Below are 46,063 nucleotides of genomic sequence, written 5' to 3'. Positions count from 1 at the left end.
AGCTAAAAGAATTTTACAATAACGATATTAATAACAACCGGAAAAATCCAGCATCTGTAAGATGTTCATTAAAACCGATGGACTGGCTGATGGCTGACGGGGCAAAAGGGCTCAACCTTACCCAATGCGGAATGTTTCTTATTCCAAGGGGATTAATCGAAAAGTCGGGCCTCTGGAATGGGGAACTTTCTTTAATTGACGATTTCGAATTTTTCTGCAGATTAATCCCGAATGCCAAGGAAATTATATACAATCCAGAATCTATCGTTTATTATAGGAAAGACGTTCCCAATTCACTTTCTAACATATCGGGTGATCGGGCTTTACAATCCGCTTTTATCGCCCTCTCTACAGTAACGCGTAGTTTACTCGAAAAAGAGGACAGTTACAGAGTTAAAAAAGCATTAGCTCAATATTGGAGCGGTTGGATATACCATTTTTATTACCACCGTCCCGATTACTATTCGGCGGGTGCAAAGCAATTTTTTGCACTCACAGGAAAAAAATATTCACCAAGTAATCAAGGAATAACAGGCATACTCGATCGGTTGATCGGATGGAAACTTACAAAAAAAATAAAAATTAAATACAGTGGCCGATAGGTTAAGAATTGCAATTATAGCTGATCCTTTTCTCCCTGTCCCTCCTATCGGATATGGAGGGATAGAAAGGATTATAGATTTTTTGATTAAACATCTGGTTGAGAAAGGACATCATGTTATATTGATTGGACATAAAGACTCAGTGGTTCCCGTTCCATTGATTCCATATGGCAATCAGGATAGTAAAATCAAACACTTGCATAATCTGTTTACGATAAATAAGATCAGAAAATTTAGGCCTGATATCATCCACAGCTTTGGCAGGCTAGCATATCTGCTTCCGTTTTTGCAATCGTCCATACCAAAAATCATGTCCTATCAGCGCGAACCCACAATAGCTCAAATTAAAAAGGCTGTTTCTATAAGTAAAAGGAATACATTAAGCTTTACAGGTTGTAGTAATTATATATCTAACCAAATAAGTGGCTTTGCTGAAGCTATAGCTATACATAACGGTTTTCCTATGGATGTTTATCAGCCTAATTTTACTTATAATTCCTCAGCTCCTCTTGTATTTTTAGGAAGGATAGAGCATATAAAAGGTACGCACATTGCTATTGAAGTTGCTTTAAAAACCAACAGCGATCTAATTATTGCAGGTAATATTCCGGTAGGAGAAATGCATTATTTTAAGGAGAAGATAGCGCCCTTTCTCTCCGAAAAGATAAAGTATATTGGAGTGGTAAATGATTTACAGAAGAATGCGCTTCTTCAACAGGCAAAGGCATTGCTCATGCCTATTCTTTGGAATGAACCTTTCGGGATAGTTATGATCGAAGCAATGGCCTGCGGAACTCCGGTATTAGGATTTGAAAGGGGCGGACTAGCTGAAATCGTAAAAAATGGAATTTCAGGCTTCGTGTGTAATTCGCTCCTAGAAATGATAAGTAGTGTTGTTAAATTGTACACTTTACCGCGAAAAGATGTTTGGCAATATGCCTTTAACAATTTTAATAGTAAACATATAACCGATAAGTATCTTGAGTTATACTATCAGAAGCATAACACTTTAAAACAGCAATGATCTCTTCTTTAAAAACTCTGTTTAAACACCCATATAACCAAAAAAGACCATTCCAAGCCTTACTGAGGTTTACCCAATGGAAATTTATCCGGTTGCTCAAAATAAAAAATCTAACCTACTCCCTATGGAAGGATAGAAAAATTATAATTTGCTATAATTCATTTCAATCGATGTGGGTCCTGTACAATTATATTATTGATTGGGAAGAGTTTAACCTTATTGCCAAATTAGTAGAACCGCATGATGTTGTATTTGATGTAGGCGCAAACATTGGTGTGTATACCGTTTGGATGTCCCAATTTATCAATCAATCAGGAAGGATACATGCATTTGAACCAGACGCCGAAAACTTTCAGAAGTTAGAAAACCATATATCGCTTAATCAGATAACGGATAGGACCACTACTAACAGGATTGCATTGGCCGAAGCTGCAATAGATCTGTTTTTTACTACAATGCTTGATGGTGAGAACCATATCAGCAATAGGCAAAACAACAACAATGTTAAAATCACAGCACAAAGTTTAGATCAATATGCAAAAATATCTCCTGTTGATTTTATTAAATATCTTAAAATTGATGTTGAAGGTTTTGAACTAAGCGTATTAAAAGGGGCAGCTAATTTATTAAAAAACAAAAAAATTCTTGTAATCCAGCTTGAGATTAATAAAACATTGATCAATTCCAACACTACCGTAGAAGAACTTCTCAACTATTTACTTCAATATGGTTACCAGCTTTGTGGATATCGAACAAAAGAAAATAGGGTTTACCCCATTACCTTTTCACAGGAGAGAGAAAATTACTTTGCTATTGCCAACATTGATATGGTAAATAGCATACTTGAGCAAAAATAATTTGAAATTCCGAAACAAGATTGTTTTAATTACATCAGGTCAGCCTACAATTAATCCAAGATTGGTGAAAGAGGCTGATGCCTTGGCAAATGCAGGTTATGATGTTACCGTGGTTTATCAATACCTGAGTAAATGGGCTACTGAAAGTGACCAATCTTTGCTTAAAAACGGTAAATGGAGTGCCTTAGAAGTTGGTGGGAACCCTTCTACAAAAAATAATGTATACCAAATCACCAGGTTTGTATATAAATTTGCCAACCTGCTAGCCAAATGGGTAACTTTAAAGTTTGGAATAGCGGAACTGGCAATTGGAAGGTGCTATTTTTCGCTTTTAAAATCGGCTACCACAATTAAAGCCGATCTTTATATAGCCCATAATCTTGCAGCGCTGCCTGTAGCTATAAAGGCAGCTAAAAGGAATAAAGCCAAGATAGGCTTTGATGCAGAAGATTTTCACAGACATGAAGTATCAAATTCTTTAGCTGATTTCGATGTGCAGCTTAAGACATACATTGAGGAAAAATATATCCCCCAGGTAGATTATATAACATGTTCCAGTACGGAGATATCAAAACAATATAGTCAGCTTTTTAAAATAGAGGCTCCTGTAATTTTAAATGTTTTCCCGAAAACCAATCAGTCATCACAGCCTAATTCCGAAAATCCGCTAAAACTCTTATGGTTTTCGCAAACAATCGGTCCAAACCGGGGGATAGAAACCATAATTGAAGCCTTAAACCAGGTACATTTTCCTTTTGAGCTGCACCTATTGGGAAATTTACAAGGAGATTTTTTAACCAACTGTTATAAAAAAATTAATTTCGATACTAACTGCATTCACATGCATCAACCCATCAATCCTAAAGATCTATTCGTTTTTTCAAGTCTTTTTGATATTGGTTTGGCAACAGAAACAGGTTTTTCTATTAATAATGAACTGGCCTTGAGCAATAAAATGTTTACTTATATACAGTCGGGGTTATCGGTTATAGCAAGCAATACAATAGCCCAGGAAAAACTACTTAAAAAATATCCGGGGATAGGACTTTTATTCGAAAAAAACAATGCCTATTCATTGGCTAAAATATTAGAGGGATACAACCATAACCGAACGGTTTTGAACCAAAATAAGGCAAACAGCTACGAACTGGGGCAACTAACTTTAAACTGGGAAAAGGAGCAAGATAAATTCTTATCAATCATTAAACTTACTCTGAACGATTGAAAAAATTACTTATTATTTCACCGCACTTCCCCCCAAGAAATGCCGCAGATATGCACCGGGTAAGGCTCAGTTTACCACATTACGAAGAAAATGGCTGGCAGCCAACTGTTGTGTGTGTTGATCCGCTTTACTACGATGTAGTAGAAGATCCTTTACTGTTAGAAAGCATTCCAAGCAACGTTAAAGTCCATTATGTAAAAGCACTTCAAAAAAAATGGACCAGTAAGTTCGGACTTGGGAGCTTAGCGCTAAGATCTTTTCTTTTCTATGAAAAATATGTAACCAGGTTATTAAGAAAAGAACATTTTGATCTCATCTTTTTCTCAACAACCGAATTTCCGGTCTGTGTTTTGGGAGCTTATTGGACGAAAAAATTCAATATTCCCTATGTTATCGACATGCAAGATCCATGGCATAGCGAATATTATCAAAATAAACCGAAAGCCCAACGCCCTCCCAAATATTGGTTCTCGTACAGACTCAATAAATACCTTGAACCTATTGCCATGCGAAAAGTTAGCGGTATAATGAGTGTATCGGCTGATTATATTGAAGTGCTTACGCAGCGCTATAATAAAGTAAAAAAAATCCCAACGGCTGTAATCACCTTTCCTGCAGCTATTAAAGATTTTGAAATTGTTGATGCTAACAAAGCGTATTTGGCCACCCCATTATTGAATAATAATACCATCAATCTTGTTTACATAGGTCGTGGCGGGCACGACCTTAAACAAGCAGCTACGCTTCTATTTGAAAATTTCAGGCTGCAATTATCAAAAGGTGATGGTTTATTTGAAAAATTTAAATTTTATTTTATCGGCACTAGTTATGCGCCAAAAGGCATGGGTATTGCAACCATTAAACCAATAGCCGATAGCATGGGGCTAGCTAACCATGTTTATGAACAAACCGATAGAATTTCATATTTTGAAACTTTAGCTTATCTATCCAATGCAGATGGATTAGTTATATTGGGTTCTGATGATCCGGGTTATACAGCAAGCAAAATTTACCCTTATATTCTTTCGAAGAAACCCATACTAGCAATATTTAACCTAAAAAGTAGCGCTGCAGAAATCATTCGGGATTGTAATGCTGGCAGTGTAGCAGATATCCAGAATAAAGTACAGGCAGGGAAAATAATCCAGGATTTTTTAAACAATATGGCTAACCCAAACTTTGTTTACGAACAAATGAATATTGAAAATTTTTCCATTTACTCTGCCGAAGCACTTACAAAAAAACAATGTGATTTATTTAACCAGGTTGTTCAATGCTGATTAAGAAGGATTTAAAGGAAAATAGAATTATTTCATTAGACGGTTTTCGTGCGTTGGCGGCAATCGGCGTATGCTACATTCATTCCTGGTCATCATTTGGAAATCCACAGATAAATCTGTTTGGTTTCGATTTTTCAAAAATATTGGCAATTGGCGGCAATGGCGTAGACCTGTTTTTTGTAATCAGCGGTTTTATTATGTATACGAATTATGGCACTAAAAACTATTCTGTTAAAGAATTTCTAATAAAAAGATGGATTAGGCTCTCTCCTGCATTTTACGCTGCATCCATAGTATACATCTCATTTTCGTATTTTCAAAATGCAGATTTCCCAGTATTTAAAAGCGTCTTAACCAGTATATTTTATCTTAACAACATTCTAAGCAAATATAGCAGTGCCGGTTTATTTTGGACCCTAAGTTTAGAATGGCAATACTATCTTATATTCCCAATATTCACGTGGATTCAGTATCTAAAAAATTTTAAAACTGCGCTCATTATATTTTCATCTGCATTCGGCATAATTCCGTTAATCATTATAATTTTTTGGCCTGAAACAGCATCGCTTCTTACTGATCAAATTCTATTCAGGTTTTTTGAGTTTGCTTTTGGTATGCTGGCAGGGAAATTTTACTATAATAACAACAGTGATAGAAAAATAAATATACTACTGTTTTTACCATTATTGATTATCGTTTATCTAGGTCGTGTGCTCATCTCAAAGAACATTTTGGAAATATTTTCAGTATATAATAGCTTTATTAAATGGCTTGGCTTTTCGATCATGGGACTCGGCTTTGCAGCAATTTTATACTGGGGTTTATATCAAAAATGGTTAACTAAAGTGTTTAAATTTACCGGGTTATCATATCTTGGCAAGCTATCGTACAGTTTTTACTTATGGCACGGATTGGTTATACAGCTATTTGCACAATATCTTATTAAATACGGTTTATTTTCTACCACAAATGTATTTATTACATTCGTTAGTACCTTAATCTTCTTAATTCCAATCTCTTTTATCAGTTATCGTTATTTAGAAAAGCCTTTCTTACATTTCAAGAAATGAAGAAAAAACTCGCAGTAATTATTACACACCCTATACAATACTTTACACCTGTTTTTAAAGAACTGGCACAGCAGTGTAATCTTCATGTTTTTTATACCTGGGGGAAGGCTGCACAGGGAGAAAAATTTGATCACGATTTTCAAAAAGAAATTGCCTGGGATATTCCGCTTTTAGATGGTTACCCTTATACTTTTTTAAAAAATACAGCTAAAGAACCTGGCTCACATCACTTTTTCGGCATACAGAATCCTGATATTGTAGCGGTTATCAAAACTTTTAATCCGCAAGCCATTCTCATTTATGGATGGGCTTATCAGAGTCACTTAAAAGTTCTTCGCTACTTCAGAGGAAAAATTCCATTATGGTTCAGGGGAGATTCTACGCTCTTGGATGTTATGCCTTTTTGGAAGAGGACATTAAGAAAAATCTACTTAACGCTAATTTATAAAATGGTTGATAAGGCGTTTTATGTAGGTAGTGCGGGTAAAGCTTATTTTTTATCTTACGGATTAAATGAAAATCAACTTGTATTTTCGCCCCACGCTGTAGATAATCGTCGCTTTGCAGAAAACAGAAGTGATGAGGCTAATAGCTTACGGCAAACTTTTGGCATTGGGAGTGAAGACATTTTAATATTATTTGCTGGAAAATTTGAGCCACGAAAAAATCCGCTATTATTGCTCAATGCATTTATTGAAACAGCTGCTCAAAATACCCACTTACTATTTGTTGGTAATGGTATTCTCGAATCCGGCATGAAAGCGGTTATAGATAATATCAGATCAGAAAATAGTTCGAAGCAAATTGTAGATCAGATTCATTTCATCGATTTTCAGAACCAAAGTAAAATGCCCGTATGTTATCAGGCCTGCGATGTATTTTGCTTACCCTCCAACAGCGAAACCTGGGGTTTATCCATTAACGAGGCAATGGCGGCGGGTAAGGCGGTAATGGCATCTGAACAGGTTGGCTGTGCACCGGATTTAATAAAAAATAACGAAAATGGGTATATTTTTAAAAATCAGGCAGAGCTTAAAGTATTGATAAAGCAAGTCGCAGGGAATAGAAAACTTCTGGCTGAAATGGGAAAAGCATCAAGCCAAATAATTAAAAATTGGTCAATAAAACAACAGGTTGTTGCATTTACCAATGAACTTGAAAACTTAAAGAATGGCTAAAAGGATATTGGTATTTTGTGGGGGCCATATTATTGCCGGAGTAGAGGTTGTAACCCTTGCTTACCTCGAAGCACTTAAAGATTTAGGGGTAGAAATTTACTGCATTACCAATGCCTGGGGAAATGGCGCATTTAATGAAAGGTTAAAGGCGCTGGCTATTTCATATTCATGTATTAAACTAGGATTTATATATCCAAAAAATATACGGTGGACTTTAGATACTTTATTTCACCTTCCCTCTGCAATAAAAGAGATCAGGAAAGTAATCCGATCCTTTAAACCCGATTTATGTTATCACACATCTTTTAGAACAGTATTTATGACTGGTCTATTTGTAAAGATGAAACATATCTATCATGTTCATGATTATATTGAACCAACTTCTTTTAATAAATTCATTTTAACAGGCATCCAACATAAAACCACCCGGTTTATCACGGTATCCGATGCAACAGCAAAAAGTTTAATGGAGAGTGGCATTAGCGCTGAAAAAGTAAGTACGTTATATAATGGAACATCAATACTACCTGAAAAACAAAATATAGATAATTTTGAAAAACTGAAAATTGGTATTGTAGGTCAAATTGCCATACACAAAGGGCATGAAATGTTACTCGATGCCCTTGGAGAACTTAAAAAAAACAACAACATTAAATTTCACCTCAAAGTTTTTGGAACCGGCGACATTAATTACATTGATAAGCTTAAACAGAACGCTCGAAATAAGGACATTGAATCTAATATCGAATGGATGGGATATAAAGCTAACCTGGATGAAATTTATAAAGATTTAAATTTACTGATACTGCCTTCAATAGCTTTCGAATCATTCGGAATGGTTATTATTGAAGCCGGGATCAGGGGTATTCTTGTTTTATCAACAGATAATGGTGGACCAGCAGAAATAATAGAAGATAAAAAAACCGGCTATCTGTTTAGATCTGGAGATATTAATCACCTGAAAGAGAAACTCTTAATGATTGTAAACAACCCGATAGATTCGAAAAACTGTATCAAGAAAAGTTATTTGAAAATTTCAAAAGACTTCAATATCACGATACAAGCCGAAAGTTTATTAAAAATAATATATAATTAAAATATACTTTGTTTAAAGATTCCATTAAGCTAGGCCCAACATTAACAGGTTTAATCCTTTTTCTTCTGGTAGTAAGCCTATTTAGCATTAACCCCCTACCAACCTTTACTGCTATTTTATTTGTTCCAATAGCAGCTAAATTATTGTGGAAAAAAGGAGAGGTTCCGATTTTATTTTTTGGCATATTGATGCAGTGGATACAGGTATCCATAAAAACCCTCTATGCATCTTTAATCTCTTTACCTTTCCAAAACCTGTTCATTAATCCCTTAAAAATTGAAGAAGCTTTCTATTTTAGTTTATTTGGTTTATTGGTAATAAGCCTGGGTATTAATCTTGCCACTAGGGAAACCGAGACAATTTCGTTTGCAAGTCTGGAAACACCTGTAAAACAATATGATAAAAAGAAAATCATGTTTGCTTACATAGGTGCAATAATTCTCTATCCTATCTTATTAAATGTAGCAGTGAGTTTTGGTGGGTTATATCAACTCATTATTAAACTGCTTGATTTAAAATGGTCGATTTTTGTATTTTTCTTTCTCACTTCATTCAAAGACCGGTCACAAATGAGGCAAAAATTCATCCTCCTTATTTCATTGGAGATCGTGCTAAGTTTTACCGGTTATTTTAGCGCCTTCAAAGAATTTTTCATTATCGGTTTTATATTGTATTTATTTGTGAATGAGAAATTAACCAAAAAAGAGTATTCATTAATACTATTTGCCAGTGTTATTTTGTTTAATATGCTAATTGTATGGCAATTTATCAAACCTCAATACAGATCTTACCTATCTGGTGGAGAACAGGCCCAAATCGTATCTGTATCAAAAACAGAAGCACTAACCAAAGCAATCGAATTGGGGAACTCTATAGATCAGAACAAATATCAGGACGCTGTAACTGCATTAATCGACCGAATTTCCTATATTGATATTTTTTCAGCATCAATTTCTTATGTTCCTACTTCAAGACCGCACGAACACGGACGTTTATGGTTTGATGCGGTTCAAAGAGTACTCATGCCCCGCCTTTTTTTTCCGGGTAAAGCAGCCATAAATGATTCGGAAAAAACCATGATGTATACAGGATTAGGCTTTGCAGGCAGTGCTCAGGGTACCTCTATCAGTATGGGCTATGTAGCAGAATCTTATGTTGATTTCGGATTCCCATTAATGCTTCTCCCATTGTTCCTGTTCGGATTAGTTATTGGTTTCATATTTAAATATATCATCCGTAATTCCTATAACCACATTTGGGCCATTTGTTTGGTAATCCCGTTATTCTTTCAGATCAGTACCTTCGAGTTTGCACTTGATAAGATGGTTGGGAGTTTAATTACATTTTTCATTATTTATCTACTGATCAATAAATTTTTAGCCAAAAGAATTGACCAGTACATCAGGCAATAATTTGACGATTATCCACGTTACACCTTCTTATAAACCCGCATTTATTTATGGCGGTCCAACACAGTCGGTGAGCCGGCTTTGCGAAGTCTTGTCCAATAGTTATACCTTCAAAAACTCAGGAATAGCCAACAACACAAATATCCAGGTACTTACCACAACCGCTAACGGAAAAACCGAACTTTTAGTAATGCCTAATAAACCCATGGTGGTTGATGGCGTTAATGTAATATATTTTAACAGATGGACTAAAGATCATAGCCACTTTTCGCCCGCTCTACTATTAAACCTTTTAAAAATCATTCGCCAGACAAAAAAAACACATGAAGCAACAATTATCCATATTCATGCCTGGTGGAATCTGGTTTCGCTGCTAAGTTGTCTAATTGCCAAGTGGTACAATATGCCCATAGTGGTATCACCCAGGGGTATGTTAACTCCTAATACACTTTCGGGTGGAAGATTAGCTGCAAAAAAAATAATCCATTTTCTTTTTGGAAGAAAGCTATTAACACATTGCACCATTCACGCTACCAGTAAAAAGGAAAAAGATGAGATATTGGGCTTTGATCCGTACTATAATGTAAATATTATACCAAATATTATTCATCTTTCTCAAGGATCTGATCCTATTTTAACAAGAACTGAAAATACGGCTTCAGTATTTAGTTTATTTTTTATATCACGCATCAATCCGGTTAAAGGCTTAGAGCTTCTTTTTAACGGACTAGCCCTGCTCAAATTTGAATGGACATTGAGTATTGCCGGAACAGGTGATATGGTGTACATTAATTCGCTTAAAGATATTGCAATACAGTTAAATATCTCTCATAGAATAACATGGCTCGGGCATCTTGACAATCCGGATAAGTTCAGCGCTTTAAGTACACACGATCTTACAATATTAACCTCAAAAAGTGAAAGTTTTGCAAATGTAATTCTCGAAAGTTTAAGCGTTGGAACTCCGGTATTGGTTTCGGATCAGGTTGGTCTATCCGATTATATTAAAGATAATCAGATAGGTTATGTATGTACACTGGATCCTAAAGATGTAAGCAAACAGATCGACTTTGCATACCAGGATATTATCCATCGTCAAGAAATCAGGAGAAAAGCACCAAATCTTATACAAAGTGATTTTAACGATCAGGTATTGGGCGAACAGTATCTTAAAATATACAAAAGTGCGCTGAAAAATCAGCATATAATAGCTCTGGATGAATCTTAATTTCAGCTTTATCATTCTAACCTTTAACGAGGAAGTTCATTTGCCGCGGCTTTTGGATTCTATTAAGCAACTTAATGCACCAATTTTCATATTAGATAGTGGCAGTACTGATAATACTTTGGCCATTGCAGCTGCGTATAATGCCCAGATACAACATCATTCTTTCGAAAACCATCCAAAACAATGGGATTTTGCGCTGAAAAACTTTAAAATCGATACTCCATGGATTATTGGTTTAGACGCCGACCAAATGGTAACGCCCGAACTTTTCGCTAAACTCTCTGGCTTTAAAAATGAAGAGTATGCGGGCATAAGTGGGATCTATTTCAATCGGAAAAATATATTCCAGGGAAAATGGATCCGTTATGGGGGGTATTACCCAATGTACCAGCTTAAAATGTTCAGAAAGGGAATCGGTTTTTCTGACCTTAACGAAAATATGGATCACCGGTTTATTGTAAGTGGCAATACCCAAACATGGAAGGAGGGCCATATTATTGAAGAAAATCTTAAAGAAAATGATTTAAGTTTTTGGTATGCAAAACATCAAAAGTACAGTGAGCTGGTAGCCAAAGAAGAATTTGAACGATTACTGGGCCTGCGAACATCAGCACTTCACCCAAACCTATTCGGAAACCCCGACGAGCGTAAAGCCTGGTTTAAAAAATTATGGTGGCAACTTCCCCTATACATCCGCCCGTATTTATATTTTACCTATAGAATGCTGTTCCAACTGGGTATATTTGAAGGGAAAAATGGCATCAGGTTTCATTATATGCAGGGCTTATGGTTCAGGTTGCAGGTAGATAAAAAATTAAACATTTTAAAAAAACGAAATAAAGTCCCATATGAGCGAAATCAGTCAAAAAGAAGCTAAGAAACAAGCAGACAGAAAAGCAATCAGATTTATTGTTGCGCTATTTGCCTTGTATATCCTATTTAGTCAGGGCAATTTGTTTATGAACAGTGTAATGAGCGAAGGAGGAAAGTACTACAATGCCTATATTGCACAGCACTTCGATTATATACAGGGCTTAAAAACGGCATTGATTAAACCAGCAGTCTGGATTATTAAGTTATTCGGTTTCTACGCTATCCACAATGAAATGGATGTAATGGTGGTAAATGGTCCATATCTGCGCATCAACTACTCATGCCTGGGGTTAGGCGTAATGAGCTTTTTAGCTGCATTTGTACTTGCATTTCCGGCTCCATGGAAATCTACCCTCAAAATGCTTGTAGTTGGATTGGTTACCATTTATGTTCTCAATATCTGCAGAATTGCAGGATTAGGTCTGCTCTTCGGCTTTTTCCAAAGCCAGAGAAACTACTTCGAATACCATCACGAGATCTTTAACGTGATTGTTTACATCATCATTTTTATTATGCTGTATATCTGGATCAAGCGCAATACCAAAACGCCTAAAAAAACAAATGCCGATCAGGCAACAACAACAGATAACCCTCAAGCATAAACCAAATGTATATTTTAGGGCTTAATGCCTATCATGGCGATTCATCTGCCTGTATTTATAAAGATGGGGAGATTATTGCCGCATCAGAAGAAGAGCGTTTCCGGAGGATAAAACATTGGGCGGGCTTTCCTTCAAAAGCTATCGAATTTTGTTTAACCGAGGCAGGTATCACCATAAACGAGGTTGATTATATTGCCGTATCACGCGATCCAAAAGCCAATTTTTCGAAAAAGATTTTTACTGCATTAAAAAACCGTTTGAGCTTAAAAAATATGATCAACCGGGCGCAGAATCTGAAAAAGGCAAATAGTATTGAAAACGAAATCTGTAATCATTTTCACCTTTCACCGGCAACGCTGAAAGCTAAGGTAGTTCAGGTAGAGCACCACAGAAGCCATTTAGCAAGTGCATTTTTTGCATCACCTTTTGAAGAAGCTGCAATTTTATCGATTGATGGTTTTGGCGATTTTAGCAGTACCATGCTTGCCACCGGAAAAGGGAATCAGATCAAGGTTTTGGATACTGTATCCTATCCACATTCTTTAGGCATTTTTTATACCACATTAACACAGTTCTTAGGTTTCCCCCATTATGGTGATGAATATAAGGTTATGGGCCTCGCTCCTTACGGTACACCCCGTTACGTAGATCTGATCCGTAAATTGATCCTATTAAAAGATAACGGACTCTTTGAACTCGACCTTAAATATTTCAACCACCCTAAAAATGGGGTAAATATGGCATGGGAGAATGGTATACCTGGCATGGATAGTCTTTACACCGAAAATTTAACCACGCTTTTAGAAAATCCGAGGCAACAGCATGAAGAATTATCCCAATACCATAAAGATTTAGCTGCATCCGTACAACAGGTTACAGAAGAAGTTATTTTCCATATCCTTAACCATTTACACCAAAAAACCGGTTTAAAGCGTATCTGCATAGCTGGTGGTGTGGCCCAAAATTCGGTTGCCAACGGAAAAATAAAGCTTAATACACCTTTTATGCAAATCTATATCCCACCAGCCGGGCATGATGCCGGTACTGCAATCGGGGCTGCATTATGGGTCTGGAACCAGCTCGAAAAGAAACCGCGCACAACGCCCATGTTTCATGGTTACCTGGGGAGCAAATTCGACAATGCCTATATTGAGAATATGCTAAAGGAAAAAAACATCCAATATTTAAAGCCTGAACAAAAAGACTTTTTTAACGAAGTAACCAACTGTTTAATCGATGAAGGTGTTGTTGGCTGGTTTCAGGGAAGGGCTGAATTCGGGCCAAGGGCATTGGGCCACCGCTCAATACTGGCCGACCCGAGAAATACAAAAGCAAAAGAGCTGTTGAATGCCAAAATTAAGAGACGCGAATCTTTCCGCCCTTTTGCTCCTTCTATCCTTTCGGAATTTGTTGGAGAATATTTCGAACAGGTTGATGATGTTCCCTTTATGGAAAAAGTTTTTAAAATCAAAGCCGAAAAAAGGTATGAAATCCCGGCCGTTACCCATTTGGATGGTACAGGCCGGCTGCAAACCGTGCATCATCATACCGACGAAAAATACTATCAGCTCATAAAATCCTTCGGCGAAAAAACAGGCACACCAATTTTGCTCAACACTTCATTTAACGAAAATGAACCTATTGTAAATACACCGGAAGAAGCATTAAACTGTTTTTTGAGAACAAAAATGGATATGCTGGTAATGGAGGATATTATCATTAAAAAATAAAAAAATCATCATCTTACCTACGATTGTTTATTAACAAATTTCACCCTTATTTCTAAATCGATTGGTTATAACCAGATCATGAGATTTAACCAATAAAAACGCTTTATCCTGAAGTTAATATATGCAATTTGTAAATTTCCTGGCTGGCACTACCTGTTTTTGCCTGCTTTTAATATCCCTCCATTTATTTTTCGCAAAAAATGGGAGCAGGACACAGAATATACTGCTATCTATCCTATTATTTGCCCGGTTTGGACAGGTACTTAATTCGCTTTTTATTACAACCGGCCGCACAGAACCACTTTCAATATTCTTTCAGTTTTTTACACCGTTCTATTTCGCAGCACCAGCCTGTTTTTATCTTTATATTACCGGTTTTGTATATGAGAAAACGGCGCTTTCTAAAAGAGATTGGTTTCATTTTATCCCTTCCCTTTTGGCAATTATCCATATTATCCCATGGCCTGGTTCAGAAGCTTTAAACTGGGAGCTCATCGTTAAGGAACTTCATGCTGATGGATATCTTTCGCTTGAGGCCAAAAGTGGTTTATTCCCATCCTACATCCATTCTTTGTTCAGACCGCTACTTACCATGACTTATCTGGGGTTAACCTGGTTTACGGTGGTAAAATCAAAGATCCTGAAAAAAAATATTATCGATCATACCACACAGCATTGGGCAATCTTTCTGCTTAAAATCGCTACCTTTTTCCAGCTTTTAGGGCTTTTGCCGGTAATACTAAGGAATATTTCGTTACCCATCGAAAATTCTATTTTTGTAGTAATCAACTGTGCAGCCCTGTTGCTCATCCTCTTATATGCACTCCACAAACCGAGTCTTTTTTACGGCTTTTTATTGGTGGCTATTGATTGGAGCAAAAACGAATGGAAAGAAAAACTGGCTACTGATCATAAACCAACGCCCAACGACTTCGATCTGCTGGAAATAATGAAGATCCCCAAACAGCTTTCAGCAACTTCTAAAAAGATCAACCTTTCGGAAGAACAGATCGCATTGTATATTAACCTGATTAAAAAAGAAATGGAAGATGAATGCCTCTACCTTAATCAGGATCTGCAGATAATAGATGTGGCAACCCGGATCAATATTCCCGTACACCAATGTTCATTTGTGATCAATAACCATATCGGTAAAAATTTCCGCGACTGGATTAACAGTTACCGGATAGCATATTTTTTAAAACAATACCCCATCCTTGCCGACAAAATAACCATAGAGGCAATAGCACAGGAAGCAGGTTTTAAAAACCAGGCAACTTTTTACAACGCTTTCAAAAAAGAAAAAGGTGTAATGCCTACAGCATACTTCTCACAGGAACTGAACTCCTGAGGCCTGTTCGGCCCCGTATTTGGTCTAACGATTGAATCATTAGAGACAAAATACCCCATTCTTTTACTATTTCCCTGAGATAGACAATACATTTGGATAAGCATTTTTACTGGTCGTTTTGACCTGAAAATGACCTAATTTATTATACCTATCCCAAATAATAGTAATGACAACAGGTTCAGACAATCGTCTTCTTATGAAGCCATTTTTCAACTATTTGGAAAAACTTCATCCTTTATCGAAAGAATTTATCAGCTATTACGAGCAAAACTGTCAGGTTGTTATGGTACGAAAGCACAAACACATCCTTTCGCCTATTGATTCAAACAATGCGATGTACTTTTTAATTAAAGGACTGGTAAGGGGTTTTATAAAAGACAGGAAAAAAGATATCAGTACCTGGTTTGGATTCGAGAACCAGATTATAGAAGCCATCCGTCATCCCGAACAACAATCCAATCATTCGGTCGAATACCTGCAGGCACTCGAAGATTGTTATTTGGTGCGCATCCCTTATTCGCTTACCGATACCTTATCATTTAATTATCCTGAATGGGATATAATTGCCCGCAAAATATTGGAAACACAATATTTTATGGCGTCAGAAAGATCGATCATTGCAAGGATACCAACAGCATTGGGCAGGTACCTTAAACTCGAAGATACCGTTTTTGATATAGACCGGGTTCCCCAGCGTTACCTGGCGAGTTATCTCGGTATGCGCCTCGAAACCCTGAGCAGAATAAGAAACAGGGCAACCGATCAGGAAATAAAAATGCTGGCCTAATGATAGATTCAGGATTAAAGTACCTAGATTTTGATAATCAGCAAACCATTCAGCTAAAAGTTATAGCCCAAATTCCATAAAAACATCTGCTGCAAGGTTATACATGGTTTATGTTTTAATACTGTATTTTAGCAAAAAATATTATTAATGGGGTTTATAAGATTTATACTTGCATCGATTGTTGTTTTATGTCACACATCACCTCTGTTTAGTTACCAACCTATCCCCAGCGATTTAGCTGTTCAGATATTTTATGTTATCTCGGGTTTTTACATGACTCTGGTTTTAAATGAAAAATATTTAAAAGGAAATAACTTAAAGTTTTATAAGAACCGGGCATTGAAAATATATCCAATATATTGGATAATCCTTGTTGGGCTGGTATTTTGGGGAGTAATAGTGTTTAAGTTAGGATACCCAGGTACATTATGGTTCTATGATTATGCCGCCCCCTTGCATACAGAAACATGGATTTATCTGATAATCGCAAACATTTTCATAATTGGCCTCGACCTTACCTTTTTAATGGGTATTGAAAACGGACGATTATATTTCACTCCAAATTTTGGTACATCAGATCCAAACGTTTATAATTTTAGTTTCAATAGCATTGCTTGGACGATCGGCGTAGAGCTAACCTTTTATATTATAGCACCATTTATTTTAAGAAAAGGCCTAAAAATTCCCCTTTTAATATTTTTCGGAAGTATTTTTCTGAGGGTTGTCCTATCAAATATGGGTTATTCCTCCCATCCATGGGATTATATGTTTTTCCCTAATCAGCTGATGTATTTTATGGGTGGATGCTTATCATATCATTTTTACAAGTACCTACGCCTTAAGAAGATTAATCAACGAATTAAGCAAATTAGTTTTATGTTATTAATTAGTTTAATTCTCTTCTATTCTTATATTCTACCTAACGATTTAAACAAGCAAATAGTTGTTTTCAGTTTGATAATACTTTTAATCCCAATTTCATTCATCTATACTAAAGACAGTAAAATTGATCGGTATTTAGGCAACTTATCATACCCAATATATGTTTCTCAAATCTTGATAATAAATATAACAAGGGCAAATGCCTTTCCAAAAATATTTGGTTTAGGCTTTACTACTTTAACAATTGTTTTGATGGTAAGCGTTTTACTCGAGAGGTTTATAGCAAGACGGATTGAAAGATTAAAACTTGAACCAACAAATATGGTCGTAAAATAACGCGAAGTGCGCCATCTGTTTTTTACCTTTGCAAAACAAGCTTGTAAAGCTGGATCAAAAAATTACACAGATGAACGTTATACTGGCCTCTACTTCTACTCTTTTTGGCGGGAATTACCTTGAATACCTTACAGATGAGCTTATCAACCTTTTTAAAGGGGTAGATGAAATTGTTTTTATACCTTTTGCTAGGCCAGGAGGTATTTCGCACGGGGAATACACTGCTAAAGCCAAAGATTTTTTCTCAGGCCTCAATATTACAGTAAAAGGTTTACATGAATTTGCCGATCCTGTTGAAGCCGTACATACAGCAAAAGGCTTTTTCACCGGCGGCGGCAATACTTTTTTATTGGTAAAAACATTGCACGAGCTTGGATTGATGGATATTTTAAGCGAAAACATCAAAAAAGGCAAAGCCTATTTGGGTTGCAGCGCAGGCAGTAACATCGGCGGGATTAACATGAAAACCACCAACGACATGCCGATCGTTTACCCTTCATCTTTTGATTGTATGGCCCTGGTTCCATTTAACCTCAATCCCCATTACCTCGACCCAAATCCTGATTTAAAACACAATGGCGAAACAAGGGAAACAAGGATCAAAGAATTTTTAACACAGAACAACATCAAAGTAGTTGGCCTGCGCGAAGGCAACTGGATCAGGATAAAAGGCGATAAAATAACGACAGAGGGAAGCGAACAAACAAGGATTTTTGAACCCGGTAAAGCGCCCTATGAATTAAAGCCGAGTGCCTCGTTAGTGTAAGTTTATTTATGTAATCCGCGGCTTTTTAAATAAATCAGAAGATCGGTTGGGCGGTCGGTTTGCAGGATTACCGGATGATAATTGATCAGCCAGCCCCAGCTTTCTTCCTTTTCATTTCTTTCAACCGCACGGTCATCATCGTGCCCGCCATTTAGCGATGGCCACAAACTGTTTAACCAGATTAAAGGTTTTCCGTTCATTGCTTTCACAACTTTTAGATTGGCCAAAGTATCGGTATCAAAAATAGGTTGTACAATGGTTTTCTTATTGGCAGCATAACCATCGATGACGCTTTTCATACCCTTGTTTTTTACATTTACTACTACCATTAAATAAGCATCATCCGGAATCGTATTTTTAGCTTTCAATTCTCCATAAGGCATATCATCGCCAACATTAACAATGGCCTGATCGGTGGTAGCCGTTTCGCGCAGCACTTTGAATACGAGGTCGAGATGGTCATTCCCTTTATCCACATTGATCAGGATTTTTCCCTTTGCTGCCAGCATCATCTCACGCATGGTAGGAATCTGGTTTTCTGTAACACGGCCAAGCCCATTCCTTAACCTGAACTTTTTAAGTTCTGCCAAAGTATAATCTCCCACTTTTCCTTTTGCGTTTGTAGTACGATCGATGGTATTATCGTGCATCACCACCATTTCACTGTCTTTGCTCATTTTTACATCAAGCTCCATAATATCGAATCCTTTATTGATGCTGTTATAAAGCGCCTGTAGCGAATTTTCGGGCGAATTTCTCCAGTCGCCACGGTGTGCAGCAACCAAAATCTGCCTGTTCTTTTCCTGAAAGATACTCTTAAGTTTTTCGGCAGGACTTTGTGCCAACGAAACAAATAAATGGAGGATGAGCGATAAAAAGATTGTAATACCGAAAATTTTCATACAAATAAGGATAATGGATTTAAGCGCAAAAGTATTAACAGCCGGTTAAGCCATTATTCCATTAATGTTAATTCTGGCACAAGTCCGGACATGAATATGCCGGATCGGAAATTTTATAAAAAAATGAACTGTTTTTCGCCCGATTTTAAAACCCGTTCGTCGAGAATTTCACTGCGTTGGTATAATACGGCCAAAACGGCTGAAACGTTTTCCGAATGGCTGCGTCTCATTATCAAACAATCACAAATTATTAATTAAAAATATAAATAAAAACATTATGAAAACTTTATTCTCAACCTCAGCAAAATCGTTAATGGCAGCTTTAGTTTTAAGCGCTTCAATCTTCAGTACAAATGTAATGGCAGGCGAAAAACAACCTGTTAAAATGTCGGCACCAAAAAACTTCGACAAGGTAGTGGTAAACGGAAATGTAGAAGTAACCCTGATCCAGAACGGTACTGAGGGTGTTGGCTACACAGACGATAACACGGGCAACGTAAAAGTAGTACAAGACGGATCGGCACTAAAAATTACTTCAACCAACAACAGCCCTGCAAAAATTACGGTCTATGTAAAAAATATCTACAGGGTACAGGCAGCTGATGAAGCTGTTGTAAAAACAGAAGGAAAACTAAATGTTCAATATCTTCAGGTATTTTTAAGCGGAAATGCAGTTGCCAAAATCAACTCAAAAACCGAAAGTTTATATACAGTAATGGAAGGTAATGCTGATTTAAAATTGAGCGGTGCCACACAGAACCACAACCTGGTAATGGGAAACACTCCAAAATTGAACCTTGATAAATTTGCCGCTTCGAAAACTGAAATGACAGCGCCGGTTACAAGCATCCTTCAAACTGCTGCTTTATCTAAGTAACTATTATACCATCATATTAAAAAGCGACAAAATTTTGTCGCTTTTTTGTGCCCCGATTTTTCGGATTTCAAAACATATATTTACGGATCATCCTGATCAATAAATTATAGCCATCAACCAAATGAAAAACATCTGGAAAATTTTATTTGTGCTCGCCTGTGTTTCATGTCGTTCGGATACACAAAAAAACACCAAAACTGCCATTACCGATACGGTAAAAAAAGCAGTTGAAGTAAAAAAAAGCGTTGATAGCCAATCCCAAAATAAAACCATTGCCGAATTTGTGGATTATAATGATGATGGCGATTATTTTCTGCTCATAGCACGCAGGAAGAATGAGATTTTATCTTTTATTAACGACAATAATGATGATAGAAGTTTGCTAAGGGGTGATATGATCGAAGTACTATGGAAAACAGATACCATTTATATTGCTGGCGACGGCGATACCCCGCAACAGGCTGAAAAGATCATATCGGTAAAAAAACTAAAAGACGGCAATGTTTCCAAATTCAGAAAAACGTATAATAAACCCTTAAAATACAATTGGCCACAGGAAGAGAGTTATTCAAAATCTTATCTGGATAAACTTTATGCCCTGGTTGAATATTATGTAGCCAATACGAAAAACGAACAATTGCAATTACTGGTTAAAAACCGTAATGAGATAAATTATTCCATCGAAAAACAGACGAGGGGTGATAAAGAATATGTGCTTATTGGAATTGCCACAACCGAAGAACATCACATTAATACTGTACAGTGGTTATACTTAGATAATGAACAGGATAAGCTTTACGAATATGATTTAGTAAACGATAATTTAGTTGAGTTTAAGCAATAAATATTGTTGGAAAACTTATAGACATAATACTATCAACCAGTTATATTTCATTGCTTCCTGATATTTTTCCATCTGGCAAACTCCGAAGGGCTTATCCTATAGCGTGCAAAATTACCTTCATGCAAAGATAGGATTTCATTTTCTACAGCCTTAATAAATTCTTCCCTATCCTCATTAGGTATACTTTGTGCATTGGTTCTGATATATTCTAGTATGTTATTGCCATTATCTACCTTTAGTAATACAGAGGTAACTAATTCTCTGATGGGTGTTCGGTATTTAAGCTTAAAAGCATCCGGTTCTCCCAAAGATTGTCGGATCACCTTATACTTATCAGCAGATCGTTCGTACGACCATATAAATACATCCTTCAAAAGGTTAATGTCATTGTATTCATAAACAGCCATCATACCTTGAATGTACAGATCTTCGGGTACATCGACGAAGGACAGCGGTGAAAGATTTTTTTTAATTAGTGGGATATTAGCTGCCAATCTGGATACTCGTTTGTTCACATCATCGAAAGGCTGTAAATAAGGCAAATGAACCATTAAGAAAAACGATTGTTCAAACGGATCTTTAATTTCGTTTACTTTTTGTAAAATAAGATCAAAGAATTCTTCAATGAGTTGTGGAATGGCCAAAGGCGTAAATACGGAACCGGCAATCGCGACCGGCATTGACCTTAGCCTACCTGGAGCTTCAGAATCAGGTAGCAGGTTATTAGCGAGCATAGCATGTATGTTGAGCACAGTATAGCGATTATATCCGATCTCATCAGCCTGCTGAGCAATAAACTCTATCGCATCTTTATGGTTTAAGATCATCTGCGCATCTTTTGCCGACTTTTCGTTATCTACTTCTCCAAATTCGATCAATCGCTGTGTATCCAGTAAACTATATGTATTTCCTTCCAATCGGCTCGAATTCCATGACAAATCTATTAATAACCGATTAAGAATTTGTTGTGCATAAGTTCCAGCTGGTTGCTCTATTTTAGTTTCACCTATTTTAGTTAAATATTTTTTTTCTTCGAGAGAAAGATAGCTATCAATATTTGGACGGTAAAATTTTAGAAGATTTTGTTGATACCCCACAATAGCCCTTTGCTGGATAGGAGCAGTTATAAAATCAAAGGCTTTCTGCCCCGCAAATGATAGGGGAATTAACGTTTTTTGTTTGCTCTTTCTTTCTTCATCTACAATATTGCTATTATCTTGTGCAATTCTATATGTTGTCGCTCTGGCAGCACCAGTGATTTCTATTAAGCCATTATCGGCCAATTGCTGTAGCCAACGTTGTAATGTTCTTTTTGTAACATTAATTTCCAGATTTGTACTGATATTATCAATCCCCACTCCATTGGGAAATTTTGTTATCAGATTTATCAGAAGTTGATTACGCTCATTTTTGTTCATATCGCGACATTTTCACAAGTATTGCGACAAATATACTGATTTCAGTGTCGCAATACTAGTATCGCGACATTTTTGAGTAATTTTTTGTCGCAATACTGGTATTGCGACAAGTTTTATATTCTTTAATTATTAGTATGCAAATAAAGTCAGCCTAATAAATAACCTAAACAGTTAAAAATAATTTCACCATTCGCCCGATTTAAACAGCCGTTCGTCGAGGATTTCGATGTGTTGGTATAATAGCCTGTTTTATGGTGCAACGTTTTGCCCTTACCTGCGTCTTATCTACAAAAACAGGAACAAAATATTATAAAAACATATAAATAACAGCATTATGAAAACCTCAATCAAAACCCTAACAAAATCGCTTTTAGCAGCAATTGTTTTAACATCATCTATCTTTTCTACAAGCGTAATGGCAGATGAAAAACAACCAACAAAAATTTCGGCTCCTAACAACTTCAGTAAAGTTGTGGTAAGCGGAAACGTTCAGGTAACATTGGTGCAGCGCCAAAAAGAAGGTGTAAGTTATGATAACGACAATGACGGAAAAGTAAAAGTAATCCAGGATGGTTACGCTTTAAAAATTTCTTCGGATAGTAAAGAAACAGCAAAAGTTACTGTTTATGTGAAAAATATCTACAGGGTACAGGCTTCCGAAAATGCAGTAGTAAGAACAGAAGGTAAATTGGACACGAAATATCTTCAGGTGTTTTTAAAAGAAAATGCTGTTGCCGAAATCAACTCCAACACCGAAAGTTTGTACACTGTAATTGAAGGTAATTCTGATTTAAAACTAAAAGGTGCAACACAAAACCACATTTTGGTAATGGGAAAAACACAAAAATTAAATTTAGACCGTTTTGCAGCTTTAAAAACGGAAATGAGTACTCCTCAATCACTTCAAATTGCAGCATTGGCTAAATAAACCATCACAACATATAAACAAGAAGGCGGTAAATTTAATTTTACCGCCTTTTGTATTTTAAAGCTTTTTCTATTTTTTTAATTAAAAATCTGTGCTTCCCTGTAATCGTGGTTTATACGTTCGAGTTTACCGGCATTAAAATGCAATTTTACTGTTGAGGTTCCACTGATACTTGAGCTTACGAAATCAGAAAATACAAATTGCCAGTCGCTATAATTGCTCATATCAGCATCGTAAGCTTTATTTAAGGGCTTATCAGAAAGTAAAAACCAGTAAGTACTATAGGCCGGTAGCTGGTGTATTTTTAACAATTTCGCCCCCAGTGAACTAACAGGATCATCTACCTTGATTGCTGTATCGTCGGCCACTCCATCGGGCCATTTTGTAACGCCTGCAGTTAGTCCGCCACCCGCAGCAATTTCCTTTACCTTATCGCCTGTAAAAAGAAATACTGCACGGTTTAATGTTCCGGTACTGCTATAAATGGTGATCGCATGGTAAAATTGAATAATTTCAGCTGGTTTCTCTGGAGAAGTATAGGGTTTCCGGCCAGAAATATTCAGGTATTGAAAATCGAGTGTTGGACCGGCCTTTTGTAGCTGGGCATACACTTCGGCCTGGCTACTGCCAATCTTAATCCCCCATTTTTCGCTGGTAGTGATTGTTTCAGAATAATCGCCCTGTTTTTCTTTTTTACATGCCGATATCACTATCAGCAGGAGCATCATCGGTAATAATTTTTTCATTGATCTGGTTAGGTATTGATTTTACGATTAAAACGTATAATTAACCTCGGTCGCTACATCTGCAAATAAATTTAGCGCGATTTCTAACCGCTATGGCATTAATAGCTCTGTAAAAAAGTCAATCAGGAACTGCAATTTTCTTTAAAATTAAAATTTCCTGACATTTTACATTTGCTTACTGAACAGCGTTCAGTATATTTGCTGCATTAAATTAAATGATATGGGAGTTCCGGAAAGAAAAGAGCGCGAAAAAATGGAGATGAAAGAGCTGATTAAATCGGCTGCGCTCAAACTTTTCCTGGAAGATGGAGTACCAAAAACCTCTATCCGGAATATTGCCGATCAAATCGAATACAGTCCGGGTACAATTTATTTATATTATAAGGATAAAGACGAACTTTTGTACGACATGCAAAGTGATGCTTTTGCAAAGCTTCAGCGGGCCTTTATCGATAACGTGACTAGTCCGATACCAGTTGTACGTTTGCAACAGCTTGGCAGAACCTACGTATCGTTCGGACTTGCCAATCCGGAACTGTACGATCTGATGTTTATTATCAGGGCGCCAACAAATGTTGATGAGGAAGTACATAAAGCCAACGGAGAAAACTGCCTTAACTTTTTAAACAAATGTTTATCAGACTGTATCGACGATGGATCGCTGATTGTTACAGATCTAAATTTTGCTGTTCTACAGGTTTGGGCAACAGCCCATGGATTGGTTTCGCTTAATCTCCGCTGCCGTTTAAAAGTTACCGGCGCCAAAGAAGAAGAAGTACCGGCTACATTGTTAGCTACTATGGAGAGTTACATTAATTCGATAACAAAATAGTTTTTTTTACCCAACAACTGAACACTGTTTATTTATTAAACTTAATTTAAAATATGATCAACAATTATAAAAATCTTCTTTCTACTAGATAAACCTTTTTTTACCCAACCACTAAACACCGTTCATTATGTACACACCATTTATCAGATTACTTTTGTTACCCTTTATCATTCTGGGTATCTGGAGTAGCAGCGCTAAGGCGCAAACCAGCCGGCTTGATGGCTATATTGCAGAAGCATTCGAGCGTAACCAGGGTTTAAAAGCACAACAGATCGATCTCGACAGGGCACTGTATGCTTTAAAAGAAGCACAGGCCATGTATCTGCCCACTGTAAGTTTGCTGGGCAGTTACACCAAATCATCAGGTGGCCGAACCATCGATGTACCTGTAGGCGACCTGATCAATCCTGTTTATAAGGCCCTGAACGAGTTAACCAACTCCAATCGTTACCCACAACTGGAGAACCAATCCTTTTTGCTCAATCCGGATAATTTTTATGATGCTAAAATACGCACCAGTTTACCACTGATCAACGCCGAGATCAGGTACAATAAATTGATTAAGCAACAGCTTATCGGGAACCAGCAGGCGGCCATAAATGTTTATAAGAGAACATTGGTAAAGGATATTAAAACAGCCTATTACAGGTATTTCCAGGCATTACAGGGTTTAGCGGCTTACAAAAGTGCCCTTGTATTTGTTAAAGAAAACATCCGTGAGAACGAAAGCCTGCTCCGTAACGGCACACGCAACAGAACAGCATTGCTCCGTGCGCAAACCGAGCAGCAGAAAACAGATGCATCGATTATCCAGGCACAGCAAACGGTAGATAATGCCCGCTCCTATTTCAATTTCCTATTAAACCGGCCACTACGCGATTCCATTATTGTAGAACAGAATGCATTTACGGTTCAGGGCGTTAGTGCAGATACAACTGTGGGGGTACTACACCGGGAAGAACTAAATCAGCTGCGTACCATGCAGCAGGCCTATACCCTCGATTACAAGTTGCAGAAATCGGGCTTCATCCCTAAGGTAAATACTTTTGTTGATCTCGGTTCGCAAGGTTTTGATTTTAAGGTAGATGATAAAACCCGTTATTACTTATGGGGCGTAAATCTTCAGTGGGACATATTTACCGGTGGACAGCGGAAATACCGCGCCGCCCAATCGCAGGCCAAAGTACAGGCCGCTGCAGCCAAACTGGATGAAACCACACAGCAAATGAACCTTCAGCTCGATCAGGCTTATAACAACTACCGATCGGCAAAAGCTGCTTACCAAAGTGCCGTTGCACAACTCTCGTTCGCTGGCAAATATTACAATGATCAGCTAAAAGCTTACCGCGCCGGACAACTATTATACCTGGAATTGGTTGATGCACAGAATCAGCTCACGGGCGCATACCTGCAGAACGCCGATACACAGGCAGGACTTGAGATTGCCATTGCAGAGCTGGAACGTAGCCAGGCCACTTATCCCATCAACAACCCTAACTCAAAATAAATGATTATGAAAAATTTAAAATACTTCAGCCTATTATTATCGCTGCCTTTTTTACAGGCCTGCGGACCTCAGCCCAAAGCGGTTACCGCAAAAATGGACAATGATGCCATACCGGTGCAATTAATGGCTTTGCAACAACAGGCAGGTAATAGCGCTGTTACCGCATCCGGCCAGTTTACCACTGATGATGAAGTAATGCTGTCGTTTAAAACCGGTGGTATCATTAGCACATTGAATGTTAAAGAAGGCGATGCCGTTAAAAAAGGTCAGTTGCTGGCCACACTCAACCCGACCGATATCAATGCGCAATTGTTACAGGCAAAACTGGGCAGCGAAAAAGCCGAGCGCGACTTTCAACGCATCCAGAACCTATACAAAGATAGCGTGGCAACCCTTGAACAGCTTCAGAACAGCAAAACCAATATGCAGCAGGCGCACCAGCAACTTAACATTGCCGCTTTTAATCAGCAATACTCGCAGATCAGGGCCCCAAAAGATGGATATATCCTCAAAAAACTGGGCAATGTTGGTCAACAGGTCTCAGCAGGTAGCCCTGTACTGCAGACAAACGGTGCCGGTAGTGCCGAATGGGTGTTACGCGTAAACATAAGCGATAGCGAGTGGGCCATGCTGCAATTGCATGATCAGGCGCAGATTGAAACTACTGCACTTCCCGGACAAATTTTACAGGGTAAAATATCACGCCGTTCGGAAGGTGTTGATCCAGCTACGGGCACTTTCAGTGCCGATATTACCCTTTTGGGCGATAAACCCCGTGCCATTGCAGCCGGTATGTTCGGCAAAGCGGTAATCAACCTCAAACATGATAACACTAAAAACAGCCGTCAAAACTGGCAGATCCCTTACGAGGCGTTACTGGATGGCGACGGTTCAAATGGTTATGTTTTTATTACCGACGATAATAAAATTGCCCATAAGCGTAAAGTAACTGTGGCGGGCATCAATAAAAATACGGTAACCATCAGCGATGGTCTGGCGGGTGCACAATCGCTCATCATTTCGGGCTCACCATATTTGACAGACAACAGCCGCATTATTGTTCAATCTTCTAAAACAGCAGCCAAATGAAAATATCAGAATACGCTGTAAAAAATAGCCAGTTTACCCTCGTCATCTTTTTGATGATCATTGTGCTCGGTATTACCACCATACTGAATATGCCCCGCTCGGAGGATCCGGAGATGCATGCACCTGCCTACCTGGTGATTGTTAATTATCCGGGTACCAGCCCGAGGGATATTGAAGACAGGGTGGTAACGCCGTTGGAAAAAGTAATATCCGGACTCGATGATATAAAAAGGGTACGTACCAGTATTTCCAATGGAGTAGCGGTGATCAGGGTTGAGTATAAATATAGCTCGAATATCGATTCTAAATACCAGGAAATCGTAAGGGAAGTAAATAATAAACGGGCCGAACTGCCTGCCGAGGTAGCAGGGATAGATATCCAGAAACAACAGCCATCTGATGTGAATGTATTGCAGGCTGCTTTGGTATCCGAAAATGCCCCACGCAGTAAAATGCAATATTATGCAGAAAAACTGCAGGATGAGCTGGAAAAAGTATCGGCACTTAAACAGGTTTCTATTTTTGGTTTGCCCGGTCAGCAGGTGCGCATTGAGCTCAACCTCGAAAAAATGTCGCAGATGCATTTACCAGTGGGTGCTGTGATTAACAGCCTGCACAGCGAGATGGCCAGTATTCCGGGTGGAAGTGTTGATGCATCGAAACTTACCTTCAATATCAAAACCAACGATTACCGTACGCTGGATGCGGTTAACAACACTATTGTTTATAGTACCGGTGGCAAAAATACTGCGCTTAAAGATATTGCAAAGGTTTATTACGGTTATGGCGAAGAGAAACATATTGCCCGTTTAAACGGTCACCGTTCCGTTTTTGTGGTAGCAGCACAGAAAGAAGGTGAAAATATCAACAAAACCCAGGGCGAATACATCAAGGTATTAAGCGATTTTAAGAAGATATTGCCACAGAATATCGATCTGGTACAGAATTTCGATCAGGCAGACAATGTTAACCGCAGGCTTACCGGATTAAGTCATGATTTTATTATTGCCATATTACTGGTAGCCATTACATTATTGCCTTTAGGCTTCCGCCCAGCTGTTATCGTAATGATTTCTATCCCGTTATCACTTGCCATAGGAATAGTACTGTTGCAGTTATTCGGTTTTAACCTCAATCAGCTCAGTATCGTAGGGCTGGTGGTAGCACTAGGGTTACTGGTAGACGACAGTATTGTAGTGGTTGAAAATATAGAAAGATGGATGTTGGAGGGACATTCGCGGCTGGAGGCCACGCTGAAAGCCACCAAACAGATCGGTATGGCCGTAGTTGGCTGTACGGTGGTATTGATTATTGCCTTTATGCCCCTGGTGTTTTTACCGGAAGGTTCGGGCGATTTTATCCGTTGTCTGCCACTGGCGGTAATATTCTGTGTGCTGGCTTCGATGGCCGTATCCCTTACCATTATTCCATTTTTATCGAGCCGCTTGCTTAAAAACCATACCGGCAATCCTGAAGGTAATTTTTTAATGCGTGGACTTAAAAAACTGATCCACGGCAGTTATGCCCGTTTGTTGGATAAAGCACTGAAAAGGCCCTTTATTACCATTGGTGTGGCTTTGGTTATATTTGTGGCATCGCTGAAATTGTTCGGAATTATCGGATTCAGCCTATTCCCATCATCGGAAAAACCGCAGTTCCTGATCAACATTACAACGCCTAACCAATCAAACCTGCCATATACCGATTCGGTGGCAAGGGCAATTGAAAAACAGCTCAAAAAAGAACCGCTGATCAAATATTATGCAACCAATGTTGGCCATGGTAACCCACGTATTTATTATAATGTAATTGCCGAAAACAACCGCAGCGATTTTGCACAGTTATTTATACAACTCAACAATGATACCCGACCGGACGCCAAACTGGAGCTCATCCAGAAATTGCAGCGGCTTTGGGCGCATTATCCGGGTGCAAAAGTTGAAGTTAAAAACTTCGAGCAGGGCCCACCGGTGGTTGCACCTGCAGAGGTGCGGCTGTTTGGAGAAAACCTCGATACATTGAGGGCCTTATCCTTAAAAGTAGAAAAGATGCTCCATGAAACACCTGGTACCATGTATATAAACAATCCGGTGAGCCTGTTAAAAAGCGACATCAGGGTGGCAGTTAATAAAGATAAGGCCCAACAGCTGGGTGTATCATCACTGGCTGTTGATCAGATTGCCCGCCTGGCCGTAACCGGCCTGGATATGGGTACTTACTACAATAACGATAATAAATACGGTTATGGCGTATTGCTTACACGCATGAAAGAAGGCCGGCCAAACCTCGATGCATTTACAAACCTGTACGTAAACAACGCACAGGGAAATGCGCTTCCGTTAAACCAAATAGCCACGCTTAAACTCGAGGCATCGCCTGCGATCATCAATCACCAGGAAAAAAAGCGGGTGGTTTCTGTACAGGCCGATGTGCAAAAAAACTTTTTGGTAAGCAGGGTACTTGAAGATGTACAGCAAAAAATGGACAAAATGAAACTACCGGTGGGTTACAGCTACGAAATGGGCGGTGAAATAGAATCGCGGAACAACTCTTTCGGTGGTTTCCTGAGCATTATTGTGGTAACCATATTTATGTTTATAGCGATACTGGTATTACTTTTTAAAACCTTCAAAAGTATGCTCATCATTCTCTCGGTTATTCCTTTGGGCATAGTTGGTGCTGCAGTGGCACTGTGGATTACAGGCAACTCGCTTTCATTTGTGGCAATTATTGGTTTAATAGCGCTGGCGGGTATCGAAGTCAAAAACACCATTCTACTGGTTGATTTTACCAATCAGTTAAGACGGCAGGGCAAGGGATTACAGGAAGCAATACGCGAAGCCGGCGAAGTGCGCTTTTTACCAATTGTGCTTACTTCATTAACAGCCATTGGCGGATTGATACCGGTTGCAATATCAACCAACCCGCTGATCTCACCACTTGCGATAGTACTTATAGGTGGATTGATCAGTTCTACCCTATTATCCCGTATTGTTACGCCGATAATATACGAGTTGATCCCACCGGCAATTGAGCCAGTGGAGCAGAATTAAATACTAAGCTAAAAATAACAATAGCCCCCTCTAACCTTTAAGGTTGGAGGGGGCTATCTGTTTCAGCGCAATGGCATTTTACTAGCTTTAAGAAAAACGTTTCGCTCTGACTGAACTCCCGGGTTTTATCCAAACCGCTTTTTTACTTATAATTTTTCCTTTATCATCTAAAAATTTAGCTTGCCAAAGGATTTTCTTCTGCCCGTTATTGGTTAATGTTGTGGCTGTATTTCCTTCATGTTTTACCGTAAGCGAGGTCATCAATACCGGTAAATCCTTTAGTTCGCAGGTTGTTGTTGTTTTTCCACGGTATAAAGTTGTAATCTGATCAAGCCTGGCATCGGCTTCAATCCCCATCAACCCTTCGGTAAAGCCTTTAATTACGCCAAAAGAAACTTCAGGATATTCTCTTCTGGCAGTTAATGGATCGGTTAAATGGAGCAGATAACCGCAGCCCTTATCTGCCTGCCCATTCTGGTACATTATCAATGGAAAGTACGACAGGTTTTCTACATTCCAGTTTTTTGAAAGTAAATGCTGTATGGTTTTTTCTTTTCGTTCGCCTTCTTTTAAGGCATTGAACCAAAGTAAAAAAGTTCCCCCTTCGTCCATACCAAACTTATGGTCGTTTGAATAAAAAGTATTATACCTCGAAACACTATCGTTCCACCACAAAGCATCGATACTTTTCTGATATCCCGCAGCCTTTTCTTTAAACTGTTTTGCCTTTGCGTACTGTCCTTTTACTTCCAGTATGGCCGCATAACTCATCAAACCTCGGTATATTGCACCAACAAGATCAACCCCCATTTTAATATTGGGCACACCTTCTGAGTAGGAAGGCAAACCTCGGCACCGGTGAAAAGAATCTTTATCGTTAAAAGGTACCGGCGCATTCGGATGTGTTGGTCTTTTCAATAACGAATCTGCCTGCAATACCCAACGATCGATATAATCGGTAACCGATTTTTCGTGAAAGAGTTCAAAAGCTGCATCCTTAATGTATTCCTGATCACCTGTCCATAAATATAACTGCCAACTGGCATTCAGTATATCAAAATTTGCATCCAGGTTATACCAGAACTCTTTATCGTTGCGGTAATCTTCCACTGCCGGTTTTCCTAAATGGCTAATTTCCCAGTAAGAGCACCAGTCTTTAGATTCGGAGATATTGTTTACAAAATGCCTGAACATGTTTTTATTTTCGCTACTCAAACCAAGTATCTCGCCACCAATACTCTGATGGGCCACATCGCGCATACAGAATGCAGATCGTGGTGGCAATGCCGATTCGTACCATGGGCCTACCGGATCGGCTGGTTTACCCTTATAGCTGATTGCCATTTCTTTAGCCCTTGCAAATGCAGTTTGCAGTGCCGCATCAGTTGATTTAAAACTTACCCCGCTTTGGGCATATACACCAAAGCAAAAGCAAAGTAAAAAGGTGATCAAAAGCGTTATCTTCATGTGTTTAATATCAAATAGGTGTTATTCAGAAAAAACCGTAACCGGATCAATCTCTTTAAAAAGGTAGCGTTTATTTAAGGGGAGTTTGTCGTGAGTTACCGTTGTGGGCATATCTTCTTTCATGGTATTTACCTCCTCAACAGTTATTTTATGGTTTAAAATATCATATTCAACCCTGGTTTGTCCGCCAGCACCCTGATTATAGGTTTCCATATAAACAAGCTCAAGTTCATTGTTTACAAAACGGTATTTGGTGTCGCGGTTGCCAACCGGCCCAACAGAATAAGTTGACATCACCAGGGTCCGGTTCTGATCGATGCTGATATCTTCGCTATCATACTGGGGAAAATCGCCGTTGATATAAGCCGCGCCAATAGCTTCCCACGAAGTTGCGTACAAACGGTAACCGCCGGTTGGTGCTTTCAATAAAATTAAGGTTGGCCGCTTTGCTGTGCTATCTGTTTTATGCTGTAAAACCAGAACTGCATCTTCCAGATTGTCGGCATCCAGTAAACCTTTTGTTTCGATGGCTATTTTATAGGTTTCGGGTACAAAATCCTCGATTTCATTTCCACTGACTGGAAAATCGGTCATTTCGAACTTTTTTTCCGGTTCGATCGAATTAACCGGAGTTGTGATCGGCTGCCCCACTGTAGCTGCCTGTTGTAAACTATCTGTTCCAATAGTATCGGCCAACTGGGCATCTGTTTTACCTCCAAACCAATGTAGTTCATAACCCAATAAAAAAATCAGTAAAAAGCCAAAAGATATGGCACCCAAAATAATTTTAGTCTGTTTTTTCATATGGTATTTAAGTTAAAGCATTTCCCGTTTATTTTTTCAAAAGTTCAAATAACTCGGTATTGATGTATAATGTTTCCTTCCAGATTTTTTTTGATTGTAACATCCCTATATGCTCAAGCCCATGCAGGTATTTTGATGCGGTTACCCTCGATATCTTTAATCGCTCTACCAGAAACTCAATTTTACAGTAGGGTTGTTCGAACAGCAGTTCAAGCAAATCTTTATTATAAAGTTTAGGGGCGCGATCTTTTATTTTATCCTGCAATTCTGTAAACAGTTGATTAATTGCCCTAATCTGGCCAGCAGTTGCTTTGGCTGTTACTTCAACGCCTTTCAGCACAAACAAAATCCATTCTTCCCAGCGATCGTGTGTTTTTACTTCACCAAGTAACCGATAGTAATCTGCTTTATGTTTAATGATGTAATCACTTAAATACAATATCGGGCGATCCAAAAGCCCATGCAGGCATAGATAAAGTACATTTAAAATTCTACCTGTTCTGCCGTTACCATCATAAAATGGATGTATACTTTCAAATTGATAATGTTGTACCGCCAATTTAATCAGGGGAGAAAGGATATCTGTTTCATTTATATAGGCCTCGAGGTTTCCCATTAACGAAATAATGGTTTGATAATCATCAGGTGGCGTATAAATCACTTCTCCGGTAACCGCATTTTTTAACGATGTTCCCGGTAATCTTCTCAATCCGGCATTGTTTTCTTCCAATATTTCCTGTATAGCAACAATTCCGTTTGTATTTAAAAAGCCTTTCTTTTGGATCATATTAAATCCATCGAGCATTGCTTCCCTATACCGCAGCACTTCTTTCGTATCCTGATCTACCTGTGTACCAGTTGTAGATAGTGCCTGATAAAGCTTATCATGCGTGGTAATTACATTTTCAATCTCCGAACTCGTTTGTGCTTCTTTAAGTATTACGGCATTTAAGAGTATAGATGGGTTGGGCAAGGTATTGGCTAATCCTTTTAACTCGGCCAAAGCAATTGAAGATTGTACAACCTGCCTTAATATGCCTATCGTCTCTATTTTGGTAGGATCAGGAGGCAATAATGGTAAATCATTAAAAGGTATACTATTTTTTTTTGCAGCTCTTTTTTTCATCACCAATATTTTTACATGAGAGGCCTTTCATATAAAGATAATCGAATTTTCTTTACATGACAAATTAATCATATAAAGTTTGTTTATATGAGAAAGCTATCATGTTCAACTTTTTAAATTTTCTTTACATGATAAATACATCATGAAAAGATTTTTTATATGAGGAAGCTATCATGTAAAGTTTTTTATATTTTCTTTACACGACAAACACATCATGCAAAGATTCTTTACACGAGAAGGCTATCATGTTTAATTATTTAAATTTTCTTTACACGACAAACCTATCATATAAAGATAGTTTACAGGAGACTTTTTAATAAAATTTCCTCCTGAACCTCAGAAAATGGAAAATCCAAATGAATAGGTATGGCAAGATAATAGCCGAGTAAATGGGCCATTCGGTATTGAAATCATCCATCAGCGTAACAAACAATACTGATATTAGTACCGGTAAAAGGAAAAATGATAATGCAGCATAATATCCGTTTTCCCTTACTTTCTGAAAACCATTTAAATAAATACCGCAGGAGCCTATAGCCATTGTAAGAATAAAAAACCAGGCAATACCGAAAGCGATGCCCGACATATCGCAGGCATGCTGCACATGATCACGGCTTTTACCGATTATCAATGCCACCAAAGCTGTTGAAACAGCAAGACTGATCAAAGTACTATACAATATGGCAAGGGTAAACTGTTTTTTCATAAGGCGGTTATTTTATAAAACCATTCTTTTTAAGATAAGGCTCCTTACTGACCGGATGTTCGTATTATTTATTCTTTGCCTAATATTGATTGTATAATGCCACGCATTTTTTCTCGTAATCGAAATTAATATCATCGCTAAAGGTTTGCAGATAAGTTTTGGGAAAAACCATTAAAGTATGGATTACAGGTATTTTAACAACCTTATTATGGTGCACCACATTAAATTGTGCGGTATATTTATTGGTTAACAGATCAACACTCGAGGTACCTCCGTTTTCGCCCGAATAAGTACCGCTTACTTCGTAATCTGTACGCTGCATCTTTACCAGTTGCATCTTTTTTTCTGTTTTATTGTAGGCAAATGTGCTGATAAAGCCAGAACGGCCATAATCATTCCAGAATTCGAAACCAGCCTTTGTTGCTACAAGGGTATTGCCAAAGTTGAGCTTCCATATTTTCAGGCTTTCTATTTTCTTAAACTTCTGACTGGAGAGCCGGCAGAATAAGGTTTTGGTATCGCTGTTGATATAAACGGTATCCTTTTTAAGGTCGTGATCAAAATCTTTCACCAATCGCCGTGTACTTTGTGCAAAAGAAGTAGCGGGGAGGATGAAGAATAAAAATACCGCGGTATAATAGATGGTTAATTTATTCATAGGTTTGGTTTATTTTGTAATCCAACACATTGGGTTACACTTCTGTTTTAAACAGTAAATGCGGTTAAATGTTGATTAAATTATCTAATTTTCTTTTAAGCCTGTTATATTTTCTAATTCAGTCCATTCATTTTAAAAAAACCAGCATCTTTTAGGCATGATAATGGCTATTGACTGTAATCATAAAAATCAATTCTAATCGTTATTTTTGGCAAGCTCTTCCATTAAGGCACATATCATACTATTCAGCACCAATGATTATCAGAAAACCTTTCCCCGTAATTCCTATATCTTTAATGTTGGTTTTATTTGTCGTGTTTTTTACGGGCAATGCCTTTGCGCAAAAAAATAACCAGGCAGATAAGGGGCAAGATGTATCGATACTGGCCGACTCTGCCACATTAACCAAGGGCGATTATCTTGCCCATTTGGAGAAAGTTTTCGAAACAGTAAACAAAGTGCCGGTTACGGTGGCCTCGTTCAAGAAACTTAAACCTATTGCAGCGCATTTAACACAGGATGAAGCTGCGCTGGCATTGCTCAAAAGCAGGTTAACGCAAAACGACAGGGCAATGAACCTGCAAAACCTACAAATGGACCAAACTTTACTGGAAGAACTGCGCAGCAACAATAAAGATTGTTTGGCCGATCTTGATGAGTATGAGAAAGAACTGCGTGCATTAAAAACCGAAATCCTGAACCTGCGAAAAGATACGGTACTGATTAAGTTATTTACCTCCCCTGCTGTACGCAGCATGTTTAAAGAACAGTTTGCCGAATTAGGGAAAAAACGTTTGGTGATGGATAGCCTGCTTAAAGGCACCACTTTAACCATCAATAATTTTCAGGCGAGAACATCGGCCAATCTGATCAACATTAAAGAACTGATGTACCTTACCGATAACCAGCTCGATGCAGTTAGCATTAAAGCTTTTGGCAAAGAGCGCCGCTACCTGTGGGAATCGGTAAATAAACCGGCCAACAAAAGTGTAGGTTTCAGGCGGTTTATTAAAGGCGAACAGGAAATATCAGGTTACTATTTTGTATACACCAGAAGCAGCCGTTTATTGTTACTTTTTACCTGCGCCATATTTTTTCTGTGGGTGTTTTTCAATTTCAGGAGTGTAAAACGGCGCGAGCGCCTAGAAACCCTCGATGGTTTTTCGCTCATCAGTCCGCAGCCCTACCTTATTACTTTTATTACCCTTTTTACACTTGCCCCTATTTTTGATCTGCGGGCACCTGCGCTTTACATTGAGGCAGTGCAAGTGATATTAGCGATACTACTCACTGTATTTTTCCGTAAAAAACTCGGTAAAAGGTTATTTTATTATTGGTGCATTTTTGTAATCCTGCTTTTGGCGCCCGTTTTTCTACGTTTATTGGGCATGCCACCAAGATACCAGCGCTGGCTTTTACTTTTCTTAACGGTAAGCTCTGTAGCTTATGGCATTATGGTGTGGAAAATGCTGGATGAGAAAGCCAGACGGTACAAAATGATCGTTACTACCGGCTTTATCTATACTATATTTGCCATTATTGCTACTTTCTGCAATTTATTTGGTCGTTTTACGCTTACGCAGATTTTTTATTCAACCGGGGTAAGTTCATTATTAAATGCGATATCGCTTACCATTTTGGCCAAAGTACTCGTAGAAGCTTTCTTATTGCAGATGAAAAGCAGCAGGATCAGAAAAGGTTTCCCTGAATATTTCGACTGGCAACCGGTAATTGCAGGATTAAAAAGACTTACCGGCATTGGTGCCACCATTATCTGGTTTGTAATATTTACCACCAACCTGAATATTTTTAACGGACTTTACGAATCGGTTATGGAAATCCTGACCGAAAAAAGGATCATCGGCAGTTTTACTTTCACTTTTGGTGGTGTGGTATTATTCCTGGGGATCATCTGGATTGCCAATTTCTTACAGAAATATATTGCTTATTTCTTTGGCGATACAGGAGATGATAGTTTCGACGATAATAAAGGCGAACGTTCTAAATTATTGGTTACCCGTTTGGTACTGTTGATTGGTGGTTTTTTGATCGCAGTTGCGGCATCGGGATTACCGATAGATAAAATTACCGTTATTCTTGGTGCTTTAGGTGTGGGTATTGGATTGGGATTGCAGAATATCGTAAGCAATTTTGTTTCGGGTATCATTCTCATTTTTGATAAAACGATCCGTATTGGCGACATTGTTGAACTGAGCGACAAAAAAGGAAGGGTAAAAGAGATCGGTGTACGTGCCAGTACCCTGCTGAGTGATGAAGGTGCAGAAATTATTATCCCAAATGGTGCAATTTTATCGAATAACATCATCAACTGGACACTGAGCAATAACCAGATGAGGGTAAATATTTCCTTATCTATCGCCAAACCTTTTAATACAACAGAAGTGGTAAATATGATAAGGGAGGTTATTGCAGAAAACAACAATGTATTTATTAGCAAAGAACCTGTAATTATGATCAGTCCGGTGAGTAAACTGAACAGTAAGATCAATATTTATTTCTGGTGCAAGGATATTTCTAAAGCAGATTTAACGCGGAGCATGATCAATGCGCAGATTTTTGAAGTATTCGAACATAAAGGAATCGAGATCTTATAACATAGGTTGGCCTGCACTTAGATTTTAGTGTTTGATATCATTATTTTCAAGTTCATAAAACCGGTCGTTTTTAATACGGAGATCGTTTACATTGATGCGGATAAAATAATCGCCTTCATCTTTATTGTAAATATCCGTTTTATTGTTGAGGCAGTAAAGCGTAGTCTGTTTCTGCCCCTCTTCTTTTTGTAATATGATATATTTATTGTTGTTAAATTTCCGAACCTGTTCAGTAGTTACATCTTTAAAATCCTTGCATAGGGAAATTAATTTATCATATTCGGCGGTCGAAATATAGATCGAGAAATCAACCTTTCTGAATTTCTTATTTTTATCGGCAGTAAAAGAAACCACATTATCTTTAACTGTTATGTTTTTAAAGCGATATAAACCGGCAACCTTCGCTTTCGGTATCCTATAAGTGTATAACAGTGTATCTGTCCAGATTTCTTTCTTTTGGAGGGTATCGAAGTGCGAATTTTTCTTGGTAATTACAAAAAATGGCGACCTGGAGAAGAGTGTATCAAGGTTTTCGTTAAAGCTCACCTGATCGATATCAAACACGCCATAATCTTTACCGATATATTTAGGGTTTTGCCTGGTACAGGCCACAAAGACAACTAACAGAGATAAACTGATTAGGCTAAGGTATTTTTTCATTACTTAGTAATTTAGATTGGTTTAAATAAAACAGATAACCGAAATGATGACGAGGAGGAATAAAAACACCATTAGGAAAGAAATTTTACGGTCTTTCTTAAAATACCGCCAGATCTGTTCGAAAATTATGGCCAAAACCCAGATAATAATAATCGCCGCACCTAAGATGATATAACCTACGGGCCCCATGGTGTGCCTGTGTTCGTTGCCTACGCAAAGTGCATGTGGGTTATAGGTGAATTCCATTAACAGATATACCCCGAACAAAGGTATTACCAATAAAGCTAACCGTTCGATTATCTGCCTGGTTAAAGTTTTTCTAGCGTTCATTTATTATTGATCAAGCGTGGATTTAGATAAATACTAAGTTAATTCAATTCCATTAACAGATAAATCCAAAATGTGTTTTTTATCTTTAAGCCGTGAATAAATTTTTCATTTCAGGGCTGTATATCTATCCTATTAAATCGCTGGGCGGCATAAGTCTTGATCAGGCCAGGCTTGAGGAAAGGGGCCTGCAATACGACAGGCGATGGATGCTTGTTGATGAAGAAGGAACATTTATCACACAGCGCAAGTATTTCGAACTGGCTATGCTTGCCGTAAACATTGTTGATGGCAGGCTGGTGATATCGCATAAAACACAGGCAGATCAGCAGGTATCATTTCTGTTGGATGAGGACAATGGAAAAAGTTTTCCGGTTGTGATCTGGAATGATACTGCTATAGGCGTTGAAGTTAGCGCAACCGTAAGCAACTGGTTTTCGGATTTTCTGAAATTTAAAGTGAGGTTGGTAAAAATGCCCGTTACCGAAAAAAGAATGGTCGATCCGAGGTATGCATCGAACGATGAAGTGGTCAGTTTTGCCGATGGTTATCCATGTTTATTGATCGGTCAATCGGCCCTTGATGGACTTAACGAAAAACTTCAGAACGCGGTTAAGATGGACCGTTTCAGACCAAACTTTGTTTTTACCGGTGGAACACCCCATATCGAAGATAGCTTTAAGACCTTTTACATTGGCGAAACTTTATTTTCGGCAGTAAAGCCCTGTGCAAGGTGTGTATTGATCACCATCGACCAGCAAACTGGAGAAAAAGGGCAGGAACCGTTAAGAACACTGGCTGGTTACCGCACCGCAGGTAAAAAAATCTTATTCGGGCAGAACCTTTTGCACCAACATTCGGGAATAATCAAACTGGGCGATGAGTTAAAAGTTGTGGAATGGAAGGTGGAAGAAATGTAAAATGGATGAGGTATGATGGATGATGGAATTAATCTCGGGTTAAAAACCTTAATTTCCCTTAACTTCTTAATAGTCAGAAAAAAACACCATAGTTATAACGTTATAGTATTCTACTCATTATTTTGAACCACCTAAGCCACTTGAGAGCACCTTAGTTCTGTATCATTTTGATTTATCGCCCCCTAAACCCTACGCCTTAAACCTTACACCCTAAACCTAACACCATATATCCCTCAACAGCAACTTAATAGTTACAAACTTTTCCATGCTTTAAACGTTTATTTACGACGCTCCTCACCAAACAAGGGAGCAAAATAGTTTAACGTATTTAACTGATTAATTGCTCCATGACAAAAAAAATCATCATCGCAGTTTTTGCGGTATTTATTGTTTTATCCGGTGTAACCTTCTGGATATTCAACACTTTCGATCAAACCACAAATGAGGCCAATGCCCGTACAGAAGCAGATTTTACCACGGCAAGATTTGTAGCAAAGGAACTTTGGGTAATGGAAAAGAAACAGAACGACCGCGTGCTGATGTCCTATCTCTTTATCAAACCAGAAAAGGAAGACATTAGCCTTCGCTTACCGTGGCAGGGCAATACCGAAGATGAAAAAGCACTGGCCAACAAAATTAAAGAAGGTGATACGGTAGAGGTTAAAGTGCTTAAATCGCAGTTGGCCTCTGCACGTGAGGCTGGCGTGGGCAAAGCCATATCGCGTTTTATTATGGGCGACAAACGTGAGGTTACCATTTTTAAACTTACCGTTAAAAATGAACTGCTGGTAGAAAAAGGCATACACGATTGGGATGAGGCAAAAATAACCTTATTGGGCAGACTAACAGATAACCCCTGGTTATTGCTTATCCCATTCTTTATCCTGATGTATATTATTGGTATAGTTAATCGAAAAAAGGCGAAACAACAACGGGCATAACACTATGGCAAAGTATTATCAGATCAACGATCGATCCATTGTGATCAAACCACTTGTGTTTCTGGTTCCAATTGGTATAGCTGTAATTGCACTGTTTCTATTATTGCCATTGGTGACAATTATAATAATGGTTAAAGGAAATTTTGCAGAAATTGAAGCGAAGTATTTTGCGGGTTATCTGCTTTTAATACCTTTTCTTTTGGCCTGCATGCTTTTTTTCACTTATGGCAGGCGCCAGGTAATTTTTGATTCAACAGCGCAAAACATCAGCCTTAAAACCATTTTTGGCAAAAAACAGTTGATGCGGTTTAACGAGGTAGCCTCAATCGATCCACATATACGCTTCGGACTGGTTTATTACCTAAAAAGCACCAACGACCGTTATGGTAAGGGCTATCGCATCTCTCCTTCTTTTACCGGCGAACAGGATAAAGACAAACAACATTTCGATGCCGTTGTGCTCTCTTCGGTAAATAATATGATCAATTCAATTCAGGAGCTGCCACTTGCAGCAGGGCCAAGTCTGATTGATTTAGGTGTGTTAAACTATTACATCTCGAATGATCAGGGGTATAAATTAAAACGCAGGGGTATATCAAAATTTGTACCGGCACTGATCTTTTTCGGGTTATTTGCCTGCTATTTCTGGTACAACCTATTCACCAGGATACAACCAACCGATAGCGACAAACAATTATCGGCTATCGTATTATTACCAATTGCCATTTTTGTGCTTACCGTTAGTAAAAGGGTAGTTTTTGACCTGAACACCAAAAAAATAAAAGTTTACCGCCTGGGTATATTGTTTAAAAGTTATGCTTTTGATAATTTTGCAGGCTTCAGCATTGTACGAAAAACTTATAACGGGCTTTACAACGGCACTGATGTACGTTTAAAATTCAATAAAAAAACAGGCACATCCGAACTCACCCTGGCCGATTTTGGGAAGACTAATCCAATAGAAGATTTCATTGCTGAAACCGAGTTTGTATTGAAAAAAATGAAAAAACCGTGAAAGAAATATTAATTGAACAGGCAGCGAAAAAAGATTATCAGGAACTGATTACAATATGGGAAAGCTCGGTAAGGGCAACACATCATTTTCTTTCCGAAAGTGATATTGTTACTTATCGGGAGTTGATTTTAGACCAATATTTTGATCAGGTACAGCTTTATAGCGCCAAGGAAGACGGGAAAATATCAGGTTTTATCGGAATCAGTGGCGAAGCGATACAAATGTTGTTTATCCATGCTGATGCAAGGGGAAAAGGACTGGGCAAAAAGCTTATCGATTTTGTCAAGAAAGAACATGGCATTAATACAGTTGACGTAAACGAACAGAATGATCAGGCAGTAGGTTTTTACGAAAAGTTGGGTTTTGTAACTGTTAGCCGCAGCGAACTGGATGATGCAGGCAAACCTTACCCGATACTATCGATGGAGCTGAAAACTACTTTGTAACTGATATTGAATGTTACCATCAGCCGCCAATCCAGCATTTACTAGGGATCGAATTAACCGTCAGACGTTTCCATCTGACGGCAAGATTTAATTATACGTTAGGCTAAATGAAGAGAAATCGGCATCCTGACTAACACTTCCTTTAAAATGAAGGCCAATACGTGGACTTCTATCCCATTGTGGTAAAAAATTAACGGTTATTTTTTCCTGGACAGGTACATTTTGCCATTCTTTATTGCCTTCTCTGAAAAATACAAGCAGGCTTAAATCATCGGCAATTTTCATTTTAAGCCCAACCGGAACTGTTATTGAAGTTTTTGCTTTCGAAAGCACCGTTCTTACTTTATTTTCTACTTTCCAGAATTCTATTTCATTTCCAGATATGCCAATACCTATTGCTGCGCCTGCATCGCCATAATATACCAGACCTTTTAACGCGGTATTGGTATTGGTTACTGTTGTAGTGGCTTCAAAAGCTCCCGATACCGGCCTCATAGTTAATGCTATCCCGGCAAGGTTGTCTTTATTGATACTTCCTGATAAATGAAGCTGGCCGTTCTGTTGCAAAATTTTTGGTGTCGAATTTCTAAAATCCCATTGCCATCTTTTATCAACTGCTGGCTTAGCAAACACTAATTTAAGATCCTGATTAACTGCCGGACCGGATAGTTCTTTAAGTAACGGCCACCCACCTTTTTCCGACCAGTTTAACTGTGCAAGCATGCCCTGCCTACCTGAAAAAACATTCGACTTTTTATTATAAGCATGGTATAGGTAGTTTATTTTTCCATTTGCTGCTTTTACAAAAGTACCGTGTCCTGAACATTTCCAGTATTCGTTTTCCATTAAAAGCGGGTTGTTTTCATATTTTTCATAAGGCCCCTTAAACGATTTCGATCTGGCCACCCTTACATTATAACTGCACTGTGCACCACAACAGTTTCCGGCAGAATAGAAAAGATAATAATATCCACCATTTTTTAAGATGCTCTGCCCTTCCATGCCTATGCGTTCATCGTCTTTGAGCAACGAAAAAGGTTCTCCTTCTACTTTAAGCCCGTTTTTAGATAATTTATAAGCTAAAATTTCAATCGGTCGTTTGTCCAATCCATAAGCTTTAAACGTGATATAACGCGTATCGCCATCAGCATAAACAAAGGCGTCGATTGCTTCCTTTCCATAATCGATGATGATGCCCTGATCAACAAAACCCCTGTTGGGATATTTGGATGTAGCTACCCCGATATAAGAAACGTTGTCTTTTTTCCGTCTTGCGGTATAATAAAGGAAATAAGTATTGTCGTGATAATCGTATTCAGGCGCCCAAAATGAACCCGATGTCCATTCAGGAGCCTTATCAAAAATATATCCCGATTGTTTCCAGTTCAGCAGATCTTTCGAAGTATAAACAGGAAAATGCGGTGCCCATTCCGAAGAGGTACCCACAGCATAATACTGGTTATTTGCCCGGATGATGGTAGGATCGGCAAAATCTCCTGCAATTACCGGTTCTATGGGCGTTTGCGCGGATAAAAGATTTGCTGTTAGGAGTAATTTAAAGATTACAGCTAATGCGATATAATAAGGGAGATTGATTTTCTTTATCATGGATTATTGATTTACCGTCATTTCGATCCGATAGCTATCGAATGGAGTGAAACGAAATGGAGAAATCTACCTCGATAGATTTCAGCAAAATGTCGTCATTGCGAGGCACGAAGCAATCCTACAACGATCGCTGCTAGCGAAAGCATTAAGATTGCTTCGTCGGCTGAAAAAGCCTTCTCGCAATGACGGAACTATTTATTTACCGGCACGTTAATCTGATACAGTTTATCGTGCAGGGCTTTCATCTGTGCTTCCGAAAATTTAATATCTTTTCTGTCGTAGGTCATTAAACCGTTCGTTTCTACTTCTACATCGGTAGTTTGAGTATAAACCCCGGCCGAAAGTCCTAGAGGGATCAATTGCTCTAAACGTTTGGTAAATTCAGCATATTTATTGAACAAATCACCTTTATTTTTAAAGCTCTGGTATCCCCAGTTGTTTTTCTGTTGCCATACATGGCCATCGATCGGAAGACCTAAACCACCAAACTCGCCCAATACAAGCGCGTAATCCTTCCCGAAATAATCAGGACTTGGCATTGCCGGGTGTGGGTAATTATGCAGGTCGATGATATCGCCAACCGGATGGAAATTACCTCCACTGGCTGTATTTACCAATCGCGATGGATCTTTTTCTTTTGTCCACTTGGCAATTTCTACCGTTTTAAACTGTCCCCAGGCTTCGTTAAACGGTGTCCAAACTACAATAGATGGTACATTGTAAAGTGCATCGATAATGGCATTCCACTCTTTTTTATAATAACCTTCTGATTCGGCAGTTCTGTTTTTATCCGAGCCATGGTCTAAAATACCCGGACGGTTTTCCCAGCCGTTACCCAAATCGCCACTTGGCATATCCTGCCAAACCAGCATTCCGGCCTTATCGCAATAGTAATACCAACGTGCAGGTTCTACCTTAATGTGTTTCCTGATCATGTTGAAACCCATTTCCTTTGTTTTATCGATATCGAACTTTAAAGCGGCATCGGTTGGAGCGGTGTATAAACCATCAGGCCACCATCCCTGATCTAGCGGACCAAACTGGAAAACAAATTCGTTGTTCAGCAACATGCGCTGTATACCATTCTGATCTTTGCCGATAGAGGTTTTGCGCATCGCGAAATAACTTTTCACCTCATCTGCTTTTTTGCCTTTTGATATCAATTCTACTTTTAAATCGTATAAAAATGGATTTTTCGTACTCCAAAGTTTAGGATTGGCAATTTTTAAAGTAATGTTGCCACTACCGTCGCCGGTTTGCTCAGCAACTTTTGTAGTACCATCCCAGGCCGAAACTTTAACCTGATCGCCCGCAGCTGCCCCTGTTAAAAATGGTGTAACGGCCAACGATTGCTGATCAATATCAGGCGTAACCTTGATGTGGTCGATATGTGCTTTGTTTACGGCCTCAATCCATACGGTTTGCCATATACCGGTTACCGGAGTATACCAGATACCTTCGGGCTTTTTTACCTGTTTACCTCTTGGCTGAGGACCTTCGTCTGTCGGATCCCAAACCTCTACGGTTAAAGTCTGGTTGCCGCCTTTATTTAAAAACGGGGTAATATTAAAGCTAAAAGGATCGAAACCACCTTCGTGTTTGCCTACCTCTTTACCGTTAATGCTTACGGTAGATCTCCAGTCAACCGCACCGAAATGGAGCAGAATCTCTTTGCCCCTCATATTTGAAGGAACAGTAAATACAGTTTTATACCATAGTAAACTGTCTTTACCAACTGTTTTACCCACACCGGAAAGTGCCGATTCTACAGCAAAAGGAACTAAAATTTTACCCTGGTTAATGGCCGGACGCTGCGATTTTTCGGAAATGGCGTAATCCCAAAGTCCGTTCAGGTTTTTCCAGTTACCGGTACGTTCAAACTGCGGACGCGGGTACTCGGGCAGCACGCTTTTAGGGTTAACCTGCTCAGCCCATGGTGAGGAAATTTTCCCTTTTACTATGCTCCACGAGTTGTTCTGCTGCTGTGCGGATAGGGAAAGTGAGAGCCCCAGCAGCGATAAGAAAATAGATACTTTTTTATTCATTGGTTTAAAATTTGTGTGTTAGGTTGGGTTTAGCAATGTAATTTAACTAGTTGAGCGCAAAATGAATGTCATTCTGAGCCTGTCGAAGGATAATCATTTGTTTTCAGCTATTGAGAGGTCTTCGACTCCGCTCAGACTGACAACTGATTCCGCCCTTACTGATAATTTTGTTTATTTGTTATTGAGTTTTTTGATCAGGTTAACTTCATTTTAAGCTTGCGCTCGTTTCCAAA

Annotated in this window: 41 protein-coding genes; 29 read left to right on the top strand and 12 right to left on the bottom strand. The window is 38.5% G+C overall.

Annotated elements, in window-relative coordinates; all coding sequences use genetic code 11:
- The 17 genes from B2V92_RS22345 to pepE form a co-directional block, all read left to right on the top strand.
- On the top strand, positions 1-602 hold a 602-nt coding region (locus B2V92_RS22345), incomplete at its 5' end, for a hypothetical protein (protein WP_293312292.1).
- Complete coding sequence (locus tag B2V92_RS22340) at positions 592-1,626, top strand: glycosyltransferase (protein ID WP_293312290.1); 1,035 nt, start codon at positions 592-594, stop codon at positions 1,624-1,626. The genes B2V92_RS22345 and B2V92_RS22340, both read left to right, overlap by 11 nt.
- Positions 1,623-2,483, top strand: coding sequence for an FkbM family methyltransferase (locus tag B2V92_RS22335; RefSeq protein WP_293312288.1), 861 nt, complete (start codon positions 1,623-1,625; stop codon positions 2,481-2,483). Before B2V92_RS22340 ends, B2V92_RS22335 begins: the two co-directional genes overlap by 4 nt.
- 1 nt (position 2,484) lies before the next feature.
- On the top strand, positions 2,485-3,708 hold the full coding sequence (locus B2V92_RS22330; protein ID WP_293312287.1) for a hypothetical protein: 1,224 nt from the start codon (positions 2,485-2,487) through the stop codon (positions 3,706-3,708).
- Complete coding sequence (locus tag B2V92_RS22325) at positions 3,705-4,988, top strand: glycosyltransferase (RefSeq protein ID WP_293312285.1); 1,284 nt, start codon at positions 3,705-3,707, stop codon at positions 4,986-4,988. Before B2V92_RS22330 ends, B2V92_RS22325 begins: the two co-directional genes overlap by 4 nt.
- Entirely contained in the window at positions 4,982-6,058 is a 1,077-nt protein-coding gene (locus B2V92_RS22320) for an acyltransferase family protein (RefSeq protein ID WP_293312283.1), read from the top strand. Before B2V92_RS22325 ends, B2V92_RS22320 begins: the two co-directional genes overlap by 7 nt.
- Positions 6,055-7,236, top strand: a complete 1,182-nt coding sequence (locus B2V92_RS22315; RefSeq protein WP_293312281.1) for a glycosyltransferase family 4 protein — start codon at positions 6,055-6,057, stop codon at positions 7,234-7,236. The genes B2V92_RS22320 and B2V92_RS22315 overlap by 4 nt, the downstream gene beginning before the upstream one ends.
- Complete coding sequence (locus B2V92_RS22310) at positions 7,229-8,332, top strand: glycosyltransferase (protein ID WP_293312279.1); 1,104 nt, start codon at positions 7,229-7,231, stop codon at positions 8,330-8,332. The genes B2V92_RS22315 and B2V92_RS22310 overlap by 8 nt, the downstream gene beginning before the upstream one ends.
- Before the next feature lie 8 nt (positions 8,333-8,340).
- Positions 8,341-9,744, top strand: coding sequence for a hypothetical protein (locus B2V92_RS22305; protein ID WP_293312278.1), 1,404 nt, complete (start codon positions 8,341-8,343; stop codon positions 9,742-9,744).
- Positions 9,722-10,969, top strand: a complete 1,248-nt coding sequence (locus B2V92_RS22300) for an XrtY-associated glycosyltransferase XYAG1 (protein ID WP_293312277.1) — start codon at positions 9,722-9,724, stop codon at positions 10,967-10,969. The genes B2V92_RS22305 and B2V92_RS22300 overlap by 23 nt, the downstream gene beginning before the upstream one ends.
- Positions 10,959-11,846: a glycosyltransferase family 2 protein gene (locus B2V92_RS22295; protein WP_293312276.1), complete on the top strand. Its 888-nt coding sequence runs from the start codon at positions 10,959-10,961 to the stop codon at positions 11,844-11,846. The genes B2V92_RS22300 and B2V92_RS22295 overlap by 11 nt, the downstream gene beginning before the upstream one ends.
- On the top strand, positions 11,818-12,444 hold the full coding sequence (gene xrtY, locus B2V92_RS22290) for an exosortase Y (RefSeq protein ID WP_293312274.1): 627 nt from the start codon (positions 11,818-11,820) through the stop codon (positions 12,442-12,444). Before B2V92_RS22295 ends, xrtY begins: the two co-directional genes overlap by 29 nt.
- 5 nt (positions 12,445-12,449) lie before the next feature.
- Positions 12,450-14,174, top strand: a complete 1,725-nt coding sequence (locus B2V92_RS22285) for a carbamoyltransferase family protein (protein WP_293312272.1) — start codon at positions 12,450-12,452, stop codon at positions 14,172-14,174.
- A 121-nt stretch (positions 14,175-14,295) separates the two neighbouring features.
- Positions 14,296-15,525, top strand: coding sequence for a helix-turn-helix domain-containing protein (locus B2V92_RS22280; RefSeq protein WP_293312270.1), 1,230 nt, complete (start codon positions 14,296-14,298; stop codon positions 15,523-15,525).
- A 196-nt stretch (positions 15,526-15,721) separates the two neighbouring features.
- Positions 15,722-16,312 (top strand): Crp/Fnr family transcriptional regulator, encoded by a 591-nt coding sequence (locus tag B2V92_RS22275; RefSeq protein ID WP_293312268.1) that lies wholly within the window; start codon positions 15,722-15,724, stop codon positions 16,310-16,312.
- Between the two features lie 147 nt (positions 16,313-16,459).
- On the top strand, positions 16,460-17,530 hold the full coding sequence (locus tag B2V92_RS22270) for an acyltransferase family protein (RefSeq protein WP_293312266.1): 1,071 nt from the start codon (positions 16,460-16,462) through the stop codon (positions 17,528-17,530).
- 70 nt (positions 17,531-17,600) lie between these two features.
- On the top strand, positions 17,601-18,296 hold the full coding sequence (pepE, locus tag B2V92_RS22265; protein ID WP_293312265.1) for a dipeptidase PepE: 696 nt from the start codon (positions 17,601-17,603) through the stop codon (positions 18,294-18,296).
- A gap of 2 nt (positions 18,297-18,298) precedes the next feature.
- Here the strand turns inward: pepE and B2V92_RS22260 are convergent, their stop codons facing one another.
- The gene (locus B2V92_RS22260; RefSeq protein WP_293312263.1) at positions 18,299-19,198 is read right to left on the bottom strand and encodes a glycerophosphodiester phosphodiesterase family protein; all 900 of its coding nucleotides are present in this window, start codon (positions 19,196-19,198) and stop codon (positions 18,299-18,301) included.
- A gap of 277 nt (positions 19,199-19,475) precedes the next feature.
- Here B2V92_RS22260 and B2V92_RS22255 point away from each other — a divergent pair, with 277 nt between their 5' ends.
- Positions 19,476-20,075 (top strand): GIN domain-containing protein, encoded by a 600-nt coding sequence (locus B2V92_RS22255; protein WP_293312261.1) that lies wholly within the window; start codon positions 19,476-19,478, stop codon positions 20,073-20,075.
- A gap of 121 nt (positions 20,076-20,196) precedes the next feature.
- Positions 20,197-20,919, top strand: coding sequence for a hypothetical protein (locus B2V92_RS22250; protein WP_293312259.1), 723 nt, complete (start codon positions 20,197-20,199; stop codon positions 20,917-20,919).
- A gap of 47 nt (positions 20,920-20,966) precedes the next feature.
- Here B2V92_RS22250 and B2V92_RS22245 read toward each other — a convergent pair whose 3' ends face one another.
- Positions 20,967-22,337, bottom strand: a complete 1,371-nt coding sequence (locus B2V92_RS22245; RefSeq protein ID WP_293312257.1) for a Fic family protein — start codon at positions 22,335-22,337, stop codon at positions 20,967-20,969.
- A gap of 334 nt (positions 22,338-22,671) precedes the next feature.
- Between B2V92_RS22245 and B2V92_RS22240 the strand changes: the two genes are divergently transcribed.
- Positions 22,672-23,265, top strand: a complete 594-nt coding sequence (locus tag B2V92_RS22240) for a GIN domain-containing protein (RefSeq protein WP_293312255.1) — start codon at positions 22,672-22,674, stop codon at positions 23,263-23,265.
- 77 nt (positions 23,266-23,342) lie between these two features.
- Here B2V92_RS22240 and B2V92_RS22235 read toward each other — a convergent pair whose 3' ends face one another.
- Entirely contained in the window at positions 23,343-24,011 is a 669-nt protein-coding gene (locus tag B2V92_RS22235; protein WP_293312253.1) for a hypothetical protein, read from the bottom strand.
- Positions 24,012-24,231: 220 nt separating this feature from the next.
- On the opposite strand from B2V92_RS22235, the gene B2V92_RS22230 reads away from it, so the two are divergent.
- The 4 genes from B2V92_RS22230 to B2V92_RS22215 all read left to right on the top strand — a co-directional run bounded on the left by B2V92_RS22230 (position 24,232) and on the right by B2V92_RS22215 (position 30,492).
- On the top strand, positions 24,232-24,843 hold the full coding sequence (locus B2V92_RS22230; protein ID WP_293312251.1) for a TetR/AcrR family transcriptional regulator: 612 nt from the start codon (positions 24,232-24,234) through the stop codon (positions 24,841-24,843).
- Positions 24,844-24,970: 127 nt separating this feature from the next.
- Positions 24,971-26,350, top strand: coding sequence for a TolC family protein (locus tag B2V92_RS22225; protein WP_293312249.1), 1,380 nt, complete (start codon positions 24,971-24,973; stop codon positions 26,348-26,350).
- A gap of 6 nt (positions 26,351-26,356) precedes the next feature.
- Complete coding sequence (locus B2V92_RS22220) at positions 26,357-27,439, top strand: efflux RND transporter periplasmic adaptor subunit (RefSeq protein WP_293312247.1); 1,083 nt, start codon at positions 26,357-26,359, stop codon at positions 27,437-27,439.
- A complete protein-coding gene (locus tag B2V92_RS22215) occupies positions 27,436-30,492 on the top strand; it encodes an efflux RND transporter permease subunit (protein WP_293312245.1) in 3,057 nt (1,018 codons plus the stop codon). The genes B2V92_RS22220 and B2V92_RS22215 overlap by 4 nt, the downstream gene beginning before the upstream one ends.
- A gap of 87 nt (positions 30,493-30,579) precedes the next feature.
- Here B2V92_RS22215 and B2V92_RS22210 read toward each other — a convergent pair whose 3' ends face one another.
- From B2V92_RS22210 to B2V92_RS22190, 5 genes are all read right to left on the bottom strand, one after another.
- Entirely contained in the window at positions 30,580-31,959 is a 1,380-nt protein-coding gene (locus B2V92_RS22210) for a hypothetical protein (RefSeq protein WP_293312243.1), read from the bottom strand.
- A 21-nt stretch (positions 31,960-31,980) separates the two neighbouring features.
- Positions 31,981-32,763, bottom strand: coding sequence for a hypothetical protein (locus B2V92_RS22205; protein WP_293312241.1), 783 nt, complete (start codon positions 32,761-32,763; stop codon positions 31,981-31,983).
- 28 nt (positions 32,764-32,791) lie between these two features.
- Positions 32,792-33,889 (bottom strand): Fic family protein, encoded by a 1,098-nt coding sequence (locus B2V92_RS22200; protein WP_293312239.1) that lies wholly within the window; start codon positions 33,887-33,889, stop codon positions 32,792-32,794.
- A gap of 313 nt (positions 33,890-34,202) precedes the next feature.
- Positions 34,203-34,595 carry a hypothetical protein gene (locus tag B2V92_RS22195; RefSeq protein WP_293312237.1) on the bottom strand — a complete coding sequence of 131 codons (393 nt, stop codon included), beginning with the start codon at positions 34,593-34,595 and terminating at the stop codon, positions 34,203-34,205.
- A 79-nt stretch (positions 34,596-34,674) separates the two neighbouring features.
- Positions 34,675-35,253 carry a hypothetical protein gene (locus B2V92_RS22190; protein WP_293312236.1) on the bottom strand — a complete coding sequence of 193 codons (579 nt, stop codon included), beginning with the start codon at positions 35,251-35,253 and terminating at the stop codon, positions 34,675-34,677.
- A 254-nt stretch (positions 35,254-35,507) separates the two neighbouring features.
- Between B2V92_RS22190 and B2V92_RS22185 the strand changes: the two genes are divergently transcribed.
- The gene (locus B2V92_RS22185; RefSeq protein ID WP_293312234.1) at positions 35,508-37,868 is read left to right on the top strand and encodes a mechanosensitive ion channel family protein; all 2,361 of its coding nucleotides are present in this window, start codon (positions 35,508-35,510) and stop codon (positions 37,866-37,868) included.
- Between the two features lie 24 nt (positions 37,869-37,892).
- Here the strand turns inward: B2V92_RS22185 and B2V92_RS22180 are convergent, their stop codons facing one another.
- Together B2V92_RS22180 and B2V92_RS22175 are read right to left on the bottom strand one after the other, a co-directional pair.
- On the bottom strand, positions 37,893-38,528 hold the full coding sequence (locus tag B2V92_RS22180) for a hypothetical protein (protein ID WP_293312232.1): 636 nt from the start codon (positions 38,526-38,528) through the stop codon (positions 37,893-37,895).
- A gap of 21 nt (positions 38,529-38,549) precedes the next feature.
- A complete protein-coding gene (locus B2V92_RS22175) occupies positions 38,550-38,858 on the bottom strand; it encodes a hypothetical protein (protein ID WP_293312230.1) in 309 nt (102 codons plus the stop codon).
- A gap of 92 nt (positions 38,859-38,950) precedes the next feature.
- On the opposite strand from B2V92_RS22175, the gene B2V92_RS22170 reads away from it, so the two are divergent.
- The 4 genes from B2V92_RS22170 (at position 38,951) to B2V92_RS22155 (ending at position 42,177) form a co-directional block, all read left to right on the top strand.
- On the top strand, positions 38,951-39,775 hold the full coding sequence (locus B2V92_RS22170) for an MOSC domain-containing protein (protein ID WP_293312228.1): 825 nt from the start codon (positions 38,951-38,953) through the stop codon (positions 39,773-39,775).
- A gap of 347 nt (positions 39,776-40,122) precedes the next feature.
- Positions 40,123-40,716, top strand: a complete 594-nt coding sequence (locus B2V92_RS22165; RefSeq protein WP_293312226.1) for a hypothetical protein — start codon at positions 40,123-40,125, stop codon at positions 40,714-40,716.
- Between the two features lie 4 nt (positions 40,717-40,720).
- On the top strand, positions 40,721-41,731 hold the full coding sequence (locus B2V92_RS22160; RefSeq protein WP_293312224.1) for a hypothetical protein: 1,011 nt from the start codon (positions 40,721-40,723) through the stop codon (positions 41,729-41,731).
- A complete protein-coding gene (locus tag B2V92_RS22155) occupies positions 41,728-42,177 on the top strand; it encodes a GNAT family N-acetyltransferase (protein ID WP_293312223.1) in 450 nt (149 codons plus the stop codon). The genes B2V92_RS22160 and B2V92_RS22155 overlap by 4 nt, the downstream gene beginning before the upstream one ends.
- Before the next feature lie 87 nt (positions 42,178-42,264).
- On the opposite strand, the gene B2V92_RS22150 is transcribed toward B2V92_RS22155, so the two are convergent.
- Positions 42,265-43,785 (bottom strand): glycoside hydrolase family 43 protein, encoded by a 1,521-nt coding sequence (locus tag B2V92_RS22150; RefSeq protein WP_293312221.1) that lies wholly within the window; start codon positions 43,783-43,785, stop codon positions 42,265-42,267.
- A 191-nt stretch (positions 43,786-43,976) separates the two neighbouring features.
- Positions 43,977-45,830 (bottom strand): glycoside hydrolase family 2 protein, encoded by a 1,854-nt coding sequence (locus tag B2V92_RS22145; RefSeq protein WP_293312219.1) that lies wholly within the window; start codon positions 45,828-45,830, stop codon positions 43,977-43,979.
- Positions 45,831-46,063 lie beyond the last annotated feature (233 nt).

Source organism: Pedobacter sp. UBA5917 (genome assembly GCF_002432345.1).
Lineage (GTDB): Bacteria > Bacteroidota > Bacteroidia > Sphingobacteriales > Sphingobacteriaceae > Pedobacter.
The sequence above is the reverse complement of the archived record's forward strand: the minus strand, read 5'-3'. Positions and strand labels throughout refer to the sequence as shown.

Coding starts and splice junctions, on each gene's coding strand:
- B2V92_RS22335 (WP_293312288.1), top strand. CDS start 1,623: ATGATCTCTTCTTTAAAAACTCTGTTTAAACACCCATATAACCAAAAA.
- B2V92_RS22320 (WP_293312283.1), top strand. CDS start 4,982: ATGCTGATTAAGAAGGATTTAAAGGAAAATAGAATTATTTCATTAGAC.
- B2V92_RS22315 (WP_293312281.1), top strand. CDS start 6,055: ATGAAGAAAAAACTCGCAGTAATTATTACACACCCTATACAATACTTT.
- B2V92_RS22310 (WP_293312279.1), top strand. CDS start 7,229: ATGGCTAAAAGGATATTGGTATTTTGTGGGGGCCATATTATTGCCGGA.
- B2V92_RS22295 (WP_293312276.1), top strand. CDS start 10,959: ATGAATCTTAATTTCAGCTTTATCATTCTAACCTTTAACGAGGAAGTT.
- xrtY (WP_293312274.1), top strand. CDS start 11,818: ATGAGCGAAATCAGTCAAAAAGAAGCTAAGAAACAAGCAGACAGAAAA.
- B2V92_RS22285 (WP_293312272.1), top strand. CDS start 12,450: ATGTATATTTTAGGGCTTAATGCCTATCATGGCGATTCATCTGCCTGT.
- B2V92_RS22280 (WP_293312270.1), top strand. CDS start 14,296: ATGCAATTTGTAAATTTCCTGGCTGGCACTACCTGTTTTTGCCTGCTT.
- B2V92_RS22275 (WP_293312268.1), top strand. CDS start 15,722: ATGAAGCCATTTTTCAACTATTTGGAAAAACTTCATCCTTTATCGAAA.
- B2V92_RS22270 (WP_293312266.1), top strand. CDS start 16,460: ATGGGGTTTATAAGATTTATACTTGCATCGATTGTTGTTTTATGTCAC.
- pepE (WP_293312265.1), top strand. CDS start 17,601: ATGAACGTTATACTGGCCTCTACTTCTACTCTTTTTGGCGGGAATTAC.
- B2V92_RS22260 (WP_293312263.1), bottom strand. CDS start 19,198: ATGAAAATTTTCGGTATTACAATCTTTTTATCGCTCATCCTCCATTTA.
- B2V92_RS22255 (WP_293312261.1), top strand. CDS start 19,476: ATGAAAACTTTATTCTCAACCTCAGCAAAATCGTTAATGGCAGCTTTA.
- B2V92_RS22250 (WP_293312259.1), top strand. CDS start 20,197: ATGAAAAACATCTGGAAAATTTTATTTGTGCTCGCCTGTGTTTCATGT.
- B2V92_RS22245 (WP_293312257.1), bottom strand. CDS start 22,337: ATGAACAAAAATGAGCGTAATCAACTTCTGATAAATCTGATAACAAAA.
- B2V92_RS22240 (WP_293312255.1), top strand. CDS start 22,672: ATGAAAACCTCAATCAAAACCCTAACAAAATCGCTTTTAGCAGCAATT.
- B2V92_RS22235 (WP_293312253.1), bottom strand. CDS start 24,011: ATGAAAAAATTATTACCGATGATGCTCCTGCTGATAGTGATATCGGCA.
- B2V92_RS22230 (WP_293312251.1), top strand. CDS start 24,232: ATGGGAGTTCCGGAAAGAAAAGAGCGCGAAAAAATGGAGATGAAAGAG.
- B2V92_RS22225 (WP_293312249.1), top strand. CDS start 24,971: ATGTACACACCATTTATCAGATTACTTTTGTTACCCTTTATCATTCTG.
- B2V92_RS22220 (WP_293312247.1), top strand. CDS start 26,357: ATGAAAAATTTAAAATACTTCAGCCTATTATTATCGCTGCCTTTTTTA.
- B2V92_RS22215 (WP_293312245.1), top strand. CDS start 27,436: ATGAAAATATCAGAATACGCTGTAAAAAATAGCCAGTTTACCCTCGTC.
- B2V92_RS22210 (WP_293312243.1), bottom strand. CDS start 31,959: ATGAAGATAACGCTTTTGATCACCTTTTTACTTTGCTTTTGCTTTGGT.
- B2V92_RS22205 (WP_293312241.1), bottom strand. CDS start 32,763: ATGAAAAAACAGACTAAAATTATTTTGGGTGCCATATCTTTTGGCTTT.
- B2V92_RS22200 (WP_293312239.1), bottom strand. CDS start 33,889: ATGAAAAAAAGAGCTGCAAAAAAAAATAGTATACCTTTTAATGATTTA.
- B2V92_RS22195 (WP_293312237.1), bottom strand. CDS start 34,595: ATGAAAAAACAGTTTACCCTTGCCATATTGTATAGTACTTTGATCAGT.
- B2V92_RS22190 (WP_293312236.1), bottom strand. CDS start 35,253: ATGAATAAATTAACCATCTATTATACCGCGGTATTTTTATTCTTCATC.
- B2V92_RS22185 (WP_293312234.1), top strand. CDS start 35,508: ATGATTATCAGAAAACCTTTCCCCGTAATTCCTATATCTTTAATGTTG.
- B2V92_RS22180 (WP_293312232.1), bottom strand. CDS start 38,528: ATGAAAAAATACCTTAGCCTAATCAGTTTATCTCTGTTAGTTGTCTTT.
- B2V92_RS22175 (WP_293312230.1), bottom strand. CDS start 38,858: ATGAACGCTAGAAAAACTTTAACCAGGCAGATAATCGAACGGTTAGCT.
- B2V92_RS22165 (WP_293312226.1), top strand. CDS start 40,123: ATGACAAAAAAAATCATCATCGCAGTTTTTGCGGTATTTATTGTTTTA.
- B2V92_RS22160 (WP_293312224.1), top strand. CDS start 40,721: ATGGCAAAGTATTATCAGATCAACGATCGATCCATTGTGATCAAACCA.
- B2V92_RS22150 (WP_293312221.1), bottom strand. CDS start 43,785: ATGATAAAGAAAATCAATCTCCCTTATTATATCGCATTAGCTGTAATC.
- B2V92_RS22145 (WP_293312219.1), bottom strand. CDS start 45,830: ATGAATAAAAAAGTATCTATTTTCTTATCGCTGCTGGGGCTCTCACTT.